Below are 56,336 nucleotides of genomic sequence, written 5' to 3' on the forward strand. Positions count from 1 at the left end.
GGGTTCGTCCGAAGGCCAGCGCCGGTCCATGAGCTCCATGGCCGCGTCCACGAGCGCCTGGTCGAGTTTCATGGGCGGGAGTCTGGCATGGAGCCCGGTCCGGCTTCGAGCGCCCTTTGAGCAGCAACTGGAAGGCAGCAACGCCCAGTTGAGGCCGGGCCGCGCCGCGCCGGGCCGGGTTTCCGTCGACGGGATCCGGCGCCCGCAGACCGCCGGGCCGCATCGGACAGCCGACAGCCGACAGCCGACCGGATCCGGCGCCCGCAGACCGCCGGGCCGCATCGGACAGCCGACAGCCGACAGCCGACAGCCGACAGCCGACAGCCGACCGCCGACCCGATCCGCCCACCGCCGACCCGATCCGCCGACAGCTGACCGCCGACCGGATCCCGCCTGATCCCCGAACGGCACGCCTACCCCCGCCCGCCCACCACCCGAGCCGCCGAAGCGATCGTCGCTCGTGCCTCGTGGGGTGTCAGGCCTGTCTGGGTGGCCGCAGTGGTGAGGCGCGGGGCGAGGGTCTCGCCGATGCCGGATTCGTACGCGCGGCAGGCGGCCCAGAAGAGGCGGGTGTTGCGCTGGCCCGTGCGCGCGCCGAGGACGAACTGGATCAGGCCCTCACCCTGCGCGGCGCCCGCAGGGCCGCCCGTCGCGGAAGCGGAAGCGGAACGCGTGCGGGGGCGCGGCGGCGGCGTGAGGAGGCGGAGGAGCGAGCGGGGGCAGGGGGCGGGCGCGAGGTGGGCCGTGCCGGGAGCCGTGGCGTACACCCCGTGTTCGGTGCGGGAACCGGGGCCGACGAGATAGCCGCCCGCACCCCGGACGTCGATCCCGGGGGCGAGCCGGCTCGCGGAGTTGGGGACGACGACGTCGGGCGGTCCGGAGAGCCAGAGGTGGCGGCCGCCGCTCGGGGTGAGGACGACCACCGTGTCCGGGATCGTGAAGAGGTGCCGCAGGGCCAGCTCGCGCAGCGTCGCCGAGCAGTCCGGGCCGTCGGGCCCCGGCTTGTCGTCCAGGTCGATGCCGATGAGGTGGTGCGGGGGCAGGCCGCACGCGATGCCGTACCCCGTGGCCCAGGGGGCGGCGGCGAAGAGCTCGCGGATGCGGGCCGGGTCGGTCGTCGCGTCGTACACCCCGTGGCCCGGGCGGCCGCATTCGCCGTGGCAGGGGGTGGACGGGTGTGGTTCGGCGCGGTGCGGGGAGCGCAGGGCCGGGAGTTTGGTGCGGGAGAGCGGGATGACGGCGAGCCCACGCTCCGCGGCGGACAGGGCGTGGGCGAGGGCCAGGGTGGTGGCGTGCCGGTCGGTGGTGGCCATGGCTTCATTTTCGTACGTACGTTCGAAGAAGGGAAGGGGGATTTCGGGTGCGCGCCCGTCTCGTACGGGTGAATCGCACAGAGGGGCGGCCGTTGTGCGGGGGGTTCGAGGCCGGTCGGCGGGCCTGTGCCGGATCGAGGGCGCGCGGGGGGTTTATCGACTTGTCATCACGCTTGCGAGGGAAGGCCGGGGCGGGGGTGGTTCGGCGGGGGCGCCGTGGGCACCTCTGCTCTCGCGACGTCGTGAACACCGCAGAACACCGCAGAACACCACAGGAACACCACAGGAACGCCACCGGGGCGGTCGGCCAACTGCCCCCGCATCAGGCGCACTTACCGGACCGATCAGCTCGGCCGGGCTCTTTGGAGGAATCACATGGCACGTATCCGGACCGCTCGCGTCCTCGCCGCAGCCGCCGCTCTGCCGCTCGCCGCGGCACTCTTCACGGGCGTGGCCCAGGCTGACAACGGAGGCTTCGCGAGCGACGGATCGAACGCGAGCGTCGCGACCGTCACGGGCAGCGGCGTCGGCGGCGAGAACGAGGGCAACTCCGCCACCAACCAGCAGGTGGCGACCGGTTCCGGCGCCTCCAACCAGAACAACAACGCCCAGGTGAACGGCTCCGCCTTCACGGCCGTCGACCAGTCGAACGAGACGTACGACATCAACTTCACCGAGCTCTGGTAAGCCACCGGACCGCGTCGGGCCGCGCCCTCCAGCGGGGGGAGGGCGGGGCCCGCGCGGTGGGGGTACTTGCACCGCGCGGCGGCACGAACTGTGCCGCCGCGCCGGTGCGTCGACCTCTTCGAGGAAGCTCCGTGACCTTGACAGCGAGACCTTGACAGCGGGCTCGTTTCTGACGGACAGTCAGAAATGAGTCGGAAACCCTGATCCCCAAGGTTCGTACGAGCTCCCAGGAGGGACGCCGTGCATCTCGCCCCCACCGAGCGCCAGAAGCAGCTGCGCGCCGAACTCCGTGCCTACTTCCGGCAGTTACCGGCCCGAGGGCCTGAAGAAGACGAGCCGGGCGACGAGCCGGACGAGGAGACCCAGCGCGCGGTCCTGCGCCGGATCGGGGCCGACGGGAAGCTCGGGCTCGGCTGGCCCGTCGAGTACGGCGGGCAGGGGCGGGGCGCGGACGAGCAGTTCGTGTTCTTCGACGAGGCGTACCGCGCGGGTGCGCCGGTCTCGATGGTGACCCTGAACACCGTCGGGCCGACCCTGATGAAGTACGGGACGCAGGAGCAGAAGGACTACTTCCTGCCGCGCATCCTCAGCGGCGAGCTGGTCTTCGCGATCGGCTACAGCGAGCCGTCCGCCGGTACGGACCTCGCGGCCCTGCGCACCCGGGCCGTACGGGACGGTGAGGACTGGGTGATCGACGGGCAGAAGATCTTCACGTCCAACGCTCAGCAGGCGGACTGGATCTGGCTGGCCTGCCGTACCGACCCCGAGGCGCCCAAGCACCGGGGGATCTCGATCATCCTGGTGCCGACGGACGCGCCAGGGTTCTCCTGGACGCCGATCGAGACGGTGGGCGGGCTGACGACCACCGCCACGTACTACGACGCGATCCGGGTGCCGGGCTCGAACCTGGTCGGCGAGGAGAACGGCGGCTGGGGGCTGATCACCAACCAGCTCAACCACGAGCGCGTCGCCCTCGCCGCGATCGGCATGCAGGCCGAGGACTGCTACGCGAGCGCCCTCGCCTTCGCCCGCACCCCCGACCCCGTCACCGGCCGGCGCCCGGCGGACGTGCCCTGGGTGCGCTCCCAGCTCGCCGAGGTGCACGCGCGGCTCGCCGCGACCCGCCTCCTCAACTGGCGCCTGGTCGGTGACGTCGGCGCCGGGCGGCTCGCGCCGGGGGACGCCAGCGGCGTGAAGTTCGCCGGGACCGAGTCGGCGGTCGAGGTGTACCGCATGTGCCAGGAGATCGTCGGGGACGCCGGTCTCGTACGGGCCGGATCGCCCGGTGCGTACGGGATCGGGCGCGACGGCGACGGTGAGCTGGAGCGGATGAACCGGGCGGCGCAGATCAACACCTTCGGCGGCGGGGTGAGCGAGGTGCAGCGGGAGATCGTCGCGACGATGCGGCTCGGCATGAGGAAGGTGCGGCGGTGAGCGGGACGCGCGAGATGCGGGAGGGCGGCGTACGGGGCTCGGCGGGCGCCCCCGGAAGCACCCATGCCACGGGAGCCGCCGACAGCGGGGAACTAGCCGCGTTCCTAAGGGAGTTGAAGACGTACGAGGGCAGGCCCGCCGCCGAGGCCGGGATCGGCAAGGACCGGGTGAACGAGCCGATGATCCGGCACTGGTGCGAGGCGATGGGCGACGCCAACCCGGCGTACGCAGGACCGGACGCGATCGCTCCGCCGACGATGCTGCAGGCCTGGACGATGGGAGGGCTGAAGGGACACAAGGGCGACGCGGGTCGCTCGGCGGCGTACGACGCGCTGTTCGGGCTGCTCGACGGCGCCGGGTTCACCTCGGTCGTGGCCACCGACTGCGAGCAGGAGTACCTGCGGCCGCTGCGGCCCGGGGACGCGATCACCTTTGATGCGGTGATCGAGTCCGTCTCGGCGCAGAAGACGACCAAACTGGGTACGGGGCACTTCGTGACGACGCGGATGGACGTCCAAGCGAACGGCGAACCGGCCGGGACGCATCGGTTCCGGATCCTCAAGTACGCACCCGCGCGCAGCGGGCCGCGCGGCAGACAGACAGGGCGCACACGGCCGCGCCCGGTGATCAACCGGGACAACTCCGGCTTCTGGGCGGGAGCCGAGCGCCACCGACTCCTCGTCCAGCGCTGCACGGACTGCGCGGCCCTGCGCTTCCCCTGGCTGCCGGGGTGCAACGGCTGCGGCTCGCAGCGCTGGGACACGGTCGAGGCGAGCGGCGAGGGCACGGTCTACTCGTACGTGGTCATGCACCATCCGCCCTTCCCGGCCTTCGATCCGCCCTACGCCGTCGGACTCGTCGAACTCGCCGAAGGGGTACGGATGATCAGCAACGTCGTCGGAGTGCCGGCGGACGAGGTGCGGATCGGGATGCCGGTCCGGGTGGAGTTCCGGCAGGTGGAGAAGGACCTGGTCCTCCCGGTGTTCCGGGCCGTCCCGGGGAGCGCCGACTGATGGACTTCACGCCCACCGAGGAGCAGTCCGCGGCCCTGGACCTGGCGGCGCGGATCTTCACGGACCTGTCGACGCCGGAGCGGCTCAGCGCCCTCGGCACGGACAGCGACCGGGAGCTGTGGAAGGAGCTGTGCGCGGCGGGCCTCGGCGGCGCCGTGCGCGAGACGGGGCTGCTCGGCCTCGTCCTCCTCCTGGAGGAGCAGGGCCGGCGCACCGCGCAGGTGCCGTTCGCCGCGTCCGGCGCGTACGGCCTGCTCGCCGTCGCCTCGCACGGCACCGCGGCCCAGCGCGAGCGGCTCCTGCCCGCCCTGGAGGAGGGTACGGAGGTGGCGACGGGCGCGTTCCCGGCGCAGCCGGGCGTACGAGCGCTGCCCACGCAGCGGGGCGTGCGCGCCGAGGCGGACGGGCGGCTCACCGGCACCGTCGCCTGGGTGCCCTGGCTGCGCGACGCCACGTATGTCCTGGTGGCCGCGGCCGACCACGGGCTGTGGCTGGTGCGCACCGAGGACGCCGAGGTGCGGCCGGTCGAGCTGACCGCGCCCTGGTCCGCGGGGCGCCTCGTCCTCGACGGGACCCCGGGCGAGCGGCTCGGGGGCGCGGGGGCGTACGACGACGTGCTCGCGACGGCGCGCACCGCGTTCGCCGGGTTGCAGGCCGGGGTGTGCGCCGGTTCGCTCGCCCGTGCCGTCGAACACACCTCGACGCGCGAGCAGTTCGGCAAGCCACTCGCCGCCAAGCAGGCGGTGCTGCTGCGGGCGGCCGACGCGTACATGGACATCGAGGCGATCCGGGTCACCGCGTACGAGGCGGCCTGGCGCAGGGACGAGGGGCTCGACCACCGGGCCGCGTCCCTGACCACCGCCTGGTGGGCCTCGGAGGGCGGGCGCCGGGTCGTGCACGCGGGCCAGCATCTGCACGGCGGCGCGGGCGCGGACCTGGACCACCCGGTGCACCGGCACTTCCTCTGGGGGCGGCAGCTGGACGCGTACCTGGGCGGCGGGGCCGAAGTCCTCGCGGATCTGGGGGAGTTGATCGCACACGGGGACGACGCGATCGAGGAGGGGGAGCGCTCGTGAAACACCTTCGCGCCGGGGCGGAACTGCCGCCCCTGGAGATCCCGGTGACCCGCACCCTGATCGTCGCCGGGGCGCTCGCCTCGCGCGACTACCAGGACGTGCACCACGACGCGGAGCTCGCGCAGGAGAAGGGCTCCCCCGACATCTTCATGAACATCCTGACGACGAACGGCCTGGTGGGGCGGTACGTCACCGACTGCTTCGGCCCCGCCGCCGTACTGCGGAAGGTGGCGATCCGGCTCGGGGCGCCCAACTACCCGGGGGACACGATGGTGTTGACGGGAACGGTCGCGGAGGTGGACGGCGCCACGGCCCGGGTGGACGTGGTCGGCGCGAACGGCATCGGCAGGCACGTCACGGGCACGGTGACCGTAGAGCTCCCCGAGGGGGCGCGGGCATGAGCGTACGGAAAAGGGACACCCTCGGCGGAAAGGCCGCCATCGCGGGCATCGGCGCCACCGAGTTCTCCAAGGACTCCGGGCGCAGCGAACTGAAGCTCGCCGTCGAGGCGGTGCACGCCGCCCTCGACGACGCGGGCCTCTCCCCCGCTGACGTGGACGGCATGGTCACGTTCACGATGGACACCAGCCCGGAGATCACCGTCGCGCAGGCGGCCGGGATCGGCGAGCTGTCCTTCTTCTCGCGCATCCACTACGGCGGCGGCGCGGCCTGCGCGACCGTCCAGCAGGCGGCCCTCGCCGTGGCGAGCGGAGTCGCCGAAGTCGTCGTCTGCTACCGGGCGTTCAACGAACGCTCGGGCCGCCGCTTCGGCTCCGGCGTGCAGCACCGCGAGCCCTCCGCCGAGGGCGCGGCGCTCGGCTGGGCCCTGCCGTTCGGGCTTCTCACCCCGGCGTCCTGGGTCGCGATGGCCGCCCAGCGCTATCTGCACACGTACGGGCTCGGCCCCGAGGCCTTCGGCCATGTCGCGGTCACCGACCGGAAGTACGCGGCGACGAACCCGGCGGCGTACTTCCACGGCAAGCCGATCACGCTCGCCGACCACGCCGCGTCGCGCTGGATCGTGGAGCCGCTGCGGCTGCTCGACTGCTGCCAGGAGACCGACGGCGGCCAGGCGGTCGTGGTGACGAGCCCCGAGCGGGCCCGGCAATTGCGGCAGAGCCCGGTGCTGATCGCGGCGGCGGCGCAGGGCGCGGGCCGGGCGCAGGAGCAGATGACCAGCTTCTACCGCGACGACCTCACCGGGCTGCCCGAAACCTCGGTCGTGGCACGGCAGTTGTGGCGCAGCTCCGGACTGACCCCGGCCGAGATCGACGTCGGCATCCTCTACGACCACTTCACCCCGTTCGTCCTCATGCAGCTGGAGGAGTTCGGCTTCTGCAAGCCGGGCGAGGCCGCCGAGTTCGTGGCCGAGGAGGCGCTTCCGCTGAACACCCACGGCGGTCAGCTCGGCGAGGCGTACCTGCACGGCATGAACGGCATCGCGGAGGGCGTACGACAGGTGCGCGGCACCGCCGTCAACCAGGTGGCGGGCGCCTCCCGCGTCCTCGTCACGGCCGGTACGGGCGTGCCCACTTCGGGGCTCGTCCTGGCAGCGGACGGCTGAAGTCCGGCCCGCCGTGCGCGTGTCCCGGGCGTGTGCGGCGGCAGGGCACCTTGACTCGCCGTATGGACCATATCGACCGTTTGGGCCTTAAAAAGCCGATCGTTGGACTTGTTCTCGCCGTGCTCTGCCTGCTCACGCTCGCCGTGCCGTCGACGGCCGCCCCCGGGACGGCGGCCGACCGCCCGGAGCCCGAGGTGTTCAAGGGCCGGGCCTTCGACACCTGCAGAGCGCCGTCCCTCGCCACCATGACCGCCTGGCGCCGCCACTCCGACTACCGCGCCGTCGGCGTCTACTTCGGCGGCCGCGGGCGGCACTGCAAGAGCCAGCCGCATCTCGACCGCGCCTGGCTGCGCGACGTCCGTGACCTGGGCTGGGGGGTGCTGCCCCTCTACGTCGGCTCGCAGTCGCCGTGTGTGATCGCCGAGAACAAGCAGGACGTGCGCATCGGCGGCGACCCGGTCGCCCAGGGCCGCGCGGAGGGCCGGGACGCGGTCCGCCGGGCCCGCGCGTACGGACTCGAGAGGGGCAGTCCGCTCTACCTCGACGTCGAGGCGTACGACCTGGGGAACAGGCAGTGCCTCGCCGCGACGCTGTCCTTCGTCCGCGCCTGGAACCGTGAGGTGCGGGGCGAGGGGTACGTCACCGGCTTCTACAGCAGCGCCGAGTCCGGGGTGCTGCACATGGAGCGGGCGCGCAGGCAGGGCGTGAAGGATCTGCCCGAGGTGATCTGGTTCGCGCGCTGGGGCGGCAAGCCGAACCTCAACCGCGAGCCGGTCTTCCTGCCGGGCGCCTGGTACCCGCACAAGCGCATCCACCAGTACAAGGGCAACTCGACGGAGCGGTACGGCGGTCACACCCTGTCCGTCGACCGGAACCTGGTGGACGCGCCGGTGGCCCGGATCGGCTGAGGCCGCCTCCTTCTCCGTACGGCGGGCCCGGGTCCACCCCTCAGGGGCGGGCCCGGGCCCCTCCACCCTCAGGAGGTGGGGCGGGCCCCGCGCGTACAACCTGAGGGGGACGAGGGTTCGGGACCTGGGGCCGATCCGCTGAGCTGGGGCCGCTCCTAGCGTGGAGCCATGACCGTTATTGAGGGGCCCGTCCGCAGAGTTGCGTCGAAGGCCGCTACGGGGGCGGCCACCACGGCCACGACGGCCACGACCATGACCGCGCACTCCCGGTACCCGTCGTTCTCCTCGTACATGCGCGCCCGCCGGCCCGTGCTGCTGCGCACCGCGCGCTCGCTGACCGCCAATCCCAACGACGCGGAAGACCTGCTGCAGACCGCGCTCACCAAGACGTACGTCGCCTGGGAGCGGATCGAGGACCACCGGGCCCTGGACGGCTATGTGCGCCGGGCCCTGCTCAACACCCGGACCTCGCAGTGGCGCAAGCGCAAGGTCGACGAGTTCACCTGCGAGGAGCTTCCCGAGCCGGACCCGATACCGCTAGCGGACCCGGCCGAGCAGCAGGTGCTCAAGGACGCCATGTGGCGCGCGATCATGAAACTGCCCGCCCGTCAGCGCGCGATGGTCGTCCTGCGCTACTACGAGGATCTGAGCGAGGCCCAGACCGCCGAGGTGCTCGGAGTCTCCATCGGCACCGTGAAGAGCGCCGTCTCCCGGGCGCTCGGCAAGCTGCGCCAGGACCCGGAGCTGACGCCGGTGCGCTGAGCGGCTGGGGCTCTTGGGCGGGGCTGGGGGCTCTTGGGCGGCTGGGGCTCGTGGGGCGGATCACGCGTCCGTTCGGTATCCATCCGCGCCGCAGTAGTGACATACCACGCGGTATGTGATGAGAATCTGCGGAACCCTACTGCTCCGTAGCGCCCACCGGGAGGACGCCGTGCTGAGCACCATGCAGGACGTACCGCTGACCGTGACCCGACTCCTTCAGCACGGGTCGACCGTCCACGGCACATCGCAGATCACCACGTGGACCGGCGATGACGAGCCGCACCGCCGCTCCTTCGCCGAGATCGGTGAGCGTTCGGCCCAGCTGGCGCACGCACTCCGCGCGGACCTGGGCATCGAGGGCGACCAGCGGGTCGCGACGCTCATGTGGAACAACGCCGAGCACGTCGAGGCGTACTTCGCGGTCCCCGCCATGGGCGCCGTCCTCCACACCCTCAACCTGCGGCTGCCCGCCGACCAGTTGGTGTGGATCGTCCAGCACGCCGCCGACCGCGTCATCATCGTCAACGGCTCACTGCTCCCGCTGCTCGCGCCGCTCCTGCCGCAGCTCACCCCGGTCGAGCACGTCGTCGTCTCCGGCCCCGGCGACCGCTCGCTGCTCGCCGACACGAACGTCCAGGTGCACGAGTACGAGGAGCTCCTCGCCGGGAAGCCCACCGCGTACGACTGGCCCGAGCTGGACGAACGCCAGGCCGCGGCCATGTGCTACACCTCCGGCACCACCGGCGAGCCCAAGGGCGTCGTCTACTCGCACCGCTCCGTCTATCTGCACTCGATGCAGGTCAACATGACCCAGTCGATGGGCCTCACCGACCAGGACACCGGCCTGATCGTGGTGCCGCAGTTCCATGTGAACGCCTGGGGCCTGCCGCACGCCGTCTTCATGACCGGCGTGAACCTGCTGATGCCGGACCGCTTCCTGCAGCCCGCCCCGCTCGCCGAGATGATCGAGCGCGAGCGCCCCACGTACGCCGCCGCCGTGCCCACCATCTGGCAGGGCCTGCTCGCCGAACTGACCGCCAACCCGCGGAACATCGACAGCCTCGGCCAGGTCACCATCGGCGGCGCCGCCTGCCCGCCCTCGCTGATGGAGGCGTACGACAAGCTCGGTATCCGCGTCTGCCACGCCTGGGGCATGACCGAGACCTCCCCGCTCGGCACGGTCGCCCGACCGCCCGCCGGCGTGAGCGAGGCCGACGAGATGAGCTACCGCCTCACCCAGGGCCGCTTCCCGGCGGGCGTCGAGGCCCGGCTCACCGGCCCCGGCGGCGAACACCTGCCGTGGGACGGCACCTCCGCCGGTGAGCTGGAGGTCCGCGGCCCCTGGATCGCGGGCGCGTACTACGGCGGTGCCGACGGCGAAGCGTTCCGGCCCGCCGACAAGTTCAGCGAGGACGGCTGGCTCAAGACCGGGGACGTCGGCATCATCAGCCCCGACGGCTATCTGACCCTGACCGACCGCGCCAAGGACGTCATCAAGTCCGGTGGCGAGTGGATCTCCTCGGTCGAGCTCGAGAACGCGCTGATGGCCCACCCGGAGGTCGCCGAGGCCGCGGTCGTCGCCGTACCGGACGAGAAGTGGGGTGAACGCCCGCTCGCCACCGTGGTGTTGAAGGAGGGCGCGACCGCCGACTTCGAGACGCTGCGCGACTTCCTCGGCGAGCACATCGCCCGCTGGCAGCTGCCCGAGCGCTGGTCGATCATCCCGACGGTCCCGAAGACCAGCGTCGGCAAGTTCGACAAGAAGGTGATCCGCAAGCAGTACGCGGACGGTGAGTTGGACATCAAGAAGTTCTGAGGTCCTGAGATGACGTTCTGAGGTCCTGAGCTACGGGAAGGGGGCGCTGTTTCACGTGAAACAGCGCCCCCTTCCGCGTGCCTAACAGCCTTTGGCAGGCGGTCAGTTGGTGCCGATCTTCGCGAGGAGGTCGACGATCCTGCCCTGCACCTCGGGGCTCGTGGACCGCTCCGCGAGGAACAGCACGGTCTCGCCGGAGGCCAGCTTCGGCAGGTCCGCCTGTTCGGCGGCCGCCGTGTAGACGACCAGCGGGGTGCGGTTCAACTGCCCATTGGCACGCAGCCAGTCGACGATTCCGGCGCGCCGGCGGCGTACCTGCAGCAGATCCATCACGACCAGGTTCGGCCGCATCTGCGTCGCGAGCGTCACCGCGTCCGCGTCGGCGGTGGCCCGCGCGACCTGCATACCGCGCCGCTCCAGGGTGGCGGTGAGCGCCCGCGCGATCTCGTCGTGCTCCTCGATGAGCAGGACGCGCGACGGGTGCTGCTCGCTGTCCCGCGGCGCGAGCGCCTTCAGGAGTACGGCGGGGTCGGCACCGTAGGCCGCCTCGCGCGAGGCCTGACCGAGTCCGGCGGTCACCAGGACGGGCACCTCGGCCGCGACCGCCGCCTGCCGCAGCGACTGCAGCGCGGTCCGCGTGATCGGCCCGGTCAGCGGGTCGACGAAGAGCGCGGCCGGGAACGCCGCGATCTGGGCGTCCACCTCGTCGCGGGAGTTCACGATCACCGGGCGGTAGCCGCGGTCGCTCAGCGCCTGCTGCGTGGAGACGTCGGGCGCGGGCCAGACGAGCAGTCGGCGCGGGTTGTCGAGCGGCTCGGGCGGCAGCTCGTCGTCCATCGGCTGGGGCTGCGGACTGTTCGCGACCTCGACCGCGCCACCGGGACCGTCGAGCGGCTCGGGCCCCTCGGCACCCTCGTCCGGGGCGCCGATCGCGTAGGACCGGCCCTCGGTGCGATGCCCCTCACCGCCGGGCAGCGGCCCACTCCCGGCGAGCGAACCGGAACCCGGGAGGGGACCGGAGCCGGGAAGTGAACCTGAGCCGGGAAGTGGACCAGATCCGGGAAGCGATCCGGAGCCGCGGAGGGGGCCCGTGCCGGGCAGGGAACCGGCCGGGGGCAGCGGTCCGGGGCCTGCCTGCGGGGACGGCGGGTTCGGAGAGGACTCCTGGGGGGCTTGGGGGGCTTGGGAGGCCTGGGGAGTCTGAGTCCCGGCAGCCGCGTTCTCGGTCCCCTTCTCCGCCATCGGCGCCTTCGCCGTCTTCTCCGCCGTCTCCGCCTTCTTCTCCTGCGGAGTGCCCAGCTTGCGGCGCCGACCGGAACCGCCGGTCGGCTGACCGCCGGCCGTGTTCAGGCTGCCCGTCTGGGAGTTGGTCGGGTTCGACGGCTGCCCCGGCGCCCGGGCCGGGAGCGGTCCGGGGCGCTGCTGCTCGGCGATGTGCTGGGCGAACGGGACGCCCTGGCCGAGCGTGCGCACGCTGATCGCCCGGCCCTGCGTCGAGGTGCTCGACCCGCCTGCCGGAGTGTCCGCCTCCGCGGGCAAGGGCTGCGCGAGCCGACTGCGCTGCGCCGGGGTCTCGGGCTGCGGCTGCGCTTCCGGCTGGGCTTTCGGCTGCGGCTGAGGCAGCGCCTTGCCCGCCTCGGGGGCCTCTGCCTCTGGGGTCTCCGGTGCGGCTGCTTCTGCCTCTTCCGGCGGGGGCTCGCTCTCCTGCGGAGCTGCGGCCGCGGGTGCCGTGGGTGCCACGGGTGCCTGCTCGGGTGGGAGTGCGGCGGGCACGGCAGGCGCGGGCGCGGGCTCGGGCGCCGGGCGGGCGCGGCGGCGTCCGGTGGGTGTCGGCACGGGGTGCGGCTGCGGCGGCGTGTGGTCGGTCGACGGGCCGTCGGGCGCGTTGTAGCCGTGGTCGCCGTCGACGTCCGCCGGGGACGCCAACTCGGCGGCGACATCCGGGACTTCAGCCACGTCGGAGGGCGCGTTCACCTGAGCGGGAGCGGGAGCGGGAGCGGGAGCGGGCACGGGTACGGCTACGGCCTCGGGCGCGACCGGTACGTCAGGCGTGCCAGGCGTGCCAGGCGTGCCAGGGGTGCCAGGGGTGCCCGGTGTGCCAGGGGTGCCCGGCGCCTGCGGCGTGCGGTCGGCGTCGGCGGGCGGCAGCGCGAAGGCGGTACGCGGGCCGCGCTCGGCGGCAGCGGCACGTTCCTGCGCGGCGGCCAGCGCCCGCCGCGCCCGCCGCCCCCTGGGCTGCACCTCGACCTCGGCACCCGCCGCGGCCGTTTCCGAACCGGGCTCCGGGGTCGTCGGCTCCGCAGCCGCGGCGGGCAGCGCGGCCAGCGCCTGCGGCGCCCTCCGCCCGGCCGGTGCGACCCCAGCGGACTCGGCCGGTACGGGCACGCCCTGCGGCGGCACCGTGGCACCGAGCCGCTGGCCCGAACCGGAACGCGAAGCGGAACCGCCCGCGGCGTGCTCGGCCGCGGTCACCACGGACCCCTGAGCCGGCTGGCCCTGGCCCTCGGCGGCCGCCGGACGGCGGCGCCTGCGGCCCGTACCCGAGGCGGGCGCCGTCGTGGTCCCCGCGCCGTCGGTCGACGGCTGGTCGGCGCTCTGCGCGGGCACGAGCTCGGCACCCTGCACCGGCTCCGCGGCCGGAGCGGCGGCCCGCCGCCGACGCCGACCGCGCGGCTCCGCCACGGCGGGCGAACTCTCCGCGGAATCGGCCTCGTTGCCCCCGGCGGAGCTGTCGTCGAGGAACGCGTCCACCGAAGGACCACGCCTGGCCCGCCGCCGCCCACGGCCCTCGGTCTGGTCCTGAGCGGGCCCGGGCACAGCCTCACCGGAAGCCGAACCGGAAGCCGAACCGGCAGAATCCGCCACCACAGCGGAAGCCAACTCGAGCGCCGAACCGACCACCGGAGCCGCCCCGGCGCCAGCACCCGATCCGGAACCGGAACCGGAACCGGAACCCGTAGCCGTACCCGTACCCGTCTCCGTATCTGCATCCGTACCGGCAGCGTCCCCGGCTTCGGTGCCGGCTTCGGTGCCGGGTGCCTGAGCACCCAGCGGCACCTCGAGGACGTACGCGCTGCCGCTCATCCCGGGCACCTCGTGCGTCTGCAGGACACCGCCGTGCGCCCGGACGATGCCGCGCACGATCGGTCCGTGCACCGGATCGCCGCCCGCGTACGGACCGCGCACCTCGATGCGGACGACCTCGCCGCGCTGGGCGGCCGCGACCACGATCGTCGAGTCCACCTGGCCGGAAGCGGCCGGACCCGCGGGCACGCGCGTATGGCCCGTCGCGTCGATACCGGCGACGTCCGCGATCAGATGCGCGAGCGCGGTGGCGAGCCGCGGCCCGTCCACCTCGGCCTCCAACGGCGGCGCGTGCACCGCGAACTGCGCCCGGCCGGGCCCGATCAGCTCGACGGCACCCTCGACGCCCGCGGCCACCACGCCGTCGACCAGGACGCGTTGCTTGTGCAGCTCGGCGGCGTTGGTGTCGAGGTGCTGGTACGCCAGGACGTTGTCGACGAGCGTCGTCATGCGCGCGTACCCGGCGGCGAGGTGGTGCAGCACCTGGTTGGCCTCGGGCCACAGCTGGCCCGCCGGGTCCGCGGCGAGCGTGCCCAGCTCGCGGCGCAGCTCCTCGAGCGGCCCGCGCAGCGACTCACCGAGCACGGCGATCAGCTGGGCGTGCCGCGCGGAGACCGCCTCGTACCGCTCGCTCTCCCGCTCGACCAGGGCTTCGTACCGGTCCTTCTCGCGCTCGGCGAGGGCCGCGTACCGGTCCTTCTCGCCCTCCGCCAGCGTCGTGTACCGCTCCTGCTCCCGCGCTTCGAGCTCCGCGTACCGCTGCTGCTCGCGCTCGGCCAGTTCCGCGTACCGCTGCTCGGCCTGCGCGGTCTCCGCCGCGTGCTGCTCGACCAGTTCGTCGTACGCACGCCGGTCGGTGAACGCCAGGACGGCGCCGACCAGCTGGTCCCCGTCCCGCACCGGCGCGGTCGTCAGGTCGACCTTGACCTGGCTGCCGTCCTTCGCCCACAGCACCTGCCCGCGCACCCGGTGCTTGCGCCCGGAGCGCAGCGTGTCCGCGAGCGGGCTCTCCTCGTACGGGAACGGCTCGCCGTCCGGCCGCGAGTGCTGCACCAGCGGGTGCAGCTCCTTGCCGCCGAGATCGCTCGCGCGGTAGCCGAGGAGCTGCGCGGCGGCCGGGTTCACGAGGACGACACGGCCCTCGGTGTCGGTACCCACGACGCCCTCGGCGGCGGCTCGCAGGATCATCTCGGTCTGCCGCTGCGAACGCGCCAGCTCCGCCTCGGTGTCCACGGTGCCCGAAAGATCCCGTACGACGAGCATCAGCAGCTCGTCGCCGGAATATCCGTAGGTGCCGTGCGACTCGTACGCGTCCCGGGAGTCCTCCAGATTCGCACTGGTGACCTCGACCGGGAACTCGCTTCCGTCCGTGCGCCGTGCTGTCATCCGCCGCGGCTTGGTGCGCCCGTGACCGTCCGCGTCCACGGAGTCGGGGCGCCGCATGGAGCCAGGGATCAGCCGGGAGTCGAACTCCGGCAGCAGATCGAGCAGACCGCGTCCGACCAGCGACCAGCCGGAGGTCTCGAAGGTCTCCAGCGCGATGCTGTTGGCGTTGACGACCGTGCCGTTGGCGTTGACGAGCAACAGCGCGTCCGGAAGGGCGTCGAGTATGGCTGCGAGGCGAGCAGCGCCTCGGGATGGCCTGCTGCTCACGACGACGGATCCTCCCTGTTACTGCCCTTTTGCCGGCCTCTGGGACCCCCGGTCCCTCGGCCCTTGGCGTGTCACGGGAAGGAGTCTACGGGCACCCGTTGCGCTCGCGATGCCGGATGAGAGGGAGGTCGCACGGAGGAGGTGTGTGCGCCTCGCGCGCACGCCGTGACGGGGGTGCATGCCTCCCGCCGCACGCCGCACACGAGGCGCACACAACGGAGTTGCTGCGTCGGCGGGTTGAGCGCATCGCGCTTCCCGCGCCGCCTTCACCAGCGCGCCCGACCAGCGCGCCCGACCGGTATGGCCGACCGGTGTGGCCGTGGCGGCTGCCGGTCTCAGCGCAGGCCGAGCGGAGCGCCCGCTCCGCCGCCCGTGACCTCGGGCAGCACCGGCACCATCGTGTTCCACCGCCCGATCTCGCACCCGCCACTGCGGTCGTACGTCGCGTTCACCGGCCGGCCCTGCCAGACACCGGTGACGTGGGCGGTGCCGGGGCCGCCGTGCTGCATCGTGCAGAGCGAGTCCGCGGGCACGGGCGCGAACGGGTCCGCGCCCTCCCGCGCGAGCTGCCCGAGCCGGTCGCAGGCCTCCGCGGCGTGCCGGTGCGTACCGCCGTAGCTCCCGTCGCTTCCGCACTCCAGCTGGTACGTGCCGTCCTCGGCGGTGCCGGTGCCCGAGACGGTCACGGTCAGCTGGTCCTGCTCGGCCAGCGGTAACCGCGGCGCGGGCGAGGCCTCCTGCGCGACGGCGGGAGCGGCGGACAGCGCGGCGAGGGACGCGACGGCGGTGCACGCGATACGGCGCAGCAGCACGGGGACTCCAGGGAGGGTGAGGTGGCGAGTGGAGAGGGTGACCGGGGAGGGCGACCCGAACGGGCAACCCCGAGAGAGCAACCCGAGAGGGCAACCCGAGAGGGCAACCCCGAGAGGGCAACCCCGAGAGGGCAGCCCCGAGAAGGAACGCCTCACCGCTACTAACGCCCGTCGCGCCCCGACGTTGCGCCCCGCGCGCCCCCGCCCGCATCGCCGCAGGCCGCGCCCGTCCTAACGCTTTGCCCTGCCGCCCGCCTGCCTAGTACCGTGGGGGGCGATTGGTGACACCCCGCTGGGCTGTGTCATCATCTGCAACGCACCACGCGCAAGCGCGGTGTGCTGGAGGCGTCGCCTAGTCCGGTCTATGGCGCCGCACTGCTAATGCGGTTTGGGTCTTAAAGCCCATCGAGGGTTCAAATCCCTCCGCCTCCGCAGCAAGATCCGAAGCCCCGGTCCTTCAGGACCGGGGCTTCGGTGCGTCCGGGATCCGCGCACGCTCAAAGGACCACGCCCGGATCGCTCTCAGGGGCGTTTTCGCAGGTCGCAAGGGGTGAGCTAAACGGATTTCACATGACGACGGCAGTCATGTAATGTTCTTCCTGTCGCCGCGAGCGGGCCGAAAGGCCGGGGAGCGAAGACAAAAACAGAACAAGCACTCGTAGCTTAACGGATAGAGCATCTGACTACGGATCAGAAGGTTGCAGGTTCGAATCCTGCCGAGTGCACACAGGTGAGAGGCCCGGACGAGAGTCCGGGCCTCTTGCGTTTCCGTGCCGTACTGCAGCCAAGTACAGCAACCGTGCCGATCGGCTTCAGCCGGTGGTGGCGCCCATGGCGTCAAGGTCGTTCGTACAGTGGCGCGCTCCACCTTGACGCCCTGAACCACGCCCGCTCCACGGTGTGTGGGTTGAAGGCGGACGGGATGGGAGCTGGGGTGAGTGGTGGGTTGGGGTGCGAGGTGAGCAGTCCGCAGGACAACACACCTAGCCCGTGGAAGCCCAGATCAGAACCCCTACAGGAGTCAGCCCGCAGACGAGGCCAACGGACAGGAACACATACGCCAGGGCCTTGAACGCCTTCTGACGTTGAGCACGGCAAGCGGCGAAGCAGGCGAAGCTCACGATGGCCAGACACGGCAGGATGATGAAGAAGAAGCCCAACGCAGCCACGGTGCCCCCACACTGATCACGGCACGGCCGGGCCGCATACGCGGGCATTCTTGCAGACTGCCGAGTGCACAGCCCGAGAGGCCCCGGACGAGAGTCCGGGGCCTCTTTTGTTGTCTGCCGAACATCGGACGGGACGGGCGCCACCGCGAGGCGCGGCGGGGGGAGCTGGGCAGGTGCTGCGTTGTCAGTGGTGGGGAGCATGCTGGGGGTATGGCGTGGGCTTGTGCGGGGGTTCGGTGGGTTGAGGGGCGGCCGGAGCTGCGGTGGTTCGGGGTGGGGCGGGGCGAGCGGGGGAGTGCGCTCGGGTTCGGGCAGGAGTTGGCGTTCGTGGCGCGGGGGGAGCGGCGCTGTGTCGGGGTGTGGAGAGCGGGGCGGCGTACGCCGTGTCCGACCGGGGCCGGGGTGCCGGGGCGGGGGACGCGGGACCAGTGTGCGGAGTGTGCGCGGATCGACCGGTCGTTCTCCGTCGCGGCGGACACGAACGCCGGGGACCAGCGGCCGTACGCCGTGTATCTGGCGTGGTTCGGGCCCGGGCTGCTGAAGGTGGGGATCACGGGGGTGCGGCGGGGGCCGGCTCGGTTGCAGGAGCAGGGGGCGGTGGCCTTCGCGTGGCTGGGACGGGGGCCGTTGATGGCGGCACGTCGGGCGGAGGAGCTGCTCGGGGCGGCGCTCAAGGTGCCGGACCGGATTCCGTACGCGCGCAAGCGGGCCGCGCGGTTCGGGCTGCCGCCGATCGACGCGCGCGTGGCGGAGCTGCGGGACTGCCATGCGCGGGCCGTCGCGCTCACCGGCTGGCCGGATTCCCTGGAGCGGGTGGAGTTCGAACCGGTCGACCAGTCAGGGGTGTTCGGGCTCGACGGGATGGGCGAGGCCTCCGGGGTGCGGGTCGTGCGGGAGTTGGTGGACGGGGGTGGGGTCGCCGGGCGGCTCGTGGGTGCGGCCGGGCCCGATCTGTGTCTGCGGCCGAAGGACGGGGGCGGGACCGTGGTCCTGGACGGGCGGCTGCTGAGCGGCTGGCGGCTCGTCGCGGTGGATGCGGTGGATGCGGTGGATGCGGAGTGGGCGGCCGGGGTGAGCGTGCCGGTGGAACCGCTGGTCGCGCGGGACGGGGAGAGCGGGGGTGTGCAGGGTGGGTTGTTCTGACGGTTCGCCTGTCCGCCTGTCCGCCTGTCCGCCCGCCCGTCCGTCCGTTCGCCGGTCCGCCTGCCCGCTAACACCGCTAACACCGCCAACTCCGTGGACAGATCAGGCGTTGGTGTCGACAGTGGGTGGCATGACCACTGATTTGGGTTCCGCGTCTCCGGGGTCCGGGCCCCTGCCGCCGTTCGAGCCGCCGTACTACGCCGTGATCTTCACGTCGCTGCGTACGGCGGGGGACCGCGGGTACGGCGAAACGGCCGGGCGGATGGAGGAGTTGGTGCGGGAGGTTCCCGGGTTCCTCGGGGTGGAGTCGGCGCGGACGCCGGGCGGGCTCGGCATCACCGTCGGCTACTTCGAGAGCGAGGACGCGATCGCGGCGTGGCGTTCGCAGGTGGAGCACCGGGCGGCGCAGGAGCGCGGCAGGGATCAGTGGTACGAGAGCTATTCGGTGCACGTCAGCAAGGTGGAGAGGGGTTACGCCTTTGTGCGGGAGCAGCAGCGGGAGCAGTAGCGGGACCACGGGGAGCGGTGAGCGGGACGAGGTGCGGGCGTTCTGGCATCGGCTCGGGGTGCCCGGGCTCGTCGACGTCCATACGCACTTCATGCCCGAGCGGGTGCTGCGCAAGGTCTGGGCGTACTTCGACAGTGCCGGGCCGCTCACCGGGATGGAGTGGCCCATCGCGTACCGGCGGGACGAAGAGGAACGGCTCGCGGTGCTGCGGGAGTTCGGGGTGCGGGCGTTCACGGCGATGCTCTATCCGCACAAGCCCGGCATGGCGTCCTGGCTGAACGACTGGGCCGCCGAGTTCGCCGGGCGTACGCCGGACTGTCTGCACACGGCGACGCTGTTTCCCGAGGACGGCGTGGAGACGTATGTGCGCGAGGCCGTCGAGGCGGGGGCGCGGGTCTTCAAGTCCCATGTGCAGGTGGGGGGTTACGACCCCGCGGACGAGCGGCTCGACCGGGCGTGGGGCCTGCTCGCCGAGTCCGGCACGCCCGTGGTGATGCACTGCGGATCGGGGCCGCAGCCGGGCAAGTACACCGGGCCCGAGCCGGTGGGGCGGGTGCTCGCGCGCCATCCGCGGCTGCGGCTGATCGTGGCGCACATGGGCATGCCGGAGTACGCGGACTTCCTGGACCTGGCCGAGCGGTATGCGGAGGTGCGGCTCGACACGACGATGGCGTTCACGGACTTCAGCGAGCGGCTCAGCCCGTTCCCCGGAGCGGAGCGGGCCCGGCTCGCCGACCTGGGGGACCGGATCCTGCTCGGCACGGACTTCCCCAACATCCCGTATCCGTACGTCCATCAGCTCGAGGCCCTGGAGCGGCTCGGGCTCGGGGAGGAGTGGCTGCGGGCGGTGTGCCATGACAACGGGGCGGGGTTGTTCGGGCTCGGGCCCGGACTCGGACTCTGAGCGGGGACACGTACACGCACCCCGGGCCCGTGCCCGCACCCGGGTCAGGCCCCCGGCCAGGCCCCCGGTCAGGCCCCCGGTCAGGCCCCCGGGACGTTTCTCAGGAAATTCACAGGTTCGCGCAAGGGTGCTCTCAGAGGGCCTGGTCAGGGTGGCGCGTATGACCACGAGCTCCGAACCGCGTACCGAACTGCTCAGGCCCGACGGCAGCCCCGTGCGGGTGCTGGTCGTCGACGATGAGTCGTCCCTGACCGAGCTGCTGTCCATGGCCCTGCGCTACGAGGGCTGGGAGATCCGGACCGCGGCCGACGGCGCGGAGGCCGTGCGGGCGGCGCGGGCGTTCCGGCCCGACGCCGTCGTGCTCGACGTGATGCTGCCCGATATGCACGGGCTCACCGTCCTCGGCCGGCTGCGGCGTGAACTGCCGGACGTACCCGTGCTGTTCCTCACCGCCAAGGACGCGGTGGAGGACCGGATCGCGGGGCTGACGGCGGGCGGCGACGACTATGTGACGAAGCCGTTCAGCCTGGAGGAGGTCGTGGCCCGGCTGCGCGGACTGATCCGCAGGTCGGGGGCGGCGGCGCGGCGCACCGGGTCCGTGCTCGCGGTCGGCGATCTGACCCTCGACGAGGACAGCCACGAGGTCACGCGGGGCGGCGATTCGATCCACCTCACGGCCACCGAGTTCGAGCTGCTCCGCTATCTGATGCGCAATCCGCGGCGGGTGCTCAGCAAGGCGCAGATCCTGGACCGGGTGTGGAGCTACGACTTCGGCGGCCAGGCCAACGTCGTCGAGCTGTACATCTCGTATCTGCGGCGGAAGATCGACGCCGGTCGGTCGCCGATGATCCACACGCGGCGCGGCGCCGGCTATCTGATCAAGCCCGCGGAGGCGGCCGCGGCATGACCGGCCCTCGGGCCCGTACCGATCCCCGGACCGGTCCCCGCGCCAGCCCCCGGGCCCCGTTGCGCCCCCGCTCCCTCCGCACTCGCCTCGTCGTCAGTGCCATCGCGCTGATCGCCCTGGTGTGCGCGGTGATCGGGACCGTCACGACGGTCGCGCTGCACTCGTACCTGTACGAGCAGCTGGACGGCGGGCTGCACGAGGTGGCCGCGCGGGAGTCGCAGGCGAAGCCGAAGGCCGGGCCGCCCGGGGTGCCCGAGCCGCGCGACCCGCTGCGCTTCCTCGCGTTCGGCGGCTCCGACCTCGGCACGATAGGTGCGGTCGTCGAGAACGGCGACGTCGGCGAGGCCGCGGTCAGCGAGGAGCCTGCCGAGCGCGGCGAGCGGCCCGTCCTGACCGCGCTCGACGCCGGCCAGAAGGCGGCCCTCGACTCGGTGCCGAAGGACCGCTCCGCGCACAACGTCGACGTGCCCGGACTCGGCGAGTACCGCGTCCTGTACGTGCCCGACGGCACCGAGGGCGAGCTGCTCGTCGGCAGTCCGACCAAGGCCGTCGAGGACACCGTCAGCACGCTGATCGTGGTCGAGCTGTGCGTGGCCGGAGCGGGGCTCGTGGCCGCCGGGATCGCGGGCGCGACCATGATCGGCATCGCCCTGCGACCGCTGCGCCGGGTCGCGTCGACGGCGACCCGCGTGGCCCAACTCCCCCTGCACAGCGGCGAACCAGCCCTCCACGAACGCGTGCCCGACGCCGACCCGCGTACCGAGGTCGGGCAGGTCGGCGCGGCCCTCAACCGCATGCTCGACCATGTGCACGGGGCGCTCAGCGCGCGCCAGGAGAGCGAGACGCGGGTACGGCAGTTCGTCGCCGACGCCAGCCACGAGCTGCGCACCCCGCTCGCCTCCATCCGCGGGTACGCCGAGCTGACCCGCCGCGGCCGTGAGGAGACCGGCCCCGACACCCGGCACGCGCTCGGCCGGATCGAGTCCGAGGCGGCCCGGATGACCGGTCTCGTCGAGGACCTGCTGCTGCTCGCGCGCCTGGACGCCGGGCGGCGCCTCGCGTACGCGAGCACCGATCTGTCGCCGCTGGTCGTGGACGCCGTCGGCGATGCGCGGGCGGCCGGGCAGCGGCACCGGTGGCGGCTCGAACTGCCCGAGGAACCCGCCCTCGTACGCGCCGACGCGGCCCGTCTGCAGCAGGTGCTCGTCAATCTGCTCGCCAACGCGCGTACGCACACGCCGCCCGGTACGACCGTCACCGCGCGGGTGCGGACGGACGGGCCCGATGTCCGGCTCGAAGTGGAGGACGACGGTCCGGGGATCGCGCCCGAGCTGCTTCCCCGGGTCTTCGAACGGTTCGCGCGCGGCGACGCCTCCCGCTCCCGCGCCGCGGACCCGGCCGCCGGGCACGCGGGCTCGACCGGGCTCGGCCTGGCGATCGTGCAGGCGGTCGTGGCGGCCCACGGCGGCGCGGTGACGGTCACGAGCGTGCCCGGGCGGACGGTGTTCGCGGTACGGCTGCCTGCGGAGGAATGGGTTCCGGATCGGCCTTCGCCGTCGGCGGAGGAATGGGTTCCGGACCCGCCCGCCCCTATGACGGCCGGACCCGTATCCGGACGCGTATCCGGACCCGTATCCGGACGCGTATCCGGATCCATATCCGTACCGCCGAACGACTCACAGACAGGCCACAGCCTCACCACACAGCCGTGACAGGGGAGTTGGCGAGTGTCGCCGTATGCGAAGCGACTCTCCGCCGGCCGCGGGGCTGCAGACGCTCCCGGCCCGTGAACACCTCCCGGCAGGCCCTGTGGGCACCCCCGTTCTCGACGTGGTCGTGCCCGTCCACAACGAGGAGAAGGACCTTGACGGCTGTGTGCGCCGCCTGCACGACCACCTGACCCGCACGTTCCCGTACGGCTCCGCCGGGCGCGGGCTCCCCTCCGGCTTCCGGATCACCATCGCGGACAACGCGAGCACCGACCGCACCCCGCAGATCGCCGCCCGGCTCGACGCGGAGCTGCCCGAGGTCCGGGCGTACCGCCTGGAGCAGAAGGGGCGCGGGCGGGCGCTGCGTACGGTGTGGGCGGCTTCGGACGCGCCGGTCCTGGCGTACATGGACGTCGACCTCTCCACCGATCTGAACGCGCTGCTTCCGCTGGTCGCGCCGCTGATCTCCGGCCACTCCGACCTGGCGATCGGCTCGCGGCTCGCCCGCAGCTCGCGGGTGGTGCGAGGGCCGCGGCGCGAGTTCATCTCGCGTACGTACAACCTGATCCTGCGCGGCTCGCTCGCGGCGCGGTTCTCCGACGCGCAGTGCGGCTTCAAGGCGATCCGGCGCGATGTGGCGGAGCGGCTGCTGCCGATGGTCGAGGACAGCGGCTGGTTCTTCGACACCGAGCTGCTCGTGCTCGCCGAGCGGGCCGGGCTGCGCATCCACGAGGTGCCGGTCGACTGGGTGGACGACCCGGACTCGACCGTGCACATCGTCAGGACGGCGACCGACGACCTGAAGGGTGTGTGGCGGGTCGGCCGGGCGCTCGCGGTCGGCGCGCTCCCCCTCGACCGGCTCGCACGCCCCTTCGGGGACGACCCGCGGGACGGGCAACTGGCCGGTGTACCGGGCGGGTTGGCGCGGCAGCTGGTCGGCTTCTGTGTGGTGGGCGTGCTCTCCACGCTCTTCTATCTCGCGCTGTACTCGCTCGTCAGGACCGGCTTCGGCGCGGGCGCCCAGTTCGCCAACGCGGCGGCGCTGCTCGTCTCAGCCCTCGCCAACACCGCTGCCAACCGGAGGCTCACCTTCGGGGTACGCGGCCGGAGCCGGGCCGTGCGCCATCAGGCCCAGGGGCTCGTGGTGTTCGCGATCGGGCTCGCCCTGACCAGCGGTTCGCTCGCGGCGCTGGACGCGGCGGCCGGTGAGGTCGCGCACGCCACCGAGCTGACGGTGCTGATCGCCGCCAACCTCGCCGCGACCGTCGTCCGCTTCCTGCTCTTCCGGATCTGGGTGTTCCCGGACCGGAGGGAGGAGAGCCGCGACCAGTCGTACGCCTCGGGCGAGGGCCACCCCACCGACCTGTCGTACGCCAACGCCAACGCCAACGCCAACTCCGACTCCAACTCTGGGACGCACCGATGACCGCAGCAGCAACAGCTCCCGCGCCGCCCGCGCACGCGCCCCCCGCTCCCCCGGCGGCCCGCCGCGTCTGGCGGGGCCGGGCGGATGATCCGCGCTGGGTGCGGCCGGTCCTGCTCGGACTGCTCGCCGTGACCGCCGCGCTCTACCTGTGGAACCTGAGCGCGTCCGGGTACGCCAACTCCTTCTACTCGGCGGCCGTTCAGGCGGGCAGCGAGTCCTGGAAGGCGTTCTTCTTCGGCTCGTCCGACGCCGCGAGCGCGATCACCGTGGACAAGCCCCCGGCCGCGCTGTGGCCGATGGCGCTCTCCGTCCGCCTCTTCGGCCTCGGCTCCTGGCAGATCCTCGCGCCGCAGGCGCTGATGGCGGTGGCCACGGCCGCGGTGCTCTACGCGGCGGTGCGGCGGCGGTTCAGTGCTGCCGCGGGCCTGATCGCGGTCGTCGCGTTCGCGCTCACGCCGGTCGCCGCGCTGATGTTCCGCTTCAACAACCCGGACGCGCTGCTCGCGCTCCTGATGACGGTCACGGTGTACTGCGTGCTCCGCGCCCTGGAGGACGCCCGTACGAAGTGGCTGGTCTGGGCGGGCGTCGCGGTCGGCTTCGCGTTCCTGACGAAGACCTTGCAGGCGTTCCTGATCCTGCCGCCGCTCGCGGTCCTGTACGCGGTCTGCGCGCCGACGACCGTACGCCGGAGGGTCGGCCAACTCGCCCTGTCCGCCCTGGCGTTGCTGGGGTCCGGCGGCTGGTGGGTGGCGATCGTGGAGCTGTGGCCCGCGTCCTCGCGCCCGTACATCGGCGGCTCGCAGAACAACTCCTTCCTGGAGCTGACCTTCGGCTACAACGGCCTCGGCCGGATCAACGGCGACGAGACCGGCAGCGTCGGCGGCGGTGGCGGCCCCGGTGGTGGCGGTCAGGGAGGGGGTGGCGGCGGAGGCGGCGGCTGGGGTGACACGGGCATCGACCGGCTCGTCTCCGCGAACATCGGCGGCCAGATCTCCTGGCTGCTGCCCGCCGCGCTGATCCTGCTGGTCGCGGGCCTGGTCGTGACGTGGAAGGCCCGGCGTACCGACACCGCGCGTGCCGCGTTCCTGGCCTGGGGCGGCTCGCTCCTGATGACGGCGGCCGTCTTCAGCTTCATGCAGGGGATCTTCCACGAGTACTACACGGTGGCCCTCGCCCCGTACCTCGCGGCCCTCGTCGGCATGGGCGCCACCGTGCTGTGGGAGGAACGCGGCCGCTTCCTCGCCGCCGCCGTCCTCGCGGGCACGGTCGCGGTCACCGCGTACTGGGCGTACGTCCTGCTCGGTCGCTCCTCCGGGTACGTGCCGTGGCTGCGTTGGGCTGTGCTCGGCGGCGGGCTCGTGGCGGCGCTCGGGCTGCTGCTAGGGCCCGTATCCAGGCGGCAACTGGGGCTTGCAGCGGCCGGGTTGGGGCTGGTGGCCGCGCTGGCGGGTCCGGCCGCGTACACGGTCACGACGCTCGGCGAGGGCCACGCGGGCTCGATCGTCACGGCGGGCCCGACGGTGTCCGGCGGCCGGGGCGGACCCGGGGGCGGAACAGGGGGCGGCGGGATGCCTCAGGGGGCGGCGCAGGGCCAGAACACGCAGGGCAGCGCGCAAAGCCAGCAAGGCCAGCAAGGTCAGCAAGGCCAGCAAGGTCAGGGCCAGAACGCGCAGCCCTCGCAGGGCGGGCCGGGCGGCCGGATGCCGGGCCCCGGCGGTGTCGGCGAACGACCGGGCGGAATGGGCCGTGGGGGTGGCGGGGGCGGCGGTATGGGCGGCCTCCTCAACGGCGCCACCGTCAGCAGTGAGGTGCGGGCCAAGCTGGAGCAGGGCTCCGGCGCGTACACCTGGGTCGCCGCCACCATCGGCGCGCAGAACGCCGCCAGCTACCAACTCGCCACCGAGGACCCGGTAATGGCGATCGGCGGCTTCAACGGCAGCGACCCGTCCCCGACGCTCGCGCAGTTCAAGCAGTACGTGGCCGACGGGAAGATCCACTACTTCATCGGCGGCGACCAGGGCAGGGGCGGCGGCCCCGGCGGCAGCTCCAGCTCGGCCCTCACGAGCTGGGTCACGGAGAACTTCGAGAAGGTCACCGTCGACGGCACGACGCTCTACGACCTCACGCGGAAGAAATAGCTGCACGGCGTAAGAGGCGCTCTTGTACGATGTATGGGAAAGGTCCTGTACACCGTACAAGAGTCGCGCGATCCCGGCGGAGAAGGCGGGCGTCGGCGCGGGCATCAACGGCACGCTCGCCGAGTTCGGCAACGGGCTCGGGGTGGCGGTGCTCGGCGCGGTCCTCAACGCCCGGTTCGCGGCGCTCGTCGCGGTCACGGCGGCCTCGCTGCCGGCGGCGCTCGCGGCGGCGGACAGCTCGGCCGAACGGCAGCGGATCGCCGACGCGTTCGCCTCCGGCCTGCAGACCAGCCAACTGGTGGGCGCGGCGGCGGTGTTCATGGGCGGCTTGGTGGCGGCGGCGATGCTGGCACGGGCGGAGCGTAAGGAAAGCCCGTCCGGCGATTGAGGACAAAGAAAGCCTGTCCGGCGTTTGAGGACCAGGCCGGAGGCCGAGAGAGGGAGCGGGGTCCGGGGGCGCAGCCCCCAGGTACGGTGCCGAGCAGAAACGGTGCTTGTACGACGACCCAAGAGACGACGTAAGAGACGACGTAAGAGACGACGTAAGAGACGACGTAAGAGGGGCAAGAACATGGTCAGCGCAGCGAACCGCGCCAGGAACCCGGCGCGCTCCAGCGTCTGGCTGGAGGACAAGGCCGCCCGGCCGGGAAGCAGCCGCAAGGCGGAGCAGCCGGAGGGGCTCGACCGCGACCGGATCGTCGCGACCGCCGTCCGCCTCCTGGACGCGGAGGGCCTCGGCAAGCTCTCCATGCGCCGCATCGCCACCGAGCTGAACGTCACCGCGATGTCCCTGTACTGGTACGTGGACACCAAGGACGACATCCTCGAGCTGGCCATCGACGCGGTCTTCGGCGAACTCCCGCTCAGGGACCCCGAGGACGGCCAGGACTGGCGCATCCACCTGCGCCGCCTGGCCGCCGACTACCGCGAGGTCCTGGTCCGGCACCCCTGGGCTGCCACGATCCTCAACGCGTATCTGAACATCGGCCCGCACTCCGTCGCCTTCGCGGAGGCCGTCCAGAAGATCATCCGCGCCACGGGTCTGCCCCCGCGGGCCCGCTCGGGGGCGACGGCCGCGGTCTTCCAGTTCGCGTACGGATTCGCCACGATCGAGGGCCACTTCATCCAGCGCTGCGCCGCGTCGGGCATGACCCCGGACGAGTTCTACGGCGACGCGATCGAGGCCTTCCAGGACGAACCGCAGCTCGCGGGCCAGATCGACGAGGTCAGGGACGTCATCGAGGCGCACTCGGGCAGAACGGTGGCCGAGATCTGGGCGGACGACTTCGAGTTCGCGCTGGATTTGATGGTGGCGGGGATCGAGGAGATGGTGCGGCGGGCGAAGGGGTAGCCCGGGCCGGGGGTAGGGGGCGGCAGCCCTCGGGGGCCCACCGCCCTACCCCACCCCCGGCACCCCCTCCCCCCGCACCGCCTGAATATCCAGCTCCACCCGCAGAGTCGCGCCGATCGCGGAGATTCCCGCCTGCACGACCTGGTTGTAGTTCATCGCGAAGTCCTCACGGCGCAGCTCCGCCGTGGCATGGAAGGCCGCCCGCAGTCCGCCCCACGGGTCGGGCCCGGTGCCGAGGTAGGTCAGGTCCAGGTCGACGGGACGGACCACGCCGTGCAGCGACAGCTCGCCGTGCACGGTCCAGCGGTCGGGCCCGGCGGCGGACACCGACGTACTGCTGAACCGGATCTCCGGGAACTGCTCCACGTCCAGGAAGTCCGGCGAGACCAGGTGCTTGTCGCGCATCCCGTTGCCCGTGTCCACCGACGCCGAGCTGATCACCGCGTCCACCCGCGACGCCAGCGGGTCCTCGGCGATCTCGATCCGGCCGCCGAACTCCGTGAACCGGCCGTGCACGCTGGAGATGCCCAGGTGCCGGGCGACCGCGCCCACCGAGGAATGCGCCGGGTCCAGGGTCCACACCCCGGGCGGCGGCAGTTCGAAGCCGCCCTGCCGGGTCAGCGTCACCGTGCCGAGGTCGGCCCGGCCGCCCGCCGAGACCAGCGCCGTGGCGGCCGCGGGGGCGTAGCCGACGGCGGTGACGATCGCCGTGTAGGGGCCGGGCGCGAGCGAGTCGCCGCGTACGACGCCCTCCTCGTCCGCCTCGGCGCGCAGCACCTGGGTGCCGCGCATATCGGTCAGGGTGACGACGGCGTGCTGCACGGCCCACCCGTCACGCGTACGAATCCGTGCGCTGAGTCCCACGTTCCACTCCTCGCCAAAGGCCGGGCGAAAGCCCCGCAAACTGCCTGCTGTGCACAAAACTTGGGGCCCGGCGGGCCGTCCCCTGCCCGCCGGGCCCCTTTTCCCGCCGCTCGCCGTGCCCGCCTCCGCTCGGAGCGGACACGGCGACCGGAGTCGTGAACTACGCGTTCCGAACCACGCGTTCCGAACCACGCGTTCCGAACTACGCGTCCCGAACTACGCGTTCCGAACTACGCGTCCCGAACTACGCGTCGGGATGCGCGAGTTCGATGTCGTGACCGTCCGCGTCGTTGCCGCGCACGGTCAGCGCCATGGCCGCCGGCGGGTAGCCGCTCGCCATGACCGTGTACTCGCCGCTGTCCAGGTCGGTGAAGGCGTACGCGCCGTCCTCACCCGTCGTCGCCGTGGCCACCACGTTCCCGGCCGCGTCGACCAGGGTGACCCGCGCGTCCCGCAGCGGTCCGCCCGCCGCGAGCACGGTGCCCTGCACCCGCGCCCCGGCCTGCAGCGCCACCTCGACGCGGGTGACGCCCTGGCCCGCCACGTCGACGGGGAGCGCGAGCGGCCGGTGGCCCTCGGCGTTCACAGCCAGGGTCACGGGGCCCGGGACCAGCTCGCCGAACGCGAACTCGCCCTGCTCACCGGTCTGTCCGGTGGCCAGCACATCGCCGCGCACATCGGTCACGACGACCATCGCGCCGACCACGGGCTTCGCCCCGTCCGCCGTGTGCACCACACCGGCAAGGCCGCTGGTGCCGCTGAGCAGCATGTCGTACGCGAGCGGCTCGGTGCCGACGACGACGGTGGAGGCCTGCGGCTGGAAGCCGTCCGCCGAGGCGATCAGGACGTACGAACCGGCGCCGGGGGCGTCGAGGACGTAGCCGCCGTCGTTCTGGGCGATGGTGCGGCCCAACTGGCGCCCGCCGAGCGAGATCAGCGTGACCGCGGCCCGGGGGACCCCGGCGCCGTCGCCGCCGCGGACCACGCCGCGTACCTCGATACCGGCCGTACTCTGCACGATCGTCTGCGCCTCCTCGGGCTGCTGGGTCGGGGTCTGGGCCGAGGCCTGGGCCGAGGTCTGGGCCGGGGTCGGAATCGGCGTCGCGGCCGGGGCCGGAGCCGTGTCCGTGGCGGGGATCGCGGCCGAAGCGGTCTTCGACAGCGCGGCGCCGGTCTTCAGCGGGACCTCCTTGATGAACAGGGTCAGCAGGAGGGCGAGCAGCGCGGCGGGCGCCGCGAACAGGAAGACATCGGCGACACCGTGGCCGTACGCGCTCTCCATCACGGTGCGCAGCGGCTCGGGGATCTTGTCCAGGTCGGGGATGCCGCCCCCACCGGTGCCGCCGTGGGCGGCCGCGCCCGCGGCCTTCGGGCCGAGCTCGGCGATGCCGTCCTTGACGTAGTCGGTGACGCGGGTGGCCATGACGGCGCCGAGCGCCGAGACGCCCAGCGCACCGCCGAGGGACCGGAAGAAGGTGACGACGGAGCTGGCCGCGCCGAGGTCGCTCGGGTCCACCTGGTTCTGGGTGCAGAGCACGAGGTTCTGCATCATCATGCCGATGCCGAGACCCATCAGGGCCATGAAGATCGCGATGTGCCAGTACTCGGTGTCGTACCGCATGGTGCCGAGCAGGCCCATGCCCGCCGTCACCAGCACACCACCGCTGACCAGCCAGGCCTTCCACTTGCCGGTCTTGGTGATCACCTGCCCGGAGACGGTGGAGGAGATGAACAGGCCACCGATCATCGGGATCGTCATGACCCCGGACATCGTCGGCGACTTGTCCCGGGCCAGCTGGAAGTACTGGCTGAAGAACACGGTGCCGCTGAACATCGCGATGCCGACGAAGAGCGAGGCGAGCGAGGCGAGGGTGATCGTCTTGTTGCGGAAGAGCCGCAGCGGAATGATCGGCTCGCGCGCCTTGGTCTCGACGAAGACGAAGATCAGCGCGAGCAGCACCGAGCCACCGACCATGGCGTACGACTGCCAGGACAGCCAGTCGTACTTGTCGCCGGCGAAGGTCACCCAGACCAGGAGCAGCGAGACGGCCGCCGAGATGAAGAAGGCACCGCCCCAGTCGACCTTGACGTCCCGCTTCACGACGGGGAGCTTCAGGGTCTTCTGCAGCACGATCAGCGCGACGACGGCGAAGGGCACGCCGACGTAGAAGCACCAGCGCCAGCCCCAGTGGTCGGTGATGACACCGCCGAGCAGCGGACCGCCGACCGTGGCCACGGCGAAGGTCGCACCGAGGTAGCCGCTGTACCGGCCGCGCTCACGCGGCGAGATCATCGCGGCCATCACGATCTGCGCGAGGGCGGAGAGACCGCCGACGCCGATGCCCTGCACGACACGGCAGGCGATCAGCATGCCCGGGTCCTGCGAGAGGCCCGCGACCACCGAGCCCGCCATGAAGATGACGAGCGATATCTGGACCAGGAGCTTCTTGCTGAACAGGTCGGCGAGCTTGCCCCACAGCGGGGTCGTCGCCGTCATCGCGAGCAGCGAGGCCGTGACGACCCAGGTGTACGCGGACTGGCCGCCGCCGAGGTCGGAGATGATCTCGGGCAGGGCGTTGGAGACGATCGTCGACGAGAGGATCGCGACGAACATGCCGAGCAGCAGGCCCGAAAGCGCCTCCATGATCTGCCTGTGCGTCATGGGCGCGGCATCCTGCTGACCGGACTGGCCGCTGTGGCCTCCATGCTTGGCATGGCTGCCCCGCACACCGGCTGGTGTGGTCGTTGCCATGGACTTCCTTTGCTTACGCGGGTGTACGGGTGGGCGAAGTGTGGGAGCGGGTCTGCCGGCACTCGCCGAAGCTGCTGCGCAGCCGGGCGAGCAGGGCGCTGAGCTGGTCCACGTCGTCGTCGGACCAGTCCCGCAGGTAGTGGGCGAGCGCTGCCGTGTGGCGCTCGGAGAGGGTGCGGAGCATGTCCGAGCCCTCGGCTGTGAGGCGCAGGATGCGGGAGCGCCGGTCGTCGGGGTCGGGGGACCTCTCGATCCAGCCGCGGTCCGCGACGTGCGCGACATGGCGGCTCGTCACCGACATGTCGACGGCGAGCAGCTCCGCGAGCCGGCTCATCCGCATCTCGCCGTATTTGTCGAGGAGTGCAAGGACGACGGCCGATCCGGCCGGGCACTCGACCGGAAGCGTCCGGGCGAGTTCTCGCTTGACGGCGCCGATGGCGCTCAGCTGGCGACCGAGTTCCTCGAACCGAGGTTGTGCGGCCATGGCCACCCTTCCACTATTTGTTGCTTAGAGCAACGATAGAAGCGGTTGGTTGCCGAAGGCAAATTGAAAGCGGGTCTCACCTGCTAAAAACCTGGCAATGCTCAGGCAAAGGGACGAGCCGTGCGCGACGGCGACGGAGAGTCACCCAGGGCTTGGGCGGAACCCCCGGATTCGCTAGGGTCCTGCCCCATGGCACACAACCCCCACGCCCCGCAGGGCCCCCAGGGCGGCAACGACCCCGCGGGCAGCACGCAGATGTTCCGCGCCTTCGTCGAGGAGAGCGCCCCGCAGCAGCAGCAGTCCACCCGCGGCGGATCGCGCGTCGGCCTGATCGTCGGCATCGTGGCCGCCGTCGTGATCGTCGCCGCGGTGGCCTGGCTGGCTCTCTCCTAGTACGGGCGCGGGTACGCGCGTACTGGTGCGCGCGCGGGCGCGGGTGTGCGCGCAGGTACGCGCGCTACTTCCACTTGACCGAGACGTCCTGGGTCTCGATGTGCATGCCGAGCGGCACCCGCCAGGCGTCCACGCAGAGCTTCCAGGACTCGGTGGCGGACTCACCCGGCCGGATGGGCGCCGGAAGCTTGCGTTCCGACTCGAGGGTGGCCCAGTCGACGCCCAGCGCGCCGATCACATGCGTACCGAAGGTGACGGTCCCCGAACGTATTGGTGAGCCACCGGAGTTGTGGAACTCCACCGTCACCTTCTCGCACCACCGGTCCTTGAGCGCCTCGCGCACCGGCTCCCCGGTTTCGAGCAGGGCGGGGCCGGAGGGCCGCTCGCTCTCCTCGCCCGGAGTCGAGGGCTCGGTGGAACTCCCGCCATCGGAGCCGGAGTTGCCGCTCTCGCCGCCCTGCGCGGGCGATTCGGCGCCGGGGGATGGCAGACCGCCGGAGGGGCCGTCCTCGGGCGCGGCGCTCCCCGTACCGCTGTCGGAGCCGGAAATTCCGCTTCCAGAGCTGGAGTTGCCGGACTCGGGGTCGCTGGACCCCGGCGACCCCTTCTCCCCGTCCTCCTCACCCTCCCCCTCCAGCGGCACCATCCGCACATCGCCCGTCGGCGGGACCGCGCGCTGCCCGGTTCTGTGGGGTGTGGCTCCCGCGGCGCCGATCGCCACGTATCCGTCGTCGGCCCCGGAGGAGTCCCCTCCGCAGGCGGCGAGCAGCGTTCCCAGACACACGACAGCCGCCGAGGCCGTAGTCACGGCGCCTCGGCGGCTGCGTGCCCAAGCGATACCGGCTCGTGCTCGTGTCATCGCGCCAGTCTGGCTGACGACCCGTCAAATGAGAACCCTGGGGAGTCCGCTCAGTCCTGGATCAGGCCCTCGCGGAGCTGTGCGAGGGTCCGGGTGAGCAGGCGCGAGACGTGCATCTGGGAGATGCCGACCTCCTCGCCGATCTGGGACTGCGTCATGTTCGCGAAGAAGCGGAGCATGATGATCTGCCGCTCCCTGGGCGGGAGTTTGGCGAGCAGCGGCTTCAGCGACTCGCGGTACTCCACGCCTTCGAGCGCGCTGTCCTCGTACCCGAGCCGGTCCGCGAGGGAGCCCTCGCCGCCGTCGTCCTCGGGCGCCGGGGAGTCGAGCGAGGAGGCGGTGTACGCGTTGCCGACCGCGAGGCCGTCGACCACGTCCTCCTCGGACACGCCCAGGACAGCGGCGAGTTCGGGCACGGTGGGCGAGCGGTCCAGCTTCTGCGCCAGCTCGTCGCTCGCCTTGGTGAGGGCGAGCCGCAGCTCCTGCAGCCGGCGTGGCACGCGCACCGACCAGCTCGTGTCCCGGAAGAACCGCTTGATCTCGCCGACGACGGTGGGCATCGCGAACGTCGGGAATTCCACGCCGCGTTCGCAGTCGAAGCGGTCGATCGCCTTGATCAGGCCGATGGTGCCGACCTGGACGATGTCCTCCATCGGCTCGTTGCGGCTGCGGAAGCGCGCCGCCGCGTACCGCACCAGCGGCAGGTTGAGCTCGATGAGCGTGTCGCGGACGTACGCGCGCTCCGGGCTGTCCTCGTCCAGCGCGGCCAGGCGCAGGAACAGGGAACGGGACAAGGTGCGGGTGTCGATGGCTGTCGATGGTTCCTGACGGAGCACGGCAGGTGCACCGGGGTCGCTCTTCGTGAGCGTGAGCACCTTCGAGCTGCCCTGTTCTGCGGACATGCCACCCCCTTGAGGTCGCGGACGGTCGCGGCGGGCGCTCCGTCTTCAGGAACGCAGCCTCCACCTGAATACCGGTCATGAGGCTGCGGCAAACGCGGTTCCCGCAGAATGTCACATGTCGGCAACACGCTGTAGCGCCAAGTCGACAAATCTGTGCAGGAAAAGGCTGGTCTGCGGCTTTTCTGTCGGCAAGCCCCAAGATCGGGCTCCACCCTTCACGGTGGCCGCTCGCTCCCTTGTACGGAACCCCGGCCTGTGCGGGTGTGCCGGAGTATGCCGCGCACACGGGGGAGTTGGGAGGGAGTACGAGGGGCGCACGGTGGCAGGGGGGAAAGAACCAGCTGCGCGTCGGTCCCGGAGGGCTACGCGTCGATGCGGTTGGCGGACCGCAGCCGCGCGAAGCTGCGCGCGAGCAGCCGCGAGACGTGCATCTGGGAGACCCCGAGCTCGGCGCTGATCTGCGACTGCGTCAGGTTGTTGTAGTAGCGCAGGAGCAGGATCCGCTGTTCGCGCTCGGGGAGTTGGACCAGCAGATGCCGGACGAGGTCGCGGTGCTCGACGCCGTCGAGCGCGGGGTCCTCGTAGCCGAGCCGGTCGAGCAGCCCGGGCAGCCCGTCGCCCTCCTGCGCGGCCTCGAGGGACGTCGCGTGGTACGAGCGTCCCGCCTCGATGCAGGACAGCACCTCGTCCTCGGTGATCCGCAGCCGCCCGGCGATCTCGGCGGTCGTGGGGGAGCGCCCGTACGCCGTGGTGAGGTCCTCCGTGGCCCCGGTCACCTGCACCCACAGCTCGTGCAGCCGGCGCGGTACGTGCACGGTGCGGACGTTGTCGCGGAAGTACCGCTTGATCTCGCCGACGACGGTGGGCATCGCGAACGTCGGGAACTGCACGCCGCGTTCCGGGTCGAAGCGGTCGATGGCGTTGATCAGGCCGATCGTGCCGACCTGGACCACGTCCTCCATCGGCTCGTTGCGGCTGCGGAACCTGGCCGCCGCGTACCGCACGAGCGGCAGGTTGGCCTCGATCAGCGCGGCCCGCACGCGGCCGTGCTCGGGGGTCTTGGGGGTCAGGTCCTTGAGTTGGGCGAAGAGCACCTGGGTCAGTGCTCGGGTGTCCGCGCCCCGCTTCTTGGCGGGAGATGGCTCGGCCGCCCCGGCCGCCGCCCGCACCCCGTCCTGTGGGGAATCCTGGGGCGGCACTTGAGGTGCAGTACTGGCCGGCACGGTCAACGCCACCCCTATTCGCAACGAACTGTCCTGATCGAACCGACCCGATCGAACCGTTCCACTCATCCGTCAAAAGCGGTCATAGCATCACAAGACATGTGCACTGTGTGCAAGCACCCGATAACGCCGTGTTGAAGGCAAGTTGGGGTCAAACGCACAAAAGACCCCCCACCGATTTCGGTGAGAGGTCGTACGGGCGTTGCCTACTGCACGAGTTGAGTCATGAAGTCGCCGACGCCCTGAGCGGCGTCGGATATCCCTTGGAAGCCCACCAGGACGAGGTCGGCGGCTCGCTCGGGGCTGGTGATGATGGTGTAGAAGACGAAGACGATCACCACGTAAAGGGCGATCTTCTTGGCGTGCACCACGTCCCGGCCTCCCCTGCCTGTTCCCTGTCCCCGCGTGCAGTCGGGTGAGTCTAACGTGCCGTCCGGATCACGCCAGTGGCCGCACGCCCCAGCGCCCGCGCCCCCGGGCACGCCCCGCCGTCGAAGCACTCACACGGTATTTAAGGACCAACGGCCCGCCCCTCCAGGCCCTTCGCCCGGCCCGGAGCGGCCGCCGGCGCCGCACTATGGAGGAGAGCCCGGCGGATCTGGCAGGAACCCGCAGGGCAGGGACCCGGCTCCACTGCGGGGTTCACGTCGCGCGCTTCCCCCTGATTGCGACGTGAACTTGAGAGCCCGGTCCTCATCGGGGGAAGCGGCTTGTCCCCCCGATGCCGCTTCCCCCGGCCTCCTCGCATGAGAGCCCCGGCGCACGGGTCATGGCGCCGGGGCTCTCGTGCGTACGGCTGCCTCTTGTGCGTACGGCTGCCTCTTGTGCGTACGGGTGCCTCTCGTGCGTACGGCTGCCGGAACTGCGTCTGCCGGAACGACGAAGTGACCCTGATCCGTTCTCACGGATCAGGGCCACTTCCCTGAGCGGTAGCGGTGGGATTTGAACCCACGGTGACGGGTTACGCCACACTCGCTTTCGAGGCGAGCTCCTTCGGCCGCTCGGACACGCTACCGAGAGAGATCCTAGCCCAAAGGTGCCCGTGCTCTGAAATCCGTATCCCCGGGGCGGCTCCGAGGCCGCTCCGAGGCCGCGAACAGGGCCTCAGCGGTCCCGGAAGAAGCGGGTCAGCTGCTCGGCGCAGACGTCCGCGAGCACGCCCTCGATCACCTCGGGCCGGTGATTGAGGCGCCGGTCGCGCACCAGGTCCCAGAGCGAACCGGCCGCGCCGGCCTTCTCGTCCCTGGCGCCGTAGACCACGCGCGCGACGCGGGACTGCACGAGCGCGCCCGCGCACATCACACAGGGTTCGAGGGTCACGACGAGCGTGCAGCCGGTCAGCCGCCACTCGCCGAGCCCCGCGGCCGCGCGGCGCAGCGCGAGCACCTCGGCATGCGCCGTGGGGTCGCCGATCGCCTCGCGTTCGTTGTGGCCGACGGAGACGGTCTCGCCGTGCGGGGAGAGAACCACGGCGCCGACGGGGACGTCGCCCCCGAGCGCGGCCTGTTCGGCCGCTTCGAGGGCGAGTCGCATCGCCGGCTGCCAGCGGTCTCGTACGGGGTCGTTCACTTCAGGTGCAGCTCGTTCACTAGCGGACGGCCTCGAGGATGTCCGAGGCGCCCAGGGCCTCGGCGATCTCGCCCAGGGCGTCGGTCCTCAGGGACAGCAGCTCCTTCTCGGACAGGCCGAGGTCGTCGAGGATCGCGGTGTCCCCGAGCGGCCCGGCCGGGACCGATGAGTCGCCGTCCTCGCTGTCGTCGGTGTCGTCGTCGGGGTTCTTGTCCGGCTCGCCGTCCTCGGTGCCGTCGAGGTCGACGAGCTCCTCCAGGCGGGCGGACTCGTCGGACGAGCCGGGTTCACGGCCGAGGAGCTCGTCCGTGACCAGGATCTCGCCGTAACTGCTGCGGGACGCGGCGGCCGCGTCCGAGACATAGATACGAGGGTCGTCCTCACCCTCCACGCGCACGATGCCGAACCAGGCGTCCTCCTGCTCGATGAAAACGAGCACTGTCTCGTCGTCGTACCCGCCCGACGTGGCCTCACGGGCCAGGTCGGCGAGATCCGACAGGGTCTCCACATCGTCGAGCTCTGTGTCGCTCGCTTCCCACCCGTCTTCGGTGCGCGCGAGCAGTGCGGCGAAGTACACCGTGACTCTCCCACTGGTCTTCAGGCGTGCCGGTTGGGGTTCCCCCCGGCGGAGGTTGGCGGGCGGGGAGTCGCGAAGTGCGCCCGCCCATCGGAATCGTGGCAGAAACAGAGCCGTCGCGAGAGGTCTTCCGCGCGCTGTGTCTGCGGCGAGCCGCGCGCCGGGGCCCGCGCCGCCGTCGCCGGACTACCAGCGGAAGGTCCGCATCCGCATCTGCTGGCGCATCCGGGCCGCGCGCGCCTTACGGGGCTGGACCCGGGCGCGGAGCTCTTTCGCCTCGTGCAGTTCACGCAGGAACTGGGCGCGCCGCCGCCGCCGCTCCACGTCGGTCTCGGTCTGCTCCGACTCCGCGTCGCCGTCCTGCATCTGGCTCCACCACCCTGCCCAGTGGGGTACCCGGGGTGCTCGTTCCCTCCCACTTTCCCCCGCGTGGCCGGTTTGAAGCGACTGTGCGGGTACGGAGAGACAGGTTCTGGGCAAGGAAGGGGGAGTGGCAGGCAGGCGGGCGCGGTGGCAGCGGGGCCCCGGTAGCCTGAGGGGCGGGTCGCTGCTGCGGCCGTTGTCGCAGATCAGACCCACGCAGATCAGACTCACGGAGGATCCTGTGCGCTTGCACGTCGTCGACCACCCGCTGGTGGCGCACAAACTCACCACGCTGCGCGACAAGCGCACCGACTCCCCCACTTTCCGCCGCCTCGCCGACGAGCTGGTCACGCTCCTCGCCTACGAGGCCACGCGCGACGTGCGCACCGAGCAGGTCGACATCGAGACCCCGGTCGGCCCGACCACCGGCGTGAAGCTGGCCCGCCCGCGCCCCCTCGTCGTACCGATCCTGCGCGCCGGTCTCGGCATGCTGGACGGCATGGTGCGGCTGCTGCCGACGGCCGAGGTCGGCTTCCTCGGCATGGTCCGCAACGAGGAGACGCTGGAGGCGTCGACGTACGCGACGCGTATGCCGGAGGACCTGTCGGGGCGCCAGGTGTACGTGGTGGACCCGATGCTGGCGACCGGCGGCACCCTCGTCGCGGCGATCCAGGAGCTGATCAAGCGCGGTGCCGACGACGTGACGGCGGTCGTGCTGCTCGCGGCGCCCGAGGGCGTCGAGGTGATGGAGCGCGAGCTGGCGGGCACTCCGGTGACGGTCCTGACGGCCGCGGTCGACGAGCGGCTCGACGACCAGGGCTACATCGTCCCGGGCCTCGGCGACGCCGGTGACCGGATGTACGGCGCCGCGGAGTAGTTCCCCGAGGGGCTCAGCAGTGTCCGCGTGAGGGCGTCGGGGCGGGTTCGGCCAGCTTGGTCAGGGCCTTCTCGGCGTCCTCTTTCTTCGCCAGGGCCGTGAAGGCCTTGCCGATGATGAGGTCGATCTCCTTGCCCTTGCGGCCGTCCGTCTTGCGTTCGGCACCGGCGAGCTGGGTGCCGAGCACGGGCAGTCCGCTCTCCAGGGCGGACTTGGCGCCGAGGAGCACGGCGGTCGCGGTGACCTTCTTGTCGTACTCCTTGGGAGCGTTGGCCACGTCGCCGATCGTGAAGCCACGTTTCTTCAGTTCGTCGGCGGTCTTCTTGGCGAGGCCGCTGCGGGGCGTGGCGTTGAGGACGTTGACCGTGATCTGGCCCGGTTTCGGCAGCGCCTTCGGGGACGGCGACGGCTTCGGCGCAGGTTTGCAGTCGGGCCGGTCCGCCGCGACGGTGCCGCGCTTCTCGTCACCGGAGAACACGTCCACGAGCTGTACGACGCCGTAGCCGACCAGGCCGAGGGCCGCGGCTGAGGCGATCACAGCGAGCACGATCCGGCGGTGCCGATTGCGGCGCATGCGCGGGTACTTGTCCCCGGTGATGCGGTATTCGCCGCCCATTCCGGGGGGTGTGAGCATGCTCATGGGCGCAGCGTAATGCGGCGCGGGCGCGATGCCTACTAAATGATCAATCGCCCGGGCGAGAGCCAACCCGAAAGGGCCAATCGCCGGGGGGTTCCGGGGCTTCCGGGGCGCTTCCAGGGGGGGCGAACTCCGCGGCTTCCGGAGGAGCGCACTCCGCGGCTTCCCGAGGAGTGAACTCCTGGGTGGATCAGCCCAGTTCGAGGACGCGGGCGTGCAGGACCTGGCGCTGCTGGAGTGCGGCGCGCACGGCGCGGTGCAGCCCGTCCTCCAGGTAGAGGTCGCCCTGCCACTTCACGACGTGGGCGAAAAGGTCGCCGTAGAACGTGGAGTCCTCGGCGAGGAGGGTCTCCAGGTCGAGCTGGCCCTTGGTCGTCACCAGCTGATCGAGGCGGACCGGGCGCGGCGCGACGTCCGCCCACTGCCGGGTGCTTTCCCGGCCGTGGTCGGGGTACGGCCGGCCGTTTCCGATGCGCTTGAAGATCACACGGAAAGCCTACCGGGCAAGAGGCTCCGGGCGCAGCCATGGCGACCGAGTGCGAGGCTGGAATATGCCGCCGCAAAGCCGACATACCGGTAACAGTCAAACCGGGAACAGGGGCCTGAAATGAGCGAGAGCGAGCCGCAGCAGCCCGCCGGAACGCCGGACCGTTCGGCCCCCATCGCGACCCCCACACCACCCGCGGGCTCGCCCCCGACCACGCCCGCCGAGTCCGTACCCCCCGCGGGCGAATCCCCGGCACCCGCCGCTGACGCGACCGACGCCGCGACGGGCGCCCCCGCGCCCGGCACCCCCGCCCCCGCGCCCGCCGCGCACTCCGCTCCGCCGGTCGCGGGGGAGTCGGTGAGCTCCGCGCCCGCGCTGCCGCGGGAGGCCATGGAGATCGCCGCGGGCTACGCCTTCGCCGGTCCCGCCCTGGACCTCGGGGCACTGCTCTGGGACGGCACGTGCCTGCCGGACGCGCAGGTGCGGATCCCGCTGCCGTTGCTCAACCGGCACGGCCTGGTCGCCGGGGCCACCGGTACCGGCAAGACCAAGACGCTCCAGCTGATCGCCGAACAGCTGGCCGCGCAGGGCGTGCCCGTCTTCCTCGCCGACGTGAAGGGCGACCTGTCCGGGCTCGCGGCGCCGGGCGAGGCGAACGACGCGGTGCGGCAGCGGTCGGGCGAGGTCGGACAGGACTGGCGGGGCAAGGAGTTCCCGTGCGAGTTCTACGCGCTCGGCGGGATCGGCCCGGGCATTCCCGTACGCGCGACCGTGACGAGCTTCGGGCCCGTACTGCTCTCGAAGGTGCTGCAGCTCAACCAGACGCAGGAGCAGTCGCTCGGGCTGATCTTCCACTACGCGGACCAGAAGGGCCTGGAGCTGCACGACCTCAAGGACCTGCGGGCCGTCGTGACGTTCCTGACGTCCGACGAGGGCAAGCCGGAGCTGAAGAACATCGGCGGGCTCTCCACGGTCACGGCCGGGGTGATCCTGCGGGCGCTGACCGCGTTCGAGGCGCAGGGCATGGCGCCGTTCTTCGGGAACCCGGAGTTCGACGTGAGCGAGTTCCTGCGTACGGCCCCGGACGGGCAGGGGCAGGTGTCGGTGCTCGAACTGCCCGCCGTGCAGGACAAGCCGCAGCTGTTCTCGACGTTCCTGATGTGGATGCTGGCCGACCTGTTCAACAATCTGCCCGAGGTCGGCGATGTGGAGAAGCCCAAGCTGGTGTTCTTCTTCGACGAGGCGCATCTGCTGTTCAACGGCGCGAGCAGGGCGTTCCTTGAGGCGATCACGCAGACCGTGCGGCTGATCAGGTCGAAGGGCGTGGGCGTCTTCTTCGTGACGCAGACGCCCAAGGACGTGCCCGGCGATGTCCTCGCCCAGCTCGGCAACCGCGTCCAGCACGCGCTGCGCGCGTTCACCCCGGACGACCAGAAGGCGCTGCGGGCGACGGTGAAGACCTTCCCGAACTCCCCGTACGACCTGGAGGAGACGCTCACGTCGCTCGGGACCGGCGAGGCCGTCGTCACCGTCCTGAGCGAGAAGGGCGCGCCGACCCCGGTGGCCGCGACCCGGCTGCGCGCGCCCGAGTCCCGGATGGGTCCGGTCGACGCGGCCGAGCTCGACGGGGCGGTGAAGGGCTCGCTGCTGTACTCGCGGTACGCACAGGCTGTGGATCCCGAGTCGGCGTACGAGGTGCTCACCGCGCAGCAGACCGAGCGGGAGGCGCGGCAGCAGGCGGCGACGGAGGCGGAAAAGGCGGAAAAGGCGGAGAAGGCCGGGCAGCGGGCCGGGCGGGGCGGTGGCAAGGACGACTCGATGGTGGACCAGGTGACGGGCTCGGGGATCTTCAAGTCCCTTGCGCGCTCGCTCGGTACGCAGATCGGGCGCGAGATCTCCCGGTCCGTCTTCGGCACGCGCCGCCGCCGCTGAGGCGGTCGGCGGCGCGCGGCTTCGGCTACTTCAGTTCGTCCGGGGTGGGCGGTGTCGGGCGGTCGGGCTCGTCGGTCCCGGACTCTTCGTGCTGCTCGGTCCTGTGGGACTTCTCGTTCCGTCTCCTCACCCCGTACGGCGAACAGCCGACGCCCTGTTGAAAGGCGCCCGGCACCGGGGGTTGTGCCCACCTGTTCCGCCCTGCGGAACGCCTGCCCACAACGGCAGCCGGTACCACCCCACCCGTACACCCCCCACCTCCGCACCATCGTCCTGCGCTGGTGACAGGCCCGTACCTCCCAGGCCGAACCGATCAGCATCACAGCGCAAGGACCCCCACATGCATCAAGACCCCTACGCGATCATCCGCGTCATGTACCTCGGCGCAGGTCACTGCATACGCCGGTGCCTGAACGGAAGGCGAGACCACCACAACACGGCAGCGGAGTGCCGAGTTCCGCCCGTAAGGCGTACAGGCGTACAGGCGTACAGGCGTACAGGCGTACAGGCGGAAGGGCGTTACGCGGACGCGTCGCCGCTGAGTCGCTGGACGCCCTTGAGCAGCACCGAGTGGTCGAGGTCGCCCCAGCCCTGGGCGCGGGCGGCGGCGATCTGCTGGGCGGCGACCGCGCCGACGGGCAGCACGGCGCCGACGGTGCGGGCCGCGTCCGTGACGATGCCCATGTCCTTGTGGTGCAGGTCGACCTTGAAGCCCGGCCGGTACTCGTGGAGCAGGAAGTTCTCCATCTTCCGGGTCAGGACCGCCGAGCCGGCGAGGCCGCCGTTCAGGACCTCCAGGGCCGCCTTCAGGTCGACGCCGGACTTCTCCAGGAACGTGATCGCCTCGGCGCAGGCCTCCAGATTCACGGCGACGATCAGCTGGTTGGCGGCCTTCACGGTCTGGCCGGCGCCGTGCGGACCGCAGTGCACGATCGTCGTGCCCATGGCTTCGAGGACCGGCCGCGCGGCGTCGAAGTCGGGCTTGTCGCCGCCGACCATGATCGACAGGATGCCCTCGACGGCGCCCGCCTCGCCGCCGGAGACCGGGGCGTCGAGGACGCGGACGCCGTGGTCGCGGGCGTTCTCGGCCAGGTCGACGGAGGTCTGCGGCGTGATCGAGGAGTGGTCGATCAGGAGGGCGCCGGGACGGGCGTTCTCCAGGATCCCGTCCGGCCCGTACGCCACCGCCTCGACCTCGGGGGAGGCCGGCACCATCGTGATCACGATGTCCGCGTCGCGCACCGCGTCCGCGATCGTGGCGGCCGCGGTGCCGCCCGCCTCGACGAGCGGCGCGGTCTTCTCCGGGCTGCGGTTCCAGCCGGTGACGGTGTGCCCGGCGCGCACCAGGTTGACCGCCATCGGGCTGCCCATGATGCCGAGGCCGATGAAACCGATCTTCGCCATGCCTGCCTGCCCCTGCTTTCCGTGTGCTTCCGTGCAATCGCTGCTACTGCTACTGCTACTGCTACTGGCTACTGCTTCTTCTTGGCCGCGGCCTTCATCTCCTGCTTGTACGCCCGCACCTTCGCCAGCGTCTCCGGTCCCGTGATGTCGGCCGCCGAGCGGAACGCGTCCTTCTCGCCGTAGACGCCGGCCGCCTCGCGCCAGCCCCTGGGCGTGACGCCGTACTGCTTGCCGAGGAGCGCCAGGAAGATCTGCGCCTTCTGGTCCCCGTACCCGGGCAGGGCCTTGAGGCGGGCGAGGAGTTCCGTGCCGCTGCTCGCGTCGCGCCAGACGGCCTCGGCCTCGCCGCCGTACTCGTCGACGAGGTACTGGCAGAGCTTCTGCACCCGGCCCGCCATCGAGCCGGGATAGCGGTGCACGGCAGGCTTCTCCTTCATCAGCTCGGCGAACTGCTCCGGGTCGTAGGCCGCGATGTCGTGCGCGTCCAGGTCGTCCGCCTGCAGTCGTTCCGCGATGACGTACGGGCCGGAGAACGCCTTCTCCATCGGGACCTGCTGGTCGAGCAGCATGCCCACGAGCGCGGCCAGCGGACTGCGCCCGAGCAGCGCGTCGGCCTGCGGCTCCTGGGCGAGGTGGATGTCGGCGGGCTTCGGTGCGTTGGTCATGCCTCGATGATCGCGCAGCGTGCGCCGGGCGTCGTCCGGTACGCGCCCGCCCGGGCCGCGGCCGCCGCCGCCCGCGCCGCGCGCTCCGCCGCCTCCTCGTCGAGCGGGGCGCCGGACAGCAGGAACCGGTGGTAGAGGGGTGCGGAGACCGCTCGTACGACCTCGTGGGGGTCCGTGTCCGGGGGCAACTCGCCGCGCTGGACGGCCAGTTCGACACAGGGCGCCCACTCGGCGACGCGGATCTCGTAGAAGCGGTGCAGGGCGTGCGCGGTCCGCTCGTCGCAGGTCGCCGCCGCGATCACCGCGCGGAACAGCGGGCCCTGGCGCGGATCGGTGAGCGTGGTGCGGACCAGATGGGCGTTGGCGCGCAGGTCGTCGAGGAGCGCGCCGGTGTCAGTACGGGGCGAGGACTGCTCGGCCATGTCCGCGAGCAGGTCGGCGACCAGGGCGGTGGTCGAGCCCCAGCGGCGGTACACGGTGGTCTTGCCGACTCCGGCGCGGCGCGCGACCTCGCTCAGGTCGAGGCCCGCGAACCCGCCCTCGGCGAGCGCGTCCCCCGCGGCGTCGAGCACGGCCGCCCGCACCCGGGCGGTACGGCCGCCGGGGCGGACGGTGCCGGGGTCGGGCGTTTCCGGTGGGGTGTCGTCGGAGGCCATGCCGTCAGCGTAACGGGGTTTGTGTTCCCTTAAGGGTGAGACCTAGGGGGGTGGGTGGGGTTTTTCAGTGGTGCCAGGCCTTGCCGCCCGTGTTGTGGATCATCCGCTGCAGGACCTTCAGCGTCGTGAGGAAGTCCGCGTCGGGCACGCCCTCGTGGATGCGCGCGAGGGACTTCCGCTGGCGGGCGGTGGCGCGTTCGAGCAGGTCATGGCCGGTGTCGGTCAGGGAGATGGACTCCTCGTCCGCCGTCGCAAGGATGCCGCGCTCGATCAGCTCGTCGATGTCCGACCGCAGCGCGTCGCCCACGTCGAGGTAGCCGCGCAGCATCGTGAACACGTCCTCGCGCGGTCTGGCCCCCTCTCGTACCTGGCTGATCACCCACCACTGCGGCTGCGTGAGGCCGACCTCGGTGAGGCCCGCGCGGATGTAGTCGATGACCGCCTTGTTGGCGGCCCAACTCCAGTACCCGATCGGCTGGTTGAGCAGCCCGGCGTCGTCGTGGGTGTAGTGGAACTCCTGGTCCTGGCCCTGGTTCTCGCCCTGGTTCTCGCGCTGGTTCTCGCGCTGGTTCTCGCCCTGGTTCTGGTCCTGGTCGTGCTGTGTCGTCGCCATGTGGCGAACGTAGGACCTCAATCGAAGTTGAGGTCAAGGGTGAGGAGTTGGTCGATCGCGCCCTTGATCCGCCGCGCCGGGTAGCCGCGTTCGGCGCGCAGGTGGTGCAGCAGGCTCGGCGCCATCGGGGCGAGCAGCAGATGCGCGAGCACCGGCGCGTCCGCCTCCGGGCGCGCCTGCCCGACGAGCATCGCGACGTGCGTGTGCACGGTCGCGTACGGCCCCCCGCGGAACCGGGCGCCCGGATCGGCCGCCTCCGCGGCGAGGCTCACGGCGTGCTGCTCGTCGATGTGGTCGGCGAGCGCGTGCAGGAAGGCGCGCAGCCGCTCGGCGGGCGGGGCGTCCGGGCCCAGCGGCGGCGGGCCGCTGAGGAAGGCCTCCTGGAGCCGCATCTCGCGGTCGTTGAGGAGGGCGATGAGCAGCTGCGCGACGGTGCCGAAGCGGCGGTAGACCGTGCCCACGCCGATGCCGCTGGCGTGCGCGACGGCGTTCATCGTGACCGCGTCCGCGCCCCGCTCCGCGACCAGGCGGGCCGCGGCGTCCAGGATCTTGCGCCGGTTCCTGGCCGCGTCCGCGCGCTCGGGCGGCGGCTGGCCCACGAGCGGCAGCGCGAGGTGCGGCTGGTCGGGGCGCGGCCGGTCGGCGTACGGCTGGTCAAGGTGCTGCTGGTCGCGGCGCGGCTTGTCGGGGGTGGCGCTCATGTCCTGAGCGTACGCGCGGCGCGGCGCACCGGAAAGTTATCCGTTTCGACCCCCGTACGCCCTTGCGAAGTGGATAGCGATCCGCTTCACTGGTCCTCGTACGGGAAGCGGATAACAGTCCGTTTCCTCTCGGCGAGCCCGCGGGGGCCGCCTTCGGTGAGCCTCGCCAGGGGCCGCGAGCGAAAGGGATCCACCATGAGCGCCAAGATCGCCGTCATCTACTACTCCGCCACCGGCACCGTGCACCAGCTCGCCCAGGCCATGGCCGAGGGCGCGGAGAAGGAGGGCGCCGAGGTCCGCCTGCGCCGCGTCGGCGAGCTCGCCCCGGACGCGGCGATCGACGCCAACTCCGCCTGGCGCGAGCATGTCGACGCGACCAAGGACCAGGTGGAGGTCGCCACGCTCGACGACCTGACCTGGGCGGACGGATACGCACTCGGCTCCCCGACCCGGTACGGCAACATCGCGTCCCAGCTCAAGCAGTTCATCGACTCGACCGGCGGGCTGTGGGCGCAGGGCGTCTTCCAGGACAAGCCCTTCACCGGTTTCAGCAGCGCGCACAACCTGCACGGCGGCAACGAGTCCACGCTCCTCGCCCTCTACAACACCGCGCACCACTGGGGTTCGCTGATCGTCTCGCCCGGCTTCACGGACGAGTCGGTGTACGCCGCCGGCGGCAACCCCTACGGCACAGTGCACCCCGGCGCCTCCGGCCCCGTCACGGACGCCGCGCTCGACGCCGCCCGCCACCAGGGCGCCCGCCTCGCCCGCCTCACGGCCAAGGTCGCGGCGTAAGGACGGGTGGGGTCAGTGGGGGGCAGGGTGAGGGCGGTCAGAGGTGGCGGCGTAAGGACGGGCAGGGGCCGGGCCCCGGGTGTCACGCGCGCTCGAACCGGACGCCCCGGTCGTCCACCGGTCCGTGGCGCAGCAGCCGTACGTCACGCGGATAGTTCTGGTTGAGCCGCCACGGCGCCGTCGCCCCCTGCTTCGGCAGCGCGTCGAGGGAGCGCAGTACGTACCCCGAGGCCAGATCGATGAGCGGCCGCAACTCGCCGCCGTCGTCCGGGAGTCGGGGCGTGCAGCTGCGGTAGCCGTGCCGGTCCATGTGTGCGAGCAGCCGGCAGACGTACGTCGCGACGAGATCGGCCTTCAGGGTCCAGGACGCGTTGGTGTAGCCGATGGTCAGCGCGAAGTTGGGCACGCCGGACAGCATCATCCCCTTGTACGCGACGGTGTCCGCGATCTCGATCTCCTTGCCGTCGACGGCCAGTTCCATCCCGCCGATCGCCAGCAGATTCAGGCCCGTCGCCGTCACGACGACATCGGCTGCCAGCTCCTCGCCCGAGCGGAGCCGCACCCCGGTGGGCGTGAAACCGGCGACCGCGTCCGTCACCACGGAGGCCCGGCGCCTGCGGATCGCCGTGAACAGATCCCCGTCGGGGGCTATGCACAGGCGCTGGTCCCAGGGCCCGTACTCCGGCCGGAAGTGCGTGTCCACGTCGAACCCGCTGGGCAGTTGACGGCGGGCGGCCCGGCGCAGCGCGCCCGCGACGAACCTCGGGGCGCGCCGGCTGAGCTGGAAATTGGCGAGGGCGAGGAGCGCGTTCTTCCAGCGCAGCGCGCTGCCCGCGGCGCGGCGCGGCAGGATCCGGGCCAGCGGGCGCGCGAACACGTCGTTCGACGGCAGTGTCAGGACGTGGCTGGGCGAGCGCTGCACCATCGTCACGTGCTCCGCGGCCCCGGCGAGCGCGGGCACCAGCGTCACGGCGGTCGCGCCGCTGCCGATCACCACGATCCGCTTGCCGGTGTGGTCCAGATCGGCCGGCCAGTGCTGCGGGTGGACGAGCCGCCCGCCGTACTCCCCGATGCCGGGAAAGTCCGGTGTGTACCCCTTGTCGTAGCGGTAGTAACCGGAGCAGACGAAGAGGAACGTGCAGGTCAGCCGCGTGGCTGTGCCGTCCGTACGGCTCGCGGCCACCGTCCACCGGCCCTGCGCCGAGGACCACTCGGCCCGCGTCACCCGGTGCCCGAACCGGATCGCCCGGTCCACGCCGTAGGCCCGCGCGGTCTCCTGGATGTACGCGCGGATCGAGGCCCCGTCGACGATCGCCCGCTCCTGGGTCCACGGCCGGAACGAGTAGCCGAGCGTGTGCATGTCCGAGTCCGAGCGCACCCCCGGGTACCGGAACAGGTCCCAGGTCCCGCCGATCGCGTCCCGCCCCTCCAGCACGGCGAAGCTCTTGCCCGGAGCGCTGCGCCGCAGGTGACAGGCCGCGCCGACGCCGGAGAGACCGGCTCCGACGATGAGGACGTCGACGTGCTCGACGTCCGGCTGCTCGCCCTTGTCCTGTTCGTGCTGCGGTGCCTGCGGCATCTCGTCTCCCGGCCGGGTGGGGGTGGACTCCCAGTCCACCCGGTCGTCGGGCGCGTGCGCTACCCCTTGCCGGTCCGTGCGCCGGGCTCGCGGTCGAGCTCGGCCACGGCTGTCTCGGCTGTCTCGGCTGTCTCGGCTGTCCGCACCGTGCCCTTGTCCTTGTCCTTGTCCTTGTCCTTGTCCTTGTCCTTGGTACGCGTACGCCGCCCCGATCCCGTACGAGACCCCGATCCCGTACGAGGTCCCAACGCCGTACGGGTACGCCGTCCCGATCCCGTCCGCACCGCCCCGATGCTCGCCGAGACCACGAGCGCGATGGCCAGCCATTGCGTGAGCGCCAACTGCTGCCCGAGGACGAGGAGTCCGGCCAGGGCGGCGACCGCGGGCGCGAGGCTCATCAGGACGGCGAAGGTCGACGCGGGCAGCCGCCGCAGCGCGAACAGCTCCAGGGAGTACGGCAGCCCGGACGCCAGCGCGGCGAGCGCGAGCCCGAGCGCCAGCGTCGACGGCACGACCAGGGCGGCGCCCGCGCTCGCCACCCCGATCGGCAGGCTGACCAGGGCCGCCACGCTCATCGCCAGCGCGAGCCCGTCCGCCCGCGGGAACCGCGCCCCGGCCCGCGCGCTCATCAGGATGTACGCGGCCCACATCGCGCCGGCGCCGAGCGCGAACGCGACACCGGCCAGGTTCAACTGGCCGAAGCCGCCCTCGCCGAGCAGGAACACCCCGACCAGCGCGAGCGCGGCCCACAGCAGGCTGGCGAGCCGCCGCGAAGTGAACACGGACAGCGCGAGCGGACCGAGGACTTCCAGCGTCACCGCCGGGCCCAGCGGGATCCGCTCGATGGACTGGTAGAACAGCGTGTTCATCCCGCCGAGCGCAAGGCCGAAGCCGCACACCACGGCCCAGTCCGACCGCCCGTGCCCGCGCAGCCGCGGCCGGCACACGACCAGCAGCAGCACGGCCGAGAGCACGAGCCGCAGCGTGACGATCCCGAGGGCACCGGCCCGCGGGAACAGCAGCGCGGCGACCGCCGAGCCGAACTGCGTGGACAGCGCACCGGCCACCACGAGCCCCACCCCGACCATCCGGCCGGGACCGCCCGACGGCGCGTGACCTGTCGCCGTGGCGGCGGACGGCGGAGCGGAGCGCGAGGCGGTCGTCGTCATGCCCTCCACGCTACGGAGCGCTCCGTTCCAGGTGAAATGCACAACAGCCGGTGGTTATGCTCGATACGCATGACCGTGCGCACGCTGGTGAGAGGAGAGGGCGGGACGACGATGGCCGTAGAACTGCGCCACCTGCGCTGCTTCCTCGCGATCGCCGAAGCGGGCACGATCACCCGCGCCGCGGCCCGCCTCCACATGAGCCAGCCCGCGCTCTCCCGCACCCTGCGCGCCCTCGAGGAACACCTCGGCGCACGGCTCGTCGACCGCTCGACGCACCACCTCGAACTCACCCCGGAAGGCCGGGTGTTCCGCGACCGCGCGGCCGCCGCCGTCGCCGCAGTGGACGCCGCGCTCGATCCCGGCGCCCTGGCCTCTTGGCCGCTGCGCCTCGGCCACACCGGCCCCGCGCTCGGCGAGCACACCTCGGAACTCCTGCGCCGCTGGGACCGGCGGCACCCCGAGACGCCCCTTGAGCTGCTCCGTATCGACGACCGCACGGCCGGGCTCACCCAGGGCAGGTCGGACGCCGCCCTGCTGCGCGCCCCGCTCCTCGCCCCCGGATTCGTCAGCGAGACGCTGCTCACCGAGCGCCGGGTCGCCGTCATGGCGGCCGACAGCGAGCTCGCCGCGCGCGCCGAGCTGACCCTCGCGGATCTCGCGGACCAGCCGGTCGCCATCAACACCGTTTCCGGCATCACGAACCTCGACCTCTGGCCCGCCACCCGACGGCCCACGTCAGTGGTGTCGGTGACCAATACGGACGACTGGCACGCCGCGATCGCCGCAGGCCGCGCCATCGGCGTCACCCCCGAATCCACTCCCCGTATGAACGCTCACCCCGCCGTCGCCTACCGCCCCCTCGTCGACGCCCCCGACGTACCGGTCCTGCTCGCCTGGCGCGAACACGGCGGCCATCCGGCGGTCCCGGACCTGGTGGCCCTGGCCCGCGAAACGGTCGGCTGAAAAGGGCTCTTCCTGAGACGCCGGACTCTCCCCGGCCCGGCGGGCAGGCTCTCGGCTCGGCTCTGCTCAGCTCGCCTCGGCTCTGCTCAGCTCTGCGGTTCGCCGATGTCGACCATCCACGGCACGCCGAACTTGTCCGTGCACATGCCGAAGACATCCCCCCACATCTGCTTCTCCAGGGGCACGCTCACGGCGCCGTCGGCGGAGAGCTTCTCCCAGTACCGGCGCAGCTCGGCGTCGTCGTCACCGCTGAGGCTCACCGAGAAGTTGCTGCCCGGCTTGAACTCCATGCCGGGCGGGGTGTCCGCGCCCATCAGCGTGAAGCCGCTCGAGGTCTGCAGCCTGCCGTGCATGATCTGGTCGGCCTCGGCGCCGCTGGCTGTGCCGCCGAAGTCACCGAAGGTGTTCAGCGCGAGCTCGCCGCCGAAGACCTCCTTGTAGAACTCCAGGGCCTGCCGGGCGTCACCGTCGAAGCTGAGGTACGGGTTGAGGAGCGAAGCCATGGGAACCTCCTGAAACATGATCAATCCGGATCAAGCCGCTGATGACTTCAGGCTAGTCGGGCCCACTGACAACGGCCCCTCGGCGCACCTCGGGCCGCTCGGGCCGTTACTCAGGCAGCTCGGCAGCTCGGCAGCTCGGCAGCTCGGCAGCTCGGCAGCTCGGCAGCTCGGCAGCTCGGCAGCTCGGCAGCTCGGCAGCTCGGCAGCTCGGGCGGCTCACCCGGCTCACGCGGCCGTGAGCGCCACGGCGGCTGCCCAGCCCACGTAGCCGACGTTCACCAAGAGCCGCGCCACCACCCCGGCCGGTCGCCACAGCACGCCCGGCCGACCGCGGTGCACGGACCGCAGCGCGTCGAGATGCGGCACGAGATACACGACGAAGAGCCCGGCGGCCGCCCACGCCCCGACCACCCGGCTCGCGGGCAGCAGCACGAGCGCCCCCACGAACACCTCCACCACCCCGGACGCCCCCACGAGCAGCCCACCCCGCCGCCCGAGCCAGTCCGGCACCAGCGACCGGAAGTAGCGCGGGAACGCGAAGTGCGAACAACCCACCGCCACAAGGAACACCGCCAGCGCGACGGCAGCCATAGAGTCCATGACGCGATGGTCGACTCAACCCGCACCTGGACGCTTGAACAGAACGATCGGCACCGGACGTTCGCGACCGGCCCCGAGGCGACCCTGTTCGCCGAGTCCGGGCCGTTCGCCGTCACCCGCCACCGCCACCCGGCCTGGAAGCTGGTCCTCCCGACCTCCGGCCACGCCGTACTCGGCCGCGACACCCGCCCACCGCTCACCGCCCCCGGCCTGCTCGTGCCCCCGCAACTGGCCCACACCTGCGCCACGACCTCCGGCTACGCCGCCCTGTTCATCGACGCCTGGCACCTCCGCGGCGACCTGGGTCTCGTACGCCTGGACCCCCACGCCGTACGACGACTGCTCGCGGCCCTCGGCCCGATCGCCCCAGACGCGGCCCCGCCCGACCTGACCGCCGCCCACACCGAACTCCTGGCCCTGCTGCGCACGCACACGGGAACCACACCCACCCTGGACGCGCGCGTGCTGCACGCTTTGCGCGAGGCCACCCGCACCACCCCGCACGCACCCTTGGGCGAGATCGCCGCCGACGTCGCCCTGTCCCCACCCCGACTGCGCACGCTGGTCCGGGAATCGGTGGGCATCCCCCTGGTCCTCCTGCGCCGCTGGTCCCGCCTCCGCGAGGCGATCGCGACCCTTCCGCACACCTCCCCGGCCACGGCCGCGGCGACAGCGGGCTTCACGGACCAGCCCCACCTGAACCGCACGTCCCGCGCGCTGCTGGGGCGGACTCCGGGGGCGCTGTGGGGCGATCGGAGTTGAGGACGGAACCGGGAAGAGCGGGAGAAGGCCGGCCCACCCGGCGGGAAACCCGGCCGACTTGGCGGCGGACAACGTCGAAGGGCCCCACCGCGAACGGTGGGGCCCTTCGACTTCGTGCCCGGTGAGGCACTGGCGGAGGATACGAGATTCGAACTCGTGAGGGGTTGCCCCCAACACGCTTTCCAAGCGTGCGCCCTAGGCCACTAGGCGAATCCTCCGCGGCAAACAATACAAGACGTTGAGGAGTGCTCGCGAACTCGTTCCCCCCGGCCCGGAGCATGTACTCTTGGCGCAGCCCCTCACGTGGCGCTATCTGACTGAACTCCCCCAGGGCCGGAAGGCAGCAAGGGTAGGTCGGCTCTGGCGGGTGCGTGGGGGGCGCTTGCGTTTCCGGGCAGGGGCCGCGGGCTCGGGCGGGACCGGTTGTCAGTGGGCACCGATAACCTCGTATGCGTGTCGTCCCTTGCGCTGTACCGCCGTTATCGCCCGGAGTCGTTCGCCGAGGTCATCGGGCAGGAACATGTGACCGACCCGCTGCAGCAGGCGCTGCGGAACAACCGGGTCAATCACGCGTACCTGTTCAGTGGCCCGCGCGGCTGCGGCAAGACGACCAGCGCGCGCATCCTGGCGCGCTGCCTCAATTGTGAGCAAGGTCCCACTCCCACCCCCTGCGGCGAGTGCCAGTCCTGCCGCGACCTCGCGCGCAACGGACCGGGTTCGATCGACGTCATCGAGATCGACGCGGCTTCGCACGGTGGCGTGGACGACGCCCGTGACCTGCGCGAGAAGGCCTTCTTCGGCCCGGCCGGCAGTCGGTACAAGATCTACATCATCGACGAGGCCCACATGGTCACCTCGGCGGGCTTCAACGCCCTCCTGAAGGTGGTCGAGGAGCCCCCGGAGCACCTCAAGTTCATCTTCGCGACGACGGAGCCCGAGAAGGTCATCGGCACGATCCGCTCGCGTACGCACCACTACCCCTTCCGTCTTGTCCCGCCCGGCACCCTGAGGGACTACCTCGGAGAGGTCTGCGGCAAGGAGGACATCCCCGTCGCCGACGGCGTGCTGCCGCTCGTCGTGCGGGCCGGTGCCGGATCCGTCCGTGACTCCATGTCCGTCATGGACCAACTCCTCGCGGGAGCGGGCGCGGACGGTGTGACGTACGCCATGGCGACGGCCCTGCTCGGGTACACGGAGGGCTCGCTGCTCGACTCCGTCGTCGACTCCTTCGCGGCCGGTGACGGCGCCGCCGCCTTCGAGGTGGTGGACCGCGTCATCGAGGGCGGCAACGACCCGCGCCGCTTCGTCGCCGACCTGCTCGAGCGGCTGCGCGACCTGGTCATCCTCGCCGCCGTTCCGGACGCCGCCGAGAAGGGCCTGATCGACGCCCCCGCCGATGTCGTGGAGCGCATGCAGGCGCAGGCCGGGGTCTTCGGCGCCGCCGAGCTGAGCCGTGCCGCCGACCTCGTCAACGAGGGCCTGACGGAGATGCGCGGCGCCACCTCGCCGCGGCTCCAGCTGGAGCTGATCTGCGCGCGCGTGCTGCTGCCCGCCGCGTACGACGACGAGCGCGCCGTCCTCGCCCGGCTCGACCGCCTGGAGCGCGGCGGGAACTTCAGCACCGGCGCCCAGGCTCCCGCGATGGGGTACGTGCCGGGGCCCGACGCCCACGCGCCCGTGCCGCCATCCGGTCCCGCTGTGCCTCCCGGCGGTGGTCCGGCTGCCGCGCGTGCTGCGGTGCGTGGCGGGGGCCCGGCTCCGGCCGGTGCCGCCCCGGCCCCTGCCCCCGCCGCCGCCCCGGAAGCCACGTCTCCGGGGTCGACCCCCACTCCGACCGCCCCGACGGCCCCTGCCCCGGCACCCGCTCCCGCCGAGCCCGCCCCGGCGCCCGCGGAGCCCACCGCTCCGGCAGCCGCCCCGATGACCCCGGCCGCGCAGACCGGCGGTCCGCCTGCCGCGTCCACGCCCTCGCCCACGCCCTCGCCCTCGTCCACGCCCGCATCCGCGCCCGGTGCCTGGCCGACGGTCTCGGGTGCGGGTTCCGGCGGCGGCGGCCCCGCTCAGGGTGCTGCGCCGTCGGGCGGCGCCCCCGCCTCGCGTCCCGGTGCCTGGCCCACGGCCGCCCCCGCGGGTGGTGGCCGTCCGAACCCGCCGAGCCCCGCCCCGGCCGCCGCACCGCAGGCGCCGCAGCCTCCGCAAGGGCCGCCGGCCGGTGCCGCCCCGGCAGGCCCGCCCGCCGGAGGGATGGACGCCCGCAGCCTGTGGCCGAACATCCTGGAGGCCGTCAAGAACCGCCGCCGCTTCACCTGGATCCTGCTCAGCCAGAACGCCTCGGTGGCCGGGTTCGACGGCCAGACCCTGCAGCTCGGCTTCATCAATGCCGGCGCCAGGGACAACTTCACGAGCAGCGGCAGCGAGGACGTGCTCCGCCAGGCCCTGGCCGAGCAGTTCAACGCGCACTGGAAGATCGAGGCCATCGTCGACCCGTCGGGCGGGGCCGCGCCGCCGCCCGCCGCGGCCAACTTCGGCGGCGCCCCGGCCCCCCGCCAGCCCGCGCCCCAGCCTCCGTCCCAGCCCCAGGCCCCGGCACAGCCCCAGCAGCCCCAGGCCTCGGCCCCGCAGCGCCCCGCACCGCCGCAGGCCTCGGCCCCCGCGCAGGCGTCCCCGGCCCCGCGGCCCGCGCCCTCCGCCCCGGAGCCCCCGCTGTACTCCATCGAGGACGACGTCCCGGCGGACGACGACCCGGACCTGGACGACTCGGCGCTCTCCGGACACGACCTGATCGTGCGGGAGTTGGGTGCGACGGTGGTCGAGGAATTCACGAACGAATAGAGAACGGATAGCGAGCGGAAAGAGAGCGGATAGAGAGCGGACAGAGGGGGGCCGCGGGCGAACAGGGGGAGGAGCGAGCCGGGCGGCGCCAGCCATGTGCACCGTCCACGTAGAGGAACCTACGAAGAGGGACGCGTCTCACGCCCGTCGCCCCGTACGAAAGCACGGGGTCGTTCGGGCTAGGCTGCACGTGTGAAGGTCCTCGTCATCGGCAGCGGCGCCCGCGAACACGCCCTGTGCCGCTCTCTGTCCCTCGACCCGGCGGTCACCGCCCTGCACTGCGCGCCCGGCAACGCCGGCATCGCGGAGGTCGCGGAGCTGCACGCGGTCGATGCCCTCGACGGCGCCGCCGTGGCCGCGCTCGCCACCGAGCTCGGTGCCGGCCTGGTCGTGGTCGGTCCGGAGGCGCCCCTCGTCGCGGGGGTCGCCGACGCCGTGCGCGCGGCGGGCATCCCCTGCTTCGGCCCGTCCGGTGAGGCGGCGCAGCTGGAAGGCTCCAAGGCGTTCGCCAAGGACGTCATGGCCGCCGCCGGTGTGCCCACGGCCCGCTCGTACGTCTGCACCACCCCGGCCGAGGTCGACGAGGCGCTCGACGCGTTCGGCGCTCCGTACGTCGTGAAGGACGACGGACTGGCCGCGGGCAAGGGTGTCGTCGTCACCGACGACATCGAGGCCGCGCGGGCGCACGCGAACGCCTGCGAGCGCGTGGTGATCGAGGAGTTCCTGGACGGCCCCGAGGTCTCCCTCTTCGCGATCACCGACGGTGTGACGGTGCTGCCGCTCACCCCCGCCCAGGACTTCAAGCGCGCCCTCGACGGCGACGAAGGCCCCAACACCGGTGGCATGGGCGCCTATTCGCCGCTGCCGTGGGCCGACCCGAAGCTGGTCGACGAGGTCCTCGAGACGGTGCTCCAGCCCACGGTCGACGAGCTGCGGCGCCGCGGAACGCCGTTCTCCGGACTGCTGTACGCGGGCCTTGCCATCACCTCGCGCGGTGTGCGGGTGATCGAGTTCAACGCCCGCTTCGGCGACCCCGAGACCCAGGTCGTCCTGGCCCGCCTCAAGACCCCGCTCGCCGGAGTCCTGCTGCACGCCGCAGAGGGCACCCTCGCCGACGAGCCCCCGCTGAACTGGAGCGAGGACGCCGCGGTCACCGTGGTCGTCGCCTCGCACAACTACCCGGGCACGCCGCGCACCGGCGACCCCATCGACGGCCTCGACGAGGTGGCGGAGCAGGACGCTCCGCACGCGTACGTGCTGCACGCCGGCACCAAGCGCGACGGCGAAGCGGTCGTCAGCGCGGGCGGCCGCGTGCTGTCCGTGACCGCGACCGGCAGCGACCTCGCCCAGGCGCGGGAGCGCGCGTACGCCGCCGTCGGCCGGATCCGGCTCGACGGCGGACAGCACCGCACCGACATCGCGGCGAAGGCCGCCGCCGGGACTCCGACCGCCGGCTGACCAGCGCCCGCCCGCACCTCACCGGACTGCGCGGAGCCGTGATCTTCACGGCCCCGCGCAGTCCGCGTTCGTACGCCCGGAGAGCGCGCCGCCGCGTACGCCCCGCGCCGCCTTGCCAACGCCCCGCACCACCTTGCGTACGCCCCGTACCGGCCTTGCGTACGCCCCGGATGCGCCCCGCGTGCGCCTTCCGCTAGCCGATCCGATCTGACGCCTGATCGGGGCCGTGATCGTCATCCACCTTTAGCCAAAGCCATTCCATCGAGTGACCGCTGGCCCATCCGGCTGACGGGCCCCGAGGCCCCAACTAGGGTGCGGCGCAGGCATTCCGGCACTTGGC

Annotated in this window: 50 protein-coding genes, 4 tRNA genes, 1 other RNA gene and 2 pseudogenes (1 of these 57 only partly in view); 29 read left to right on the forward strand and 28 right to left on the reverse strand. The window is 72.1% G+C overall.

The features are described 5' to 3' along the window. Both RCO28_RS25830 and RCO28_RS25835 read right to left on the reverse strand, forming a co-directional pair. A protein-coding gene (locus RCO28_RS25830) for a cytidine deaminase (RefSeq protein ID WP_308943672.1) crosses the window boundary here: on the reverse strand, positions 1–72 show its 5' portion. Its footprint begins 372 nt before the window's first position; the window shows 72 of its 444 coding nt (coding positions 1–72); the start codon lies at positions 70–72; its stop codon lies off the left edge, out of view. Positions 73–413: 341 nt separating this feature from the next. Further along, positions 414–1,313, reverse strand: coding sequence for a bifunctional DNA primase/polymerase (locus tag RCO28_RS25835; RefSeq protein WP_308943673.1), 900 nt, complete (start codon positions 1,311–1,313; stop codon positions 414–416). A 375-nt stretch (positions 1,314–1,688) separates the two neighbouring features. Between RCO28_RS25835 and RCO28_RS25840 the strand changes: the two genes are divergently transcribed. The 9 genes from RCO28_RS25840 (at position 1,689) to RCO28_RS25880 (ending at position 10,573) form a co-directional block, all read left to right on the forward strand. Continuing rightward, on the forward strand, positions 1,689–2,000 hold the full coding sequence (locus RCO28_RS25840) for a hypothetical protein (protein WP_308943674.1): 312 nt from the start codon (positions 1,689–1,691) through the stop codon (positions 1,998–2,000). Between the two features lie 240 nt (positions 2,001–2,240). Further along, positions 2,241–3,434: an acyl-CoA dehydrogenase family protein gene (locus RCO28_RS25845; protein WP_308943675.1), complete on the forward strand. Its 1,194-nt coding sequence runs from the start codon at positions 2,241–2,243 to the stop codon at positions 3,432–3,434. 14 nt (positions 3,435–3,448) lie between these two features. Further along, positions 3,449–4,447, forward strand: coding sequence for a bifunctional MaoC family dehydratase N-terminal/OB-fold nucleic acid binding domain-containing protein (locus RCO28_RS25850; protein WP_374991251.1), 999 nt, complete (start codon positions 3,449–3,451; stop codon positions 4,445–4,447). Then, positions 4,447–5,523, forward strand: coding sequence for an acyl-CoA dehydrogenase family protein (locus RCO28_RS25855; RefSeq protein ID WP_308943677.1), 1,077 nt, complete (start codon positions 4,447–4,449; stop codon positions 5,521–5,523). Before RCO28_RS25850 ends, RCO28_RS25855 begins: the two co-directional genes overlap by 1 nt. Further along, positions 5,520–5,924 carry a MaoC family dehydratase gene (locus RCO28_RS25860; protein WP_308943678.1) on the forward strand — a complete coding sequence of 135 codons (405 nt, stop codon included), beginning with the start codon at positions 5,520–5,522 and terminating at the stop codon, positions 5,922–5,924. The genes RCO28_RS25855 and RCO28_RS25860 overlap by 4 nt, the downstream gene beginning before the upstream one ends. After that, a complete protein-coding gene (locus RCO28_RS25865) occupies positions 5,921–7,087 on the forward strand; it encodes a lipid-transfer protein (RefSeq protein WP_308943679.1) in 1,167 nt (388 codons plus the stop codon). Before RCO28_RS25860 ends, RCO28_RS25865 begins: the two co-directional genes overlap by 4 nt. A 62-nt stretch (positions 7,088–7,149) precedes the next feature. Further along, positions 7,150–7,995: a DUF1906 domain-containing protein gene (locus RCO28_RS25870; protein ID WP_308943680.1), complete on the forward strand. Its 846-nt coding sequence runs from the start codon at positions 7,150–7,152 to the stop codon at positions 7,993–7,995. A gap of 252 nt (positions 7,996–8,247) precedes the next feature. Next, a complete protein-coding gene (locus RCO28_RS25875) occupies positions 8,248–8,757 on the forward strand; it encodes a SigE family RNA polymerase sigma factor (protein WP_308943787.1) in 510 nt (169 codons plus the stop codon). 169 nt (positions 8,758–8,926) lie between these two features. Continuing rightward, positions 8,927–10,573, forward strand: a complete 1,647-nt coding sequence (locus tag RCO28_RS25880; RefSeq protein WP_308943681.1) for a long-chain fatty acid--CoA ligase — start codon at positions 8,927–8,929, stop codon at positions 10,571–10,573. Positions 10,574–10,675: 102 nt separating this feature from the next. Here RCO28_RS25880 and RCO28_RS25885 read toward each other — a convergent pair whose 3' ends face one another. Next, positions 10,676–15,310, reverse strand: coding sequence for a PAS domain-containing protein (locus tag RCO28_RS25885; RefSeq protein ID WP_308943682.1), 4,635 nt, complete (start codon positions 15,308–15,310; stop codon positions 10,676–10,678). 335 nt (positions 15,311–15,645) lie between these two features. After that, the gene (locus RCO28_RS25890; protein ID WP_308943788.1) at positions 15,646–16,119 is read right to left on the reverse strand and encodes an SSI family serine proteinase inhibitor; all 474 of its coding nucleotides are present in this window, start codon (positions 16,117–16,119) and stop codon (positions 15,646–15,648) included. 344 nt (positions 16,120–16,463) lie between these two features. Between RCO28_RS25890 and RCO28_RS25895 the strand changes: the two genes are divergently transcribed. Next, positions 16,464–16,554 (forward strand) — tRNA-Ser (locus RCO28_RS25895). A 220-nt stretch (positions 16,555–16,774) separates the two neighbouring features. Then, positions 16,775–16,847: transfer RNA gene (locus tag RCO28_RS25900), tRNA-Arg, on the forward strand. Positions 16,848–17,105: 258 nt separating this feature from the next. On the opposite strand, the gene RCO28_RS25905 is transcribed toward RCO28_RS25900, so the two are convergent. Next, a complete protein-coding gene (locus RCO28_RS25905; protein ID WP_308943683.1) occupies positions 17,106–17,282 on the reverse strand; it encodes a hypothetical protein in 177 nt (58 codons plus the stop codon). Positions 17,283–17,501: 219 nt separating this feature from the next. On the opposite strand from RCO28_RS25905, the gene RCO28_RS25910 reads away from it, so the two are divergent. The 9 genes and pseudogenes from RCO28_RS25910 (at position 17,502) to RCO28_RS25950 (ending at position 27,377) form a co-directional block, all read left to right on the forward strand. Then, on the forward strand, positions 17,502–18,434 hold the full coding sequence (locus RCO28_RS25910; protein WP_308943684.1) for a DUF2797 domain-containing protein: 933 nt from the start codon (positions 17,502–17,504) through the stop codon (positions 18,432–18,434). Between the two features lie 130 nt (positions 18,435–18,564). Next, the gene (locus RCO28_RS25915) at positions 18,565–18,942 is read left to right on the forward strand and encodes an antibiotic biosynthesis monooxygenase (protein ID WP_308943685.1); all 378 of its coding nucleotides are present in this window, start codon (positions 18,565–18,567) and stop codon (positions 18,940–18,942) included. A 31-nt stretch (positions 18,943–18,973) separates the two neighbouring features. Continuing rightward, on the forward strand, positions 18,974–19,846 hold the full coding sequence (locus RCO28_RS25920) for an amidohydrolase family protein (RefSeq protein ID WP_374991248.1): 873 nt from the start codon (positions 18,974–18,976) through the stop codon (positions 19,844–19,846). Between the two features lie 160 nt (positions 19,847–20,006). After that, positions 20,007–20,753 carry a response regulator transcription factor gene (locus tag RCO28_RS25925; RefSeq protein WP_308943687.1) on the forward strand — a complete coding sequence of 249 codons (747 nt, stop codon included), beginning with the start codon at positions 20,007–20,009 and terminating at the stop codon, positions 20,751–20,753. Continuing rightward, a complete protein-coding gene (locus RCO28_RS25930; protein ID WP_308943688.1) occupies positions 20,750–22,465 on the forward strand; it encodes a HAMP domain-containing sensor histidine kinase in 1,716 nt (571 codons plus the stop codon). Before RCO28_RS25925 ends, RCO28_RS25930 begins: the two co-directional genes overlap by 4 nt. A gap of 25 nt (positions 22,466–22,490) precedes the next feature. After that, positions 22,491–23,888, forward strand: coding sequence for a bifunctional glycosyltransferase family 2/GtrA family protein (locus RCO28_RS25935; protein WP_308943689.1), 1,398 nt, complete (start codon positions 22,491–22,493; stop codon positions 23,886–23,888). Continuing rightward, positions 23,885–26,026, forward strand: coding sequence for a glycosyltransferase family 39 protein (locus RCO28_RS25940; RefSeq protein ID WP_308943690.1), 2,142 nt, complete (start codon positions 23,885–23,887; stop codon positions 26,024–26,026). Before RCO28_RS25935 ends, RCO28_RS25940 begins: the two co-directional genes overlap by 4 nt. 67 nt (positions 26,027–26,093) lie before the next feature. Next, positions 26,094–26,414: pseudogene (locus RCO28_RS25945) on the forward strand (MFS transporter); the annotation flags it as partial. A gap of 183 nt (positions 26,415–26,597) precedes the next feature. Continuing rightward, positions 26,598–27,377: a TetR/AcrR family transcriptional regulator C-terminal domain-containing protein gene (locus RCO28_RS25950; protein WP_308943691.1), complete on the forward strand. Its 780-nt coding sequence runs from the start codon at positions 26,598–26,600 to the stop codon at positions 27,375–27,377. Between the two features lie 45 nt (positions 27,378–27,422). Here RCO28_RS25950 and RCO28_RS25955 read toward each other — a convergent pair whose 3' ends face one another. From RCO28_RS25955 to RCO28_RS25965, 3 genes are all read right to left on the reverse strand, one after another. Next, positions 27,423–28,241, reverse strand: a complete 819-nt coding sequence (locus RCO28_RS25955; RefSeq protein ID WP_308943692.1) for a YceI family protein — start codon at positions 28,239–28,241, stop codon at positions 27,423–27,425. Positions 28,242–28,485: 244 nt separating this feature from the next. After that, positions 28,486–30,993 carry an MFS transporter gene (locus RCO28_RS25960; RefSeq protein ID WP_308943693.1) on the reverse strand — a complete coding sequence of 836 codons (2,508 nt, stop codon included), beginning with the start codon at positions 30,991–30,993 and terminating at the stop codon, positions 28,486–28,488. A 13-nt stretch (positions 30,994–31,006) separates the two neighbouring features. After that, positions 31,007–31,477 carry a MarR family winged helix-turn-helix transcriptional regulator gene (locus tag RCO28_RS25965; protein WP_308943694.1) on the reverse strand — a complete coding sequence of 157 codons (471 nt, stop codon included), beginning with the start codon at positions 31,475–31,477 and terminating at the stop codon, positions 31,007–31,009. Between the two features lie 189 nt (positions 31,478–31,666). Here RCO28_RS25965 and RCO28_RS25970 point away from each other — a divergent pair, with 189 nt between their 5' ends. Further along, positions 31,667–31,870, forward strand: coding sequence for a hypothetical protein (locus tag RCO28_RS25970; protein ID WP_308943695.1), 204 nt, complete (start codon positions 31,667–31,669; stop codon positions 31,868–31,870). Positions 31,871–31,934: 64 nt separating this feature from the next. Here RCO28_RS25970 and RCO28_RS25975 read toward each other — a convergent pair whose 3' ends face one another. The 8 genes from RCO28_RS25975 to RCO28_RS26010 form a co-directional block, all read right to left on the reverse strand. Next, complete coding sequence (locus RCO28_RS25975; protein ID WP_308943696.1) at positions 31,935–32,729, reverse strand: hypothetical protein; 795 nt, start codon at positions 32,727–32,729, stop codon at positions 31,935–31,937. A gap of 50 nt (positions 32,730–32,779) precedes the next feature. After that, positions 32,780–33,631, reverse strand: coding sequence for an RNA polymerase sigma factor SigF (locus tag RCO28_RS25980; protein ID WP_308943697.1), 852 nt, complete (start codon positions 33,629–33,631; stop codon positions 32,780–32,782). A gap of 362 nt (positions 33,632–33,993) precedes the next feature. Beyond that, positions 33,994–34,854 carry an RNA polymerase sigma factor SigF gene (locus tag RCO28_RS25985; protein ID WP_308943698.1) on the reverse strand — a complete coding sequence of 287 codons (861 nt, stop codon included), beginning with the start codon at positions 34,852–34,854 and terminating at the stop codon, positions 33,994–33,996. A gap of 206 nt (positions 34,855–35,060) precedes the next feature. Continuing rightward, a complete protein-coding gene (locus RCO28_RS25990) occupies positions 35,061–35,225 on the reverse strand; it encodes a hypothetical protein (protein ID WP_282539489.1) in 165 nt (54 codons plus the stop codon). A gap of 556 nt (positions 35,226–35,781) precedes the next feature. Continuing rightward, positions 35,782–35,869: transfer RNA gene (locus tag RCO28_RS25995), tRNA-Ser, on the reverse strand. Positions 35,870–35,958: 89 nt separating this feature from the next. Further along, entirely contained in the window at positions 35,959–36,387 is a 429-nt protein-coding gene (gene tadA, locus RCO28_RS26000) for a tRNA adenosine(34) deaminase TadA (RefSeq protein ID WP_308943789.1), read from the reverse strand. A 55-nt stretch (positions 36,388–36,442) separates the two neighbouring features. Further along, positions 36,443–37,000, reverse strand: coding sequence for a hypothetical protein (locus tag RCO28_RS26005; protein WP_308943699.1), 558 nt, complete (start codon positions 36,998–37,000; stop codon positions 36,443–36,445). Positions 37,001–37,186: 186 nt separating this feature from the next. Continuing rightward, positions 37,187–37,366, reverse strand: coding sequence for a hypothetical protein (locus RCO28_RS26010; protein ID WP_308943700.1), 180 nt, complete (start codon positions 37,364–37,366; stop codon positions 37,187–37,189). 238 nt (positions 37,367–37,604) lie between these two features. Between RCO28_RS26010 and upp the strand changes: the two genes are divergently transcribed. After that, positions 37,605–38,240, forward strand: coding sequence for a uracil phosphoribosyltransferase (gene upp, locus RCO28_RS26015; protein WP_308943701.1), 636 nt, complete (start codon positions 37,605–37,607; stop codon positions 38,238–38,240). Between the two features lie 13 nt (positions 38,241–38,253). On the opposite strand, the gene RCO28_RS26020 is transcribed toward upp, so the two are convergent. Beyond that, entirely contained in the window at positions 38,254–38,880 is a 627-nt protein-coding gene (locus RCO28_RS26020; protein WP_308943702.1) for a LytR C-terminal domain-containing protein, read from the reverse strand. Positions 38,881–39,067: 187 nt separating this feature from the next. Further along, positions 39,068–39,364 (reverse strand): type II toxin-antitoxin system VapB family antitoxin, encoded by a 297-nt coding sequence (locus RCO28_RS26025; protein ID WP_003955420.1) that lies wholly within the window; start codon positions 39,362–39,364, stop codon positions 39,068–39,070. A 390-nt stretch (positions 39,365–39,754) separates the two neighbouring features. Here RCO28_RS26025 and RCO28_RS26030 point away from each other — a divergent pair, with 390 nt between their 5' ends. After that, the gene (locus RCO28_RS26030; RefSeq protein ID WP_308943790.1) at positions 39,755–41,296 is read left to right on the forward strand and encodes a helicase HerA-like domain-containing protein; all 1,542 of its coding nucleotides are present in this window, start codon (positions 39,755–39,757) and stop codon (positions 41,294–41,296) included. 519 nt (positions 41,297–41,815) lie between these two features. Here the strand turns inward: RCO28_RS26030 and RCO28_RS26035 are convergent. The 5 genes from RCO28_RS26035 to RCO28_RS26055 form a co-directional block, all read right to left on the reverse strand. Then, positions 41,816–42,700: a 2-hydroxy-3-oxopropionate reductase gene (locus RCO28_RS26035; protein ID WP_308943703.1), complete on the reverse strand. Its 885-nt coding sequence runs from the start codon at positions 42,698–42,700 to the stop codon at positions 41,816–41,818. Positions 42,701–42,768: 68 nt separating this feature from the next. Next, complete coding sequence (locus RCO28_RS26040; RefSeq protein WP_308943704.1) at positions 42,769–43,365, reverse strand: HhH-GPD-type base excision DNA repair protein; 597 nt, start codon at positions 43,363–43,365, stop codon at positions 42,769–42,771. Continuing rightward, entirely contained in the window at positions 43,362–44,021 is a 660-nt protein-coding gene (locus RCO28_RS26045) for a TetR/AcrR family transcriptional regulator (RefSeq protein WP_308943705.1), read from the reverse strand. The genes RCO28_RS26040 and RCO28_RS26045 overlap by 4 nt, the downstream gene beginning before the upstream one ends. 64 nt (positions 44,022–44,085) lie before the next feature. Beyond that, positions 44,086–44,634, reverse strand: a complete 549-nt coding sequence (locus RCO28_RS26050) for a MarR family winged helix-turn-helix transcriptional regulator (RefSeq protein WP_308943706.1) — start codon at positions 44,632–44,634, stop codon at positions 44,086–44,088. A 17-nt stretch (positions 44,635–44,651) separates the two neighbouring features. Further along, the gene (locus tag RCO28_RS26055) at positions 44,652–45,335 is read right to left on the reverse strand and encodes a helix-turn-helix domain-containing protein (protein WP_308943707.1); all 684 of its coding nucleotides are present in this window, start codon (positions 45,333–45,335) and stop codon (positions 44,652–44,654) included. A 195-nt stretch (positions 45,336–45,530) separates the two neighbouring features. Between RCO28_RS26055 and wrbA the strand changes: the two genes are divergently transcribed. Further along, positions 45,531–46,130: an NAD(P)H:quinone oxidoreductase gene (wrbA, locus tag RCO28_RS26060; RefSeq protein WP_308943708.1), complete on the forward strand. Its 600-nt coding sequence runs from the start codon at positions 45,531–45,533 to the stop codon at positions 46,128–46,130. Positions 46,131–46,212: 82 nt separating this feature from the next. Here wrbA and RCO28_RS26065 read toward each other — a convergent pair whose 3' ends face one another. Both RCO28_RS26065 and RCO28_RS26070 read right to left on the reverse strand, forming a co-directional pair. Next, positions 46,213–47,709 (reverse strand): NAD(P)/FAD-dependent oxidoreductase, encoded by a 1,497-nt coding sequence (locus RCO28_RS26065; protein WP_308943709.1) that lies wholly within the window; start codon positions 47,707–47,709, stop codon positions 46,213–46,215. A gap of 260 nt (positions 47,710–47,969) precedes the next feature. After that, positions 47,970–48,878: pseudogene (locus RCO28_RS26070) on the reverse strand (DMT family transporter); the annotation flags it as partial. A 111-nt stretch (positions 48,879–48,989) separates the two neighbouring features. On the opposite strand from RCO28_RS26070, the gene RCO28_RS26075 reads away from it, so the two are divergent. After that, on the forward strand, positions 48,990–49,841 hold the full coding sequence (locus RCO28_RS26075) for a LysR substrate-binding domain-containing protein (RefSeq protein WP_308943791.1): 852 nt from the start codon (positions 48,990–48,992) through the stop codon (positions 49,839–49,841). 86 nt (positions 49,842–49,927) lie between these two features. Here the strand turns inward: RCO28_RS26075 and RCO28_RS26080 are convergent, their stop codons facing one another. Both RCO28_RS26080 and RCO28_RS26085 read right to left on the reverse strand, forming a co-directional pair. After that, positions 49,928–50,344 (reverse strand): VOC family protein, encoded by a 417-nt coding sequence (locus RCO28_RS26080; protein ID WP_308943710.1) that lies wholly within the window; start codon positions 50,342–50,344, stop codon positions 49,928–49,930. Positions 50,345–50,569: 225 nt separating this feature from the next. After that, positions 50,570–50,944, reverse strand: coding sequence for a hypothetical protein (locus RCO28_RS26085; protein ID WP_308943711.1), 375 nt, complete (start codon positions 50,942–50,944; stop codon positions 50,570–50,572). Between the two features lie 6 nt (positions 50,945–50,950). Here RCO28_RS26085 and RCO28_RS26090 point away from each other — a divergent pair, with 6 nt between their 5' ends. After that, on the forward strand, positions 50,951–51,706 hold the full coding sequence (locus tag RCO28_RS26090) for a helix-turn-helix domain-containing protein (RefSeq protein ID WP_308943712.1): 756 nt from the start codon (positions 50,951–50,953) through the stop codon (positions 51,704–51,706). Between the two features lie 130 nt (positions 51,707–51,836). Here RCO28_RS26090 and RCO28_RS26095 read toward each other — a convergent pair. Then, positions 51,837–51,924 (reverse strand) — tRNA-Ser (locus RCO28_RS26095). A gap of 72 nt (positions 51,925–51,996) precedes the next feature. On the opposite strand from RCO28_RS26095, the gene ffs reads away from it, so the two are divergent. The 3 genes from ffs (at position 51,997) to purD (ending at position 55,996) form a co-directional block, all read left to right on the forward strand. Then, an RNA gene (gene ffs, locus RCO28_RS26100) (signal recognition particle sRNA small type) lies at positions 51,997–52,095 on the forward strand. 64 nt (positions 52,096–52,159) lie between these two features. Beyond that, positions 52,160–54,538, forward strand: a complete 2,379-nt coding sequence (locus RCO28_RS26105; RefSeq protein WP_308943713.1) for a DNA polymerase III subunit gamma and tau — start codon at positions 52,160–52,162, stop codon at positions 54,536–54,538. A gap of 192 nt (positions 54,539–54,730) precedes the next feature. After that, positions 54,731–55,996: a phosphoribosylamine--glycine ligase gene (gene purD / locus RCO28_RS26110; RefSeq protein ID WP_308943714.1), complete on the forward strand. Its 1,266-nt coding sequence runs from the start codon at positions 54,731–54,733 to the stop codon at positions 55,994–55,996. Positions 55,997–56,336: the final 340 nt, after the last annotated feature.

The organism is Streptomyces sp. LHD-70 (assembly GCF_031157275.1).
GTDB lineage: Bacteria > Actinomycetota > Actinomycetes > Streptomycetales > Streptomycetaceae > Streptomyces.

Coding starts and splice junctions, on each gene's coding strand:
- RCO28_RS25835 (WP_308943673.1), bottom strand. CDS start 1,313: ATGGCCACCACCGACCGGCACGCCACCACCCTGGCCCTCGCCCACGCC.
- RCO28_RS25840 (WP_308943674.1), top strand. CDS start 1,689: ATGGCACGTATCCGGACCGCTCGCGTCCTCGCCGCAGCCGCCGCTCTG.
- RCO28_RS25850 (WP_374991251.1), top strand. CDS start 3,449: ATGCGGGAGGGCGGCGTACGGGGCTCGGCGGGCGCCCCCGGAAGCACC.
- RCO28_RS25855 (WP_308943677.1), top strand. CDS start 4,447: ATGGACTTCACGCCCACCGAGGAGCAGTCCGCGGCCCTGGACCTGGCG.
- RCO28_RS25865 (WP_308943679.1), top strand. CDS start 5,921: ATGAGCGTACGGAAAAGGGACACCCTCGGCGGAAAGGCCGCCATCGCG.
- RCO28_RS25870 (WP_308943680.1), top strand. CDS start 7,150: ATGGACCATATCGACCGTTTGGGCCTTAAAAAGCCGATCGTTGGACTT.
- RCO28_RS25875 (WP_308943787.1), top strand. CDS start 8,248: ATGACCGCGCACTCCCGGTACCCGTCGTTCTCCTCGTACATGCGCGCC.
- RCO28_RS25910 (WP_308943684.1), top strand. CDS start 17,502: ATGGCGTGGGCTTGTGCGGGGGTTCGGTGGGTTGAGGGGCGGCCGGAG.
- RCO28_RS25915 (WP_308943685.1), top strand. CDS start 18,565: ATGACCACTGATTTGGGTTCCGCGTCTCCGGGGTCCGGGCCCCTGCCG.
- RCO28_RS25925 (WP_308943687.1), top strand. CDS start 20,007: ATGACCACGAGCTCCGAACCGCGTACCGAACTGCTCAGGCCCGACGGC.
- RCO28_RS25930 (WP_308943688.1), top strand. CDS start 20,750: ATGACCGGCCCTCGGGCCCGTACCGATCCCCGGACCGGTCCCCGCGCC.
- RCO28_RS25935 (WP_308943689.1), top strand. CDS start 22,491: ATGCGAAGCGACTCTCCGCCGGCCGCGGGGCTGCAGACGCTCCCGGCC.
- RCO28_RS25940 (WP_308943690.1), top strand. CDS start 23,885: ATGACCGCAGCAGCAACAGCTCCCGCGCCGCCCGCGCACGCGCCCCCC.
- RCO28_RS25950 (WP_308943691.1), top strand. CDS start 26,598: ATGGTCAGCGCAGCGAACCGCGCCAGGAACCCGGCGCGCTCCAGCGTC.
- RCO28_RS25960 (WP_308943693.1), bottom strand. CDS start 30,993: ATGGCAACGACCACACCAGCCGGTGTGCGGGGCAGCCATGCCAAGCAT.
- RCO28_RS25965 (WP_308943694.1), bottom strand. CDS start 31,477: ATGGCCGCACAACCTCGGTTCGAGGAACTCGGTCGCCAGCTGAGCGCC.
- RCO28_RS25970 (WP_308943695.1), top strand. CDS start 31,667: ATGGCACACAACCCCCACGCCCCGCAGGGCCCCCAGGGCGGCAACGAC.
- RCO28_RS25975 (WP_308943696.1), bottom strand. CDS start 32,729: ATGACACGAGCACGAGCCGGTATCGCTTGGGCACGCAGCCGCCGAGGC.
- RCO28_RS25980 (WP_308943697.1), bottom strand. CDS start 33,631: ATGTCCGCAGAACAGGGCAGCTCGAAGGTGCTCACGCTCACGAAGAGC.
- tadA (WP_308943789.1), bottom strand. CDS start 36,387: ATGCGACTCGCCCTCGAAGCGGCCGAACAGGCCGCGCTCGGGGGCGAC.
- RCO28_RS26010 (WP_308943700.1), bottom strand. CDS start 37,366: ATGCAGGACGGCGACGCGGAGTCGGAGCAGACCGAGACCGACGTGGAG.
- RCO28_RS26020 (WP_308943702.1), bottom strand. CDS start 38,880: ATGAGCATGCTCACACCCCCCGGAATGGGCGGCGAATACCGCATCACC.
- RCO28_RS26030 (WP_308943790.1), top strand. CDS start 39,755: ATGGAGATCGCCGCGGGCTACGCCTTCGCCGGTCCCGCCCTGGACCTC.
- RCO28_RS26035 (WP_308943703.1), bottom strand. CDS start 42,700: ATGGCGAAGATCGGTTTCATCGGCCTCGGCATCATGGGCAGCCCGATG.
- RCO28_RS26040 (WP_308943704.1), bottom strand. CDS start 43,365: ATGACCAACGCACCGAAGCCCGCCGACATCCACCTCGCCCAGGAGCCG.
- RCO28_RS26045 (WP_308943705.1), bottom strand. CDS start 44,021: ATGGCCTCCGACGACACCCCACCGGAAACGCCCGACCCCGGCACCGTC.
- RCO28_RS26050 (WP_308943706.1), bottom strand. CDS start 44,634: ATGGCGACGACACAGCACGACCAGGACCAGAACCAGGGCGAGAACCAG.
- RCO28_RS26055 (WP_308943707.1), bottom strand. CDS start 45,335: ATGAGCGCCACCCCCGACAAGCCGCGCCGCGACCAGCAGCACCTTGAC.
- wrbA (WP_308943708.1), top strand. CDS start 45,531: ATGAGCGCCAAGATCGCCGTCATCTACTACTCCGCCACCGGCACCGTG.
- RCO28_RS26065 (WP_308943709.1), bottom strand. CDS start 47,709: ATGCCGCAGGCACCGCAGCACGAACAGGACAAGGGCGAGCAGCCGGAC.
- RCO28_RS26075 (WP_308943791.1), top strand. CDS start 48,990: ATGGCCGTAGAACTGCGCCACCTGCGCTGCTTCCTCGCGATCGCCGAA.
- RCO28_RS26080 (WP_308943710.1), bottom strand. CDS start 50,344: ATGGCTTCGCTCCTCAACCCGTACCTCAGCTTCGACGGTGACGCCCGG.
- RCO28_RS26085 (WP_308943711.1), bottom strand. CDS start 50,944: ATGGACTCTATGGCTGCCGTCGCGCTGGCGGTGTTCCTTGTGGCGGTG.
- RCO28_RS26090 (WP_308943712.1), top strand. CDS start 50,951: ATGGTCGACTCAACCCGCACCTGGACGCTTGAACAGAACGATCGGCAC.